Raw genomic sequence first — 57063 nt, forward strand, 5'->3', positions numbered from 1 at the left:
GCAGGTTGGAAATGGCTTTGAGCGTGGTGCTCTTGCCGGCGCCGTTGGCGCCCAGCAGCGCGACGATGCCACCCTTGGGCACTTCGAGCGATACGCCCTTGAGCACGAGGATCACATGGTCGTAGATGACCTCGATGTTGTTCACCGACAGGTAGCGTTCGGCGGCTGGTGCGGCGGCGGGCTTGGCGTTGGACATGCGGCTTTCCCGTGAGCGGACGGTGATGGCGGGCGGCGCTGCCGCCGCCCGCCGGCATTGCACTTACATCGCCTTCTTGCAGTCGCGCGGCGTGATGCCCTTGTCCTTGGCGAACTGCGCGGCGCTGGCCTTGAACAGCGGGTGCACCAGCTGGCGGTTGCCGTCGATCCAGTCCGTCTTCACGACCCACTTCGTGCCGTCCCACTGCTGCAGCTTGATCTTGCCGGAGCCCTCATGGTCGTCACACGAAGTCTTGATCGGCGGCAGCAGGCCGGTGGCGCCCAGCGCCTTGAGCTTCGCGTCGTTCAGATCGAGGTTCTCCATCGCCCAGGCGATCTGCTCGCCGCTCATGGTCTTGCCCTTGCCGTACTTCTCCTGCGCCTTCCGGATCGCCTCAACGGCGAGGATGCCGTAGGACACGCCGCGGTTGTACAGCACCGAACCGAGCTTGGCCTTGTCGCTGAGGTTGCCCTTGCCAGCGCCGTACACCACCTTCTCGATATCGGCGACCAGCGGCACATCCTTGCCCGCGACGTTCCAGGTAGCGCTCATGTAGCCCTTGGCGGCTTCGCCGGCGGGTACGGTGTCCTCTTCCGAGCCGGCCCACCACGATCCGATGATCTTGTCGCGCGGAAAGCCGACCTTCTGCGCGGCCTTCAAGGCTGTCTGGTTCATCACGCCCCAGCCCCAGAAGATCACGTAATCCGGCCGTTCCTGCCGCACCTTCAGCCACTGCGCACCCTGCTCGTTGCCGGGGTGTGCGACCGGGATCTGCACCAGCTCGAACTTATTCACCCGCGCCTCGGCTTCCAGCGCCACGATCGGCTCCTTGCCGTAGGCAGAGTCGTGATACATGTAGGCGATCTTCTTGCCGGCCAGGCTGCCCTTGTTCTGGTCCTTCAGGTACTTGACGATCGCCGTGGCCTGCATCTGGTAGGTGCCGACCATCGTGAAGGCGTAGGGGAACACCGAGCCGTCGACCGCATCGGTGCGGCCATAACCGACCATCGCGAGCGGAATCTTGTCGGCCGCGGATTTGTCGACCAGCGCGTAGGAGATGCCAGTGGAGAGCGGGAACACCGGCGCCGAGTTCGCGCCCGCCTTACCCTTGAGGCGCTCGTAGCACTCGACGCCCTTGGCGTTGTTGTACTCGGTTTCGCACTCCTCCCAGGTCATCATGACCCCGTTCACACCGCCCTTCATGTTCACGTACTGCAGGTAGTCGATCATGCCGCCGAACAGCGATTGCCCGTTCGCGCCATAGGGCCCGACGCGGTACGACAGGATCGGGAAAAACTGCTCCTTGGCCTGCGCGTGGGCGGTGCCGATACTGCCGACAGTCAGGGTCGCGACGGCTGCGACGGCGAGTGCGATGCGTTTCATGCGATGTCTCCTCCGGGTGTTTCTCGTTGTGTTGCCCAGTCCCGCATTGATCCCCCGATCAATGCGGAAACGGCCAAAGCCTTAGCTTCTCTTTTGTGATCTGCCATAGCCTCGCCAGGCCATGCGGCTCGACGATCAGGAAGAACATGATCAGCGCGCCGAACAGCATGAACTGGATGTGCGACACGGTGGCGTTGGAAAACGGCAGCCCCAGCGCATGCGCCGTCGGCAGCAAGGTGTTGTCGAGGAAGATCGGCAGCAGCAGGATGAAGGCCGCCCCCAGGAAAGAACCGAGCACGGTACCGACACCGCCGATGATCACCATGAACAGGATGCGGAACGAAAGATCGAGATTGAAGCCGTCCGGCTCCACCGAGCCGAGGTAGCAGAACGCGTACAGCGCACCGGCCACGCCGCAGTAGAACGAGCTGACCGCGAAAGCCGTGAGCTTCGTCTGCATCAGCGGGATGCCGATGACCTGCGCGGCGACATCCATGTCGCGGACCGCCATCCATGCGCGCCCGGTGCCGCTGCGCGCGAGGTTCTTCGCCGCCAGCGCCATCACGACAACGATGCCCAGCACCAGCAGATACTTGGAGACCGGCGTATCGAAGCCGAAACCGAGTATCTGGATCTTCTGCGCCGAGATCACGCCCGACGACGAGTTGTTCGACAGCCACGGGAACTTCGTCAGCACCCAGACGATGAAGAACTGCGCGGCGAGTGTCGCCACCGCGAGGTAGAAGCCCTTGATGCGCAGGCTCGGCAGGCCGAACAGCACGCCCACCGCTGCCGCGGTAAGCCCCGCCAGCACGAAGGAGACGAGGATCGGAATGCCTTCCACGCGCAACTGGAAGTTGTAGGCCGCGTAAGCCCCGACCGCCATGAAGGCAGCCGTCCCCAGCGAGAGCTGGCCGCAGTAGCCGGTGAGGATGTTGAGCCCGATCGCCGCCAGCGCGAAGATCAGGAAAGGAATCAGGATCGCCGAGAACCAGTATTCGCTCGCGAACAGCGGCACGCCGAGAAAGGCGAAGGCCAGCAGCAGGCCGATCGCGATGCGATCTTGCCGGATCGGGAAGATCTGCATGTCCTCGGCGAACGAGGCTTTGAACTGACCGGCTTCACGGTAAAGCATGCATGGCTCCTGCGCAGGTCAAAAGCGGGCCGCGGATCACGCGGATCAACGCGGATGCACGCGGATAATTTCTTTGAAGATCCGCGTGCATCCGCGAAATCCGCGGCGAGGCTTTTCGACGCCGCCACTCAAACGCGATCAATGTGTTTCTCACCAAACAAGCCTTCTGGCCGCACCAGCAGGAACAGCAGCGCCAGCACATACGGGAACCAGCCCTCGATACCGCCGAAGTTGCCGCCAAATCCGGCCTGCATCAGCGGCGGCAGGTAGATCTCGGCGAGCTTCTCCGACGCGCCGATGATCAGCCCGCCGACGATCGCACCGGCAACCGAATCGAACCCGCCCAGCACCAGCACCGGCAGCGCCTTCAGCGCAGTGAAGGTGAGCGCGAACTGCACGCCATTGCGCGAGCCCCACAGCAGACCCGCCACCAGTGCCACAAAGCCCGCCACCGCCCACACAATGGCCCAGATGCGTTCGAGCGGAATCCCGATCGACAGCGCGGCCTGGTGGTCGTCCGCCACCGCGCGCAGCGCGCGGCCGATGCGGGTTTTCTGGAAGAAGATCGCCAGCACCACGACCAGCGCCGCCGCGATGCCGGACGCCACCAGATCGAATCGGCTGACGACGATATCGAAGCGCTCCAGCAACCAAGGGATTGGCTCATCCTGAATGCCCAGGTCGATCGCCTGCACCGCGTCGCCCCACAGCATTGGTGCGAGCCCTTCGATGAAGAAGGTCAGCCCGATCGTGGCCATGAAAAGCGAGATCGGCGGCTGACCCACCAACTTGCGCAGCACGAAGCGCTCGGTCGCCAGCCCCAGCACCACCATCGCACCGAAGGCCAGCACGATCGCGAGTGGCAGCGGCACGCCCTTGCCGGCGAAACCGACCACAGACAAGGCCGCGAAGAAGACCATCGCACCCTGCGCGAAATTGAATACGCCGGAAGCTTTGTAGATCAGCACGAAGCCCAGCGCGACGAGCGAGTACATGACGCCCGACAGCAAACCACCGATCAGCGCTTCAAAGAAGAATTGCATGCGTTGCCCCTGTCAGTGCCCGGCGCCAAGGTAGGCCTTGATCACGTCCGGATTCGCTTTCACCTCGTCCGGTACGCCGTCGCCGATTTTCTTGCCGTAGTCGAGCACGACGACGCGATCGGAGATGTCCATCACCACGCCCATGTCGTGCTCGATCAGCACGATCGTCGTGCCCATCTGGTCGTTCACATCGAGGATGAAGCGGCACATGTCCTCCTTCTCCTCGACGTTCATGCCGGCCATCGGTTCGTCGAGCAGCAGCAGGCTGGGCTCGGCCGCCAGCGCGCGGCCCAGTTCAACACGCTTCTGCAGCCCGTAAGGCAGGCGCCCTACCGGCGTCTTGCGGATGTGCTGGATCTCGAGGAAGTCAATTACCTCCTCCACCTTCTGCCGGTGGGCGAGTTCCTCGCGCCGGCCAGGACCAAAACCGAGCAGGTGCGTGAGCAGCCCACGGCGCATCTTCGTCACGCGGCCGGTCATCAGGTTGTCCAGCACGCTCATGCCCTTGAACAACGCAATGTTCTGGAAGGTGCGTGCGATGCCCTGGCGTGCCGCCTTGTGCGGCTCCATCGCGCGGCGTTCCGCGCCATGAAAGACGATGCGCCCTTGCTGCGGGTGATACACGCCGTTGATGACGTTGAGCATCGAGCTCTTGCCCGCACCGTTGGGGCCGATGATGGCGCGGATCTCGCCTTCGCGAACATCGAAGCTGATATCGGTAAGCGCCTTCACACCGCCGAAGGCGAGCGAGATGTGTTCGAGGCTCAGGATCACATCGCCGATCTTGCGCCCTGCGGTATCCGCCACGGCATCTCCCACCGACTGCTGGAATTCGTTGAGCTTCATCGTCATGCGGCCCGCTGGGTGGCGACCGCCGGGAAAACCCGCGCCGATTCGATGCGCAGGTCCGCAGCAATGAGACCGCTGCGGCCGTCCTCGTACTTCACCTGCGTTTCGATGTAGCAACTGGTCTTCGCTTCATCGTAGAGCGCCTCAATCAGCGTGCCGTACTTTTCCTCGATGAAGCGGCGGCGCACCTTGCGCGTGCGCGTCAGCTCGCCGTCGTCGGCATCCAGTTCCTTATGCAGGATCAGGAAGCGATGGATCTGGCAGGCAGCCATCTTCTCGTCCGTCGCGAGGTCCGCGTTCACCTGTTCGACGCAGTCGCGGATCAACGCATACACCTCGGGCCGACCGGCAAGATCGGTGTAACCGGCATAGGCGAGGTTGCGGCGCTCGGCCCAATTGCCAACCGCGCTGATGTCGATGTTGATGAAGGCGCACACCTGCCCACGCCCGTCGCCGAAGGCCACGGCTTCCTTGATGTTGGGGAAGAACTTGAGCTTGTTCTCGATGTACTTCGGCGCGAACAGGTTGCCGTCGGTCAGGCGGCCGACATCCTTGGCACGGTCGATGATCTTCAGGTGGCCGCGCGCATCGAAGTAGCCCGCGTCGCCGGTGTGCACCCAGCCATCGGCCGTCTTGGTGCTGGCAGTCGATTCCGGGTTCTTGAAGTAGGCCTGGAACACGCCGGGGCCGCGGTAGAGCACCTCGCCGCTGTCGGCAATGCGGATCTCGACCCCCGGCGCGGGCGGCCCCACAGTATCGGCAAACACCTCGTTGTGCGGCTGCATGCAGATGAACACGCAGCCTTCGGTCTGGCCGTAGAGCTGTTTGAGGTTGATGCCCAGTGAGCGATAGAAGCTGAAGATCTCCGGCCCGATCGCTTCACCTGCCGTGTAGCCCACACGCACGCGCGAGAAGCCCAGCACATTGCGCAAGGGGCCATACACCAGCAACTGACCCAGCCCGTAGTGAAGACGATCGAGTCGGCTCACCGTCTCGCCACCCAGGATCTTTGGACCGACGCGCTTGGCCACCGCCATGAAGTGATGGAATAGCCTGCGCTTGATCGCGCCGGCGTCCTCCATGCGGATCATCACGCTGGTCAGCAGGTTCTCGAACACCCGCGGCGGCGCAAAGTAGTAGGTCGGCCCGATCTCGCGCAGATCGGTCATCACGGTTTCGGATGATTCCGGGCAGTTGATGCAGAAGCCGGTGACATAGGCCTGCGCGCACGAGAAGATGTTGTCGCCCACCCAGGCCATCGGCAGGTAGGAGAGGATTTCGTCCCGCTCGGTGAGACCGTCGAAATCCGCTGCGTTCTTCGCGGTCACCAGCAGGTTGGCGTGCGACAGCATCACGCCCTTCGGCGTGCCGGTGGTGCCGGAGGTGTAGAGCATGATCGCCACGTCAGCGGTGCTGCCCTGGGCGACTTCCGCATCGTAGAAGCCGGGTTCCCGCGCCGCGCGCTCGCGCCCCCTGGCCTGCAGGGCATCGAGCGACAGCAGGCCGGCCTGCGCGTAGTGCCGCATGCCGCGCGCATCGTCGTACAGGATGTGCGCCAAGGCGGGCACGGTGCTGCGCACATCGAGCAGCTTGTCGACCTGTTCCTGGTCCTCCGCGATCGCGAAGCGGATCTCGGCGTCGGCCATCACGAAGGCCATCTCCTGCGCCACGGCGTCCTGGTACATCGGCACCGGAATGCCGCCCAGCGCCTGCGCCGCACAGATCGACCAGTAGAGCCGCGGCCGGTTGTCACCGATGATCGCGAGCCGATCGCCACGCTTGAAGCCAAGCTCGGCCAGGCCGCAAGCGATCGCGCGCACTTGCTCGGCGGCATCGGCCCAGGTGTAGGTCTGCCAGATGCCGAATTCCTTCTCCCTCACCGCTGGCCGCTCGCCGCGGATACGGGCGTGTTCGGCAAGCAGGCGCGGAAAAGTATCCGGCGCAGGCTCGGGTGCTTGGCGCGACAAGCCGGATTCCGGCATTCCCCACCCTCCTCGTCTTGTCGGCGCAGCGCGCCTCCTGGCAGGAATCGCGAGGCCGCGACTTGTGCCAGAATCCTCCTTCGTTCGCGCGCAGATGCTTTGCCTGCGCGTTCCGGTGTCGTGCGCTGACGCCTGGCCGACTCCCCCGCGGCCCTGCGTCCCCCCTGCGCACAACGCTTTGTACTGTGTCCCGCCTTTCGGCTCAATCGTGCACTGCCGCACGTGCGCCGTTGCCGGGGCGCTTGCACCATAGCCAAGCGCGCTTACAGCGTGCTGTCACCATACGGACAATCAAAATGAGCACGCTTGCAGACCTGTTGCGCGACAGTCTCTGGACGATCGACCTGACCGACATCCAGCGCATGCGCGTCGAGCGCGAAGTGCAGGTGCGTTTCTTCGCCGCCGGGGCGACGGTGGTGCGCAAGGGGGACCCGGTCGAACACTGGCTCGGCATCGTCGACGGCCTGGTGAAGATCAACACCTTCTCGGCGGACGGCCGTTCGACCACCTTCACCGGCGTGCCACGCGGCGGCTGGTTCGGCGAAGGCTCGATCCTGAAGAACGAACTGCGCAAGTACGACGTGATCGCGTTGCGCGATTCACACATCGCGCTGATGCCCAAGGCCACCTTCATGTGGCTGCTCGACACCAGCATCCCGTTCAACCGCTTCCTGCTTCAGCAACTCAACGAACGCCTGGGTCAGTTCATCGCGACCGTCGAGAACGACCGTCTGCTTGATCCGGATGCCCGTGTGGCACGCTGCCTCGCCGGGCTGTTCAACACCGTGCTGTACCCCGGCATCGGCGCGCAGTTGCAGATTTCGCAGGAGGAGATCGGCTACCTCGCCGGCGTGTCGCGCCAGCGGGTGAACCAGGCCTTGAAGGTGCTGGAACAAGCCGGGTTGCTGCATGTTGAATACGGCGGCCTGACGATCAAGAATCTCGAAGGGCTGCGCCGCTTCGGCCCCTGAAACCATCGCCTGCAAATGAAAAGCCCCGCCAGACTTCGGCGGGGCTTTTTTTGCTTGCGCGGCGCTTACTGCGGCATGCGCGTACCGATGACTTCCACCTCGACGCGGCGGTTGGTCTGCAGACACTCGACCAGCAGCTTGTTGCGGTTGTTCTCCGCACCCAGGCCGGTACACGGCGCGATCGGGTTCGCCTTGCCCTTGCCTTCGGTCGCTACACGGTTCGGATCGATACCCTGCTCGACGAGGAAGTTCTTCACCGCTGCAGCGCGTTGCTCGGACAGCGTCTGGTTGTACGCGTCCTTGCCGAGGCGATCGGTATAGCCCACCGCGGTAATCACTTCCAGCGTGGAGAGCGACTTGGCCTGCGTGGCGAACTCGGCCAGCTTCGCTTTGCCATCGTCGCGCAGCACCGCCTTGTCGAAGTCGAACAGGGCATCCGCCGCCAGCGTCACCTTCTCGGCCGACGGCTTCGGTGCAACCGGCGCCGGTGCAGTGGGCTTCGGTGCCTCGGCACGCGCCACGGCAACCGGTTCAGCGGGCTTGGGCGGCGGGCTGAAGACCCAGCCGAGGCCAACGCGATACATCACGTTGCCGCTCGAACCCAAGTCCTCGCCCCAGGTGTCCTTGCTGGTGAAACCGTAGATGTAGCGCGCATCCGCCTGCAGGAAAATCTGCTGGCCCCAGAACCATTGGAAGCCCGCTCCGCCATTAACGTAACCCGCATTCTTGCTAGCGCTCCCCGTAAGGGTGCTCAATTTATCGCGCTCAACCCCGCCACCCGCTAGAAGGAACGGCCGAAAACCGCCACGGGAAAAAAGCCATAGCAAGTCGCCACCGAACAGGTTCTGCCGGTAACTGTTCGGATTACTCGCCCGATTGCCATATCCGCCGAGCTGCAAATCAAACGACTGTGAAAGCGGCCCGCCAATTGCGAGACCACCTCCGACTTTGTAGTCGTCGGCCATCCAATCCTTGTCGGCATCAATCGTCGTGACGCTGGGAACCGCATACCAGGACGGGTTGTAGGCTTCCTGAGCGTGAGCGGTTCCTGCAAGCGCAAGAATCCCCAACGCGGCAATGCGCATACGTAGCGCGGACATGGCTGATCTCCTATCTTAGAGGCTGCTTGTTCTTGGTCTTCGGGACTGCGGGCAAGGCTGCACAGGATTTCACGGCCCGCGAGTCGGTTATAGACCCGCAACACCGCTTTTTCCACCCGCCTTTTCGCTATCCCTGACGCTGGGCAACGGACGACGTCCAATTGCATGCAGGCAACGTGACCTGCAGCACATGGAGAGGAAGAACCATGAACAACGGATTTCTCGCACCGGACGCAGTCACGCGCGAAGTGCTTCGCGAGATTCTCGATGCGGCGCTGATGGAGGTGGAGATCGATGGGGACGGCGATGTGCTGGTCCGCGAGGGCATCGCCTGCCACGTGCTGCTGCCCGAACCGGAACACGACCGCATTACGCTCGCGGCGCAATACAGCTTCATGGATGACGTACCGCATCTCGCCCGGCTCGACTGTGCGAACCGGATCAACCGCGAGTACACGCTGGTACGCGCCGCGATCGACGAACGCGGCAAGCTGCGGTTTTCCTACCACCTGCTGCTCGGCGGCGGCGTCACCGCGCGGCAGATCGGGCTCAGCGTGAAACGCTTCTGCGCGATCTGCCCGCAGGCGATTGCCGAGCACGCGGCGGGGCTGCTGGAGTGAGCCCGCGCCGCGCGCGAATCACGCGCGGCCGATGCGGGCTCGTGCAAGGCGGTCGGCCACCTGAGCAGTCGGCACCCCGTCGCGCAGCGCGGTCAGCAGCACCTCGGTCGTGCGCTCGCGAATCGCGAGTACGCGCCGATCGGCCTCCTCAACCGGAAAGCCAAGGTATTCGCCTGCGACCTTGATGAGCCCGCCCGCATTGATCAGGTAGTCCGGCGCGTACAGCACGCCGCGCGCTTGCAATGCCGCATCGATGCCGTCGTACGCGAGCTGGTTGTTGGCCGCACCGGCAACAACCGCGCACGCGAGTTGCGGCACGCGCACATCGTCGAGCGCCGCGCCAAGTGCGCAGGGCGCGAACACATCGGCCTCGACCGCATGGATCACATCGACCGACACCGACACCGCATCGAACTCGCGTACCGCGCGATCGACACGCTCCGCGGCGATGTCCGCCACGACCAGCCGCGCGCCGCGCTCATGCAGCAAACGGCACAGCGCGAAGCCGACACTGCCCAGCCCCTGCACCGCGACGCGGCGGCCCTGCAGGCTATCGTTGTCGAAGCGCGCTTCCAGCGCTGCCAACATGCCCATCAGCACGCCGAGCGCGGTGGCCGGCGACGGATCGCCGCGGCCGCCTTCGCTCGGGGCGACACCGCTGACATGCCGCGTGGCACGCCGGATCGCCGACATGTCAGCGGTGGTAGTGCCGACATCCTCCGCCGTGATGTAGCGCCCACCGACGCGCTCGACGGCTTCGCCGAAGGCCTCGAACATGCGGGCACGATCCGCCGCGGGGTTGGCCAGGATCACGGATTTGCCGCCGCCAAGCGGCAGATCCGCCAGTGCGGCCTTGTAGCTCATGCCGCGCGACAAACGCAGCGCATCGGTCAGCGCGGCCGCATCGTCGGCATAGTGCCAGTGGCGACAGCCGCCCAGCGCAGGGCCGCGATGGGTGTCGTGGATGGCGATGATGGCGGCCAGCCCGGCGTTCGGGTTGGCGCAGAAGACGACCTGCTCATGCTGGTCGAAGTCGGAGTGATTGAAGATCATGGTGAAGCTCCCTGTTGGTGTCGGGATCAGTGCCGCCCCCGGATCCGGGTTGGGCAAGGAGTTCGCGCTGTGGCTTGTGGCCGTTCGCGATATCGGGCAGAAGAAAGAGCGAGGCCGCACCATAGCGATGCGCGCGGCGAGGGTCAATCCGGACTGTCGTGCAAGCACCGCGCGGCGAGCGCCCCGCCCGGCCACCAATCGCCGTGGCAATGAATGGTGAATACGATGAAGACTCACGCGATACGTTGGCTGCGCAGCCTTCTTGCCGTAACGATGTTGTCCGCACCCGCCATCGCCGGTGCAGCGGCTTGCGCACCCTTTCTCGACATTCTCGATGCAGCACGTGAGACCATCGTGCTGTCGCTGTCGCGCTGCGATGTCCGCCCCGCAGCAGCTTGGCCCGATCCCTGGCAGGCGCCGGCGTGGCGCCTCACCGCGCCTGCCCGCGAGGGGTGGCGGAACGCGCTGGGCCACGACGCCCTTCGCACCGATCTGCTCGCTGCGCGTCTGCGCGCCCGGCCGGCAGACCCAGCGCTGCTGGCCGGCCCGCTGCTGTTGCGGATATCGGCGCGTCTGCCTGCGCCGGCTGCGTGGCGTTGGGATGCCGATCGCGGCGAGATCGCGTTCGCGCCCCACCCTTCCGAAGCACAGGCCTGCACCGGCCCCGGCGCGCTAATGATCTGGGACCATGTCGTCGACATCGCGCCGGGGAATGCGGTCCGCTGCGAAGTCTGGCGAGTTGAGCGACCCGGTCTGCAACAGGCGCTTCCGGCGGACTGCGTGGATCGCTGGCAGGTCGAAGCACCGGCGGCGATCGACCAACAGGGCACGATCCGTGTACCGCCCGACGCAGCGGATGGCAGCCTCCTCGGCGTGCGGGCGCAGATCGGCCCACGCGAAGTGAAGGCATCGCTACGCGTGTTCGATCCGAGCCGCCACCCGCTTGCCGGCCGTTGGCACCAGACCGCCGTCATCGCATGCGATGGCGGAGAGCGGAGCGTCACTGCACCGATCCGCGAACTGATCTTCGACGCCGGCGGCGAGTTCAGCGTCACCCGTGAACCCTTCGAGGCCTACAAGGACTACTGGGGCCGCTATCGTCACGACCCGGAGCGCGGCACAATCACCTTTCTGCCCAAAGGCGGCAACCAGCTGCCAGAAGCGATGCGGCTGAGCGGGCGCGCGCGCCTTGAGGGCGGCACGCTCACGCTGGAACAGATCCAGCTTTGGCCCAAGCAGGCGGACGGCGCCCTCTGCGGCATGCGCTTTGAACGCTAAGTCGCCCGCCACCGATCACCTCTTCGATACATCCCGAACCGATGCGCAACTTCCTCTTCCTGACCGCCAGCACCCGCGAACCGGGCCATGTCGGCAACACCGAAACCCTTGCCCGCACAGCGGCCGAAGCGCTGCCAACGGGCACGCCGCAGCGCTGGATTTCGCTCGCGCAGTGCGAACTGCCAACTTTCGTCGATCTGCGCCATACCGTCGGCAGTTACCCGCCGCCCCAGGGCGATGCCGCGACATTGCTCGACGCAACACTCGCAGCCAGCGACATCGTGTTCGTGTCGCCGGTGTACTGGTTCTCCGTCCCCTCACCGCTGAAGGCCTATCTTGACCAGTGGAGCGCGTGGATGCGGGTGCCCGGCGTCGACTTCAAGACCCACATGGGCGCAAAACGCCTGTGGGTGATCGCCACCAGCGGTGACCGCGCAAAGGCGCAGCCAATGTTCGACAGCTACAAACTGTGTGCCGACTTCCTCGGCATGCAGTGGATGGGCACGCTTTGGGGCAAGGGCGGCGCGCCCGACGCCGTGCTGGCCGACAGCGCCGCCATGGCCGCGGCACATACCTTCCTGACCGCGCCGGTGTGAACCTGCCCGACGCTTCGTAGGCCCCGCATCGCAAGCCGATGCCGACCGGCAAGCGCTAGATCGGCAAGCGGCTCGCTTCTGCAAAGCTCATCGTTACCTTACGCATCGCACTTCGAGGGAAGCGCACCTGCAGGGCAGCGCGCGTCACCGGGCGGATACGCTCGGCGCGCGCGCAGGCGAAGCGGATCTCACGCAGGGGCTCGCTGCTTTCGCCTTCAACCAGGAGGTTCATCGGCGTCAGCCGCATCACCCGCGGCGTGATCGACACCAGCGATTCGGACTGCTCGAGCACGCCGCGGACCACTTCAAGCTCGTGCTCCAGCGCGTCTGCACCGGCGCCGGACGCAGCCAGCGCGCGCGTGTTTTCTTCCAGCAACGTCTTCAGCGAATCGCCATCGTGCCCGCCCTCGTGCACATCGAAGCCGGTACCATGGCCGTGCAGCATCTGCAGGCGCGTCTGCAGCAGAGTGCGGTCGTCAGCGAGGCTCTTGCGTTCCTCACGCAGGGCATCGATGCGCTCCAAGGCAACCATGGCGAGCTCTTCAAACATCCGCCAGGCAACGGTGCGCCCCAGTCCCTCGATGTCCGGGGCAACGATATGAACGCGCGGGTTCGAGAAGCTGACGCTGGTCTGTACCACATCGCGCCGAAGCATCTCGCCCTCCATCGCCATGCCGAGGCCCTTGCGCTCGATCAGCGTGGTACCCAGCACCGCATAAGCCTCATCGAGCACCGGGTTCTGCTCGAACAACGCCTGCAAGGCCTCGGAGCGACTGAAGGCCGTAGCGAGTTCATCGGCGGAAACGAAGAACGCCGCGAGCTCGGGCGAGTCGTGCCAGTGTTCGGGCGACGCGTCGCAGGGCGCGGGCATCTGCTTCACGCTCGCGATGATGTGGCGGATCGTGCTTTCGACACCCGGGGCCAGCCGCTCGTGCGGGCGGGCGCACAGCGCAAGTTTCGGGTCGGTCTGACGGACCAGGAAATCGGTCGCATCGCGCACCAGTTGCGGCGAAACCAGATCCGCCGCAGCCGGCGTCTCGAGCTTGCGCAGCCAATCGAACAATCCCATGGTGTGCCTCCGTCATGCAGCTATGCCAGCGCGCATGGTGGGCTTGCGGCGCCTGCCGCGCCAGTGCCTGCGTCAACACTTGTCACCCCGTGCATCGGCGCAGCGCAGCGCGCGCCGACACGGTGCATCGCAAGCACATCGACAACAACGTCAAAAATGTCACCCTGCGGGTTGTGCGTCGTGCGACTTGCACCCCACAATTGCCGCCCTGACCTGCGCAGCGCCGGGACGCGCGCGCCGTATCAGCATGATTTTCCAAAGCATTGCGTCGGGGGGCGCAATGCGGCAATCAACCGTCTTCCGCGGTGCTTTTGGGCACAGAAGCCTGCTGCGGCAGATTCGGCGTATTTTTTGCTTCTCGCAATTCTGGCGCTGGAGACCGTCCGGCGCGTGAGGGGTGGCTGCTACCGGCGGCCATCTTGGGATTGATGATCTGGGGAGGTCGCTCGATTGAAGCGCATGGCTGCATGGAAACGCGTACGCAACGCGGGTTGCGCACGAGGCGGAAAGCATGGCTGGATCTGGTTCTACGGCGCGGCGATGCTGACCGCCTGGCACGGCACGGCGAGCGCGCAGAGCGCGAAACCGATACCTCAGGTGATGCCCGAGACCGAAGTGTCTGAAGCCACACGGCGTCAGGCGGAAGGCCCGATGCGCTTCATCCTGCAAGTGGAACAGGCGAAGGAAAAAGACAAGAAGCCGCCCGCACCACCGCGTGAAACCAAGCCGGTTGCGACTCCCCCGGTTGCGGCCAGCAAACCACGCCCTGCGCAAACGGCAACACCAAACGCGGTCGCTGCTGAAAGACCCGCAGCCACAACTCCAGCGGCGGAGGCGGCAACGGAGCCCGCCAAGCTGGCGGTGGCGGCCCCCGCCATCGAAGCAGCGCCTGCGGCGCCCGAACCGGCCGCATTGCCCCCGCCACCGCAACCGACGCTGGTGACGATGGTCGAGCCCGATATTCCGACACAGGTGCGACGCCGCCTGAAGGGCGCACAGAGCGCGACACTGCGCTTCAACGTGACGCCGGAAGGCGCCGTGGCGGATCTGGAAGTGCTGGAACTCAGCAACCCGGCGCTGCGCCAGCCAGTCGTCGATGCGATCCGGCAGTGGCGTTACAACCCGCCTGGCCAACTGGTGGCGCAGAAGGTGCAACTTCAGGTGATTGACTCGCCCGATTGAGGCAGTTCGCGGCAGGGGTGGTGCGGATACGACAAGGGGCGCTCTCGGGCGCCCCTTGTTTTGTAAAGCGAGGATGAGCCTTACGCGCCGTCGGGCACGCGCACCACCGGCGCCGGAGCGGGCGGGAACTTCAAGTGGCCGACGTAGGTGAGCGGCTGGTCGACCTGGATCGACGAGACGTCGCCTTCACGCATATGCAGGATGTCGGCCGGCGAAACCCAGGTCGGGTTCGACTTGGTGATCGGGTGGCCCGCCTCGCGATAGGCCTCCAGCACGAACTGGGAACAGAAGAAGCGGTCGTCGCCCGCCGTACCGTTGCCCAGCTGCACCGTCGCCAGCCCGTTGATGCACGCATCGCGGATCGTGGCCGGCACCGTCGGTAGCTCGCACAGCCGGCGCTCGATCGAGAACGGCGCCTGCATCATCACGCCGACGTAGTTGTAGCGGTCGCCGACCTTTTCCTGCGCGAAGCTGCGGATACGCGCGGCAGCCGCGTCATCCAGCGTTGGGTGCCGGAAGGCGACGACCACCGATTCCTCGTCCAGCACCTCGGCCACCGAGCGCACCCGCACGCCTTCGCCCACCGCCTCGGCCACTTCGCCGTTGCCGATGTAGAGCGCCGCATGGCTCACCGGCGCGAGCGTGAACAGGCGGATACCCGCCGAGGTGATGCCATTGGCGGCCGAAAGCAGGATGTCGCCGGCGCGCAGCAGCTGTTCGCCGATCAGGGTACCGCCGTTATGTGGTGACAAGGCCGTACGCTGGAAGGCGATCGGCGGCTGGCCGCCGGGGGCAAGCGCATCGAGCGGTTTTTCCGCAACCTGGGTGGCGCATGCGCTGCAGCACAACAGCAGACAGAGCAGGAGGATTCTGTGGATCACAGGCGAAGCCCTTCAAGACGAAGTCGCGATTGAAGCAGATTCGCCCTGCGCCGCGCCAGAGTCAGAAGCGCTGCAGGGAAAACGTCGCCGCGCATTGGCGCCGATCTCGCGACACCCGCGTTTGCCCAACCACCCTCGCGAACTGGACGTCGCTGCGCCGCGCCCGACTCCGCCAAACGGTTCAGAAGATGGCCCAACGTCGTAGGGCCCTTCAGCTTTTGCGGATTTCGCCGACAATGCACTTGGCTCCTGGCGAACCCGCGCAGGGCCGCAACGCGCACAGTGCCCGATGTCCGACAAGCAGCAAGTCCTGATTCCGGTCGCAGATTTCGAACTCACCGTTGGCAAGCCGGTGCCCTACAACCTGTTCACCCGCGGCGGCATCCTCGTGCTCGCAGCGGGCTCGGTGGTGGCCGACGACGACATGCTCGGCCGCCTGCTCAGCACACGCCCCTTCCGCACCGCGGAAGGCATTGCGCGCGCCGGCATGGCACTCGCCGACGAGGGCGACAAGGAACTGCTGATCGGCGAGAGCCGCGATCCGTTCCGCGAACTAGGCCATGCGGTCGAATCAATTGAACTGTTCTTGCGCCTACCAGGCGACGACGATGCACGCCCCTACAACGTGCCCTTCTTCGGCCTGATGCCGATGCAGGCCCTGATCGTTGGTGCGCCCTTCATCAGCCGCAACTTCTTCTGGCGCGACCACGAAGGCCTGCCTCTGTTCGTGAAGCTGCGCAGCGGCCGTTACCTGTATGCCTTCGAGACCAGCGTAACGCGCTATGGCGCCGCACCCGCCGCCTACCTGATGCTCGCGTATCCGAAAGTCGCGCAGCGCAAGGCCTACCGTTCGTCACTGCGGGTCAGCGCCGCGCTGCCCGCTGTAATCGAAGCCGCCGGCAAGGAAAAGCTCAAGGTCGCGATCTCAGACATGTCCGACAAGGGCTGCGCGGTCGACACGCAGTTCGTGATCGGCGAGATCGGCAGCCAGGTCACACTGACTTTCCGCATGCGTCTCGACAACGAGGCCTACATGCTGTCGCTGCCCTGCATCATCCGCAACCAGCAGGCGCGCAAAGGTGGCCTGTTGCATTACGGCCTCTCTTTCGGCGACACGCACCAACACCTGCCTTGGCATCAACGCATGGCCTTGAAGGCCTATCTTTACGACGGGCTGATTGATACCGGCACGCGGCAATAGCCGTCCTACAATCAGCAGATGCAAGCACCTGTTCCCGTCACCCTGCTGACCGGTTTCCTCGGCAGCGGCAAGACCACCCTGCTCAATCACCTGCTGCGCGATCCGGCCCTGGCCGGCTGCGCGGTGCTGATCAACGAAGTCGGCGAAGTCGGCCTGGATCACTTGCTGATCGAGCGCGTGGACGAGGAAGTCGTGCTGCTCGAATCCGGCTGCCTGTGTTGCACGGTGCGCGGCGACCTGGCCCGCACGCTGCGTGACCTGAGCATACGGCAGGAGGAAGGCCACCTCGCGCGGCTTGATCGCGTGGTGATCGAAACCACCGGCCTAGCCGACCCCGCACCGGTAATCCACACGCTGATGCGCGACCCTTTCCTCGCTCACCGCTTCCGGCTCGATGGCGTGGTGGCGACGCTGGACCCGCGCCACGCTGGCTGGCAGCTCGCGCAACACCCCGAAGCCGAGCGCCAGATCGCCTACGCGGACCGGATCGTGCTGACGAAATGCGACATCGCAACACAGGCCGAACGCGATGCCGCCGCGCGTGCGCTCGATCGCCTGAACCCGTCCGCCACACGCTTCGAAGGCCAGATGGGGCGCGTGCCGAACGACCTGCTCGCTGGCATGGCCTTCAGCCAGGGCCCGCGGCCGGCTGCGGCGCTGGGTACCTGGCTGGGCAGCGGGCGCGTGGAAGCCGCCGACGCACGCGACGCCTTCGGCCGCAACGTGAGTGCAACCCATTCGAGGGACATCCAGACTCATCTGCTGCGTTTCGAGACCCCCTTTGAGTGGGACGCCTTCATCGACGCCTTCGATCTGCTGCTGCAGGTCACCGGCGAACGCATCCTGCGGGTGAAAGGCCTGGTGAATGTCGCGGGCGAAGCAGGCCCGCGCGTCGTTCACGCGGTGCAACAGGAGCGCTATCCGGAGAGTCGTCTGCCGGACTGGCCCGACGACGACCGTGACACCCGCCTCGTCTTCATCACCCGCGATCTGCCGCGCGCACCGATCGAAAAGGCCTTCCTCGCGCTCTGCGGGGTCAGCGCACGGCCAACGGTGCCGGCCTGAGCTGCCAGCAAGCCAGTCGGGGCAGTTGCTTGTCATTTATTACAGATGCATCATCCGGGGCTTCCATTTTGTAGTTTTCAGTGATTTGCGGGGCAGCACATGGGTATTCAGAGGTTTGCATCGATTCGTGGGCTCCGCTCCGCATACCTGTCGGCCGTCGCCGTCGCGCTGATGACCGCCTGCGGCGGCGGGGGCGGCGCCGCATCGACCCGCACTGACGGCGGCAGCGGCACGGGCGGCGGCAACGAAGGTGAAGTTGTTGCGCCGCCCAATATCATCGCCGGCCAGGAAATCGGCACCGTCACCGTTGCGCCAAGCACCGACGCGAGCGGGCCGATCGTCGCCACCTTTGGTGTCACGCTGCCACCCGGCACGGCCGAGAACATCATTGCGCAGCGCGGCGGCGCCAACATCGCCACGCAGATCGACGTCAAGCGCCGCCATGCCGACGGCACAATCCGCCACGCGATCATCTCGACGCAGCTGCCCGACGCAGCGGGCGGGCCGATCAAGCTCGCCACAGCGAACACCAGCGCGACGGGCGGCGCCGATCTGGCGACGATGCTGGCCGGCACGGTCAACTACATCGTCGAGATCCGCGAAGCGGGCACCTCGTATCGCACCAGCCTGCGTGATGCGCTCAAGAATGGCGGCGACGCTTGGCTTAGCGGCCCGCTGGTGAACGAATGGCGCGCCCGCGTCGCACCGGTGGACGCCAACAAGTCGGCCCACCCCGGGCTGCGTGTGCTGTTCGATGCACGTTTCGAAAGCAGCAAGCGTGGCCGCGCCTCGATCACGATCGAGAACGTCGAATCGACCGCGGCGCGCGGGGACCGCACTTACGACATCACGATGACGGACGAGCGCGGCACCGTGCTGTTCAACCAGACCGCCATCACGCAGCCCTACCAGACCCGCTACCGCAAGGTGTTCCAGTTCGGTGGCGCGGCGAGCCCGATCGTGGCGCCTGACATCGCGCTGCTGAAGAAGAGCCGCGCGATCCTGAACTACACCGACACGCCGCTGCCAGCCAGCGCGGTGGACAACATCGTCAGCCAATGGACCAAGTCCAAGCGTGGCCTGTTCGACAGCGGTATCGTCACCTCCGCGATGCCCAACACAGGCGGCCGCATGGACATTGGCCCGCTACCCGCCTGGACCGTCATCGCGTTGCTCTCCGGAAATCCGAGAGCCCATCAGGTGATGTACGACGCCGCAGAGCGCGCGGGCGTGTTCTCTGTGCATTACCGCGACGCCGAAACCGGCGACATCATCAGCATCAACAAGCACCCGACGGTCACGCTGGGCAGCGCATCGCAATGGTCCGACCCGGCCGACCGCCTGCCGAACACGACGCTGCCACGCACCACCCCGCACCAGCCGGATACCGCCCACCAGCCCTCGCTGGCCTTCGTCCCCTACATGCTCAGCGGCGACCGCTACTACCTCGACGAGTTGTATTTCTGGGCCGACTGGAACCTGATCTCGATGCACCACGACTACCGCGAGAAAGAGAAAGGTCTGGTGCACAACGACCAGGTACGCGGTCAGGCGTGGTCGATGCGCACTCTGGCCCATGCAGCATGGATCGCGCCGAGCAGCGACTGGCAGGCGGCGTATTTCGACGACAAGGTGAAACAGAACCTCAGCTGGTACGCCACCAACGCGATCCCGATGAATCCGCTTGGCTGGTGGAAAGGCACATCCAGCTCCGACGGCTCGCTCGATCTCGCGCCGGAGCCGGGCATGTCGCCGGAGGTCACGCACTGGTTCTCGCCGTGGATGAACGACTTCTTCGCGCTGATGCTGGCCTACTGCAATGACTTGGGCTACCCCGCCGCGGCCGCACGTGACTGGACACTTGGCTTCACCGCCAAGCGCTTCACCAGCAACCCGGACTTCAGCCCCTTCGATGGCACCAGTTACCGTCTGGCCGGACTGCTCAAGGGCAACGTGCCAATCAAGACGATGGCCGACCTGACCCGCTACAGCTTCTACACCCGCACAGGCGGCGCACCGACCGAACTGCATTCAACCGGCGACTCGGCCGGCTACGCGATCCAGGCATACGCCGCACTCAGTGCTGCCCATGACGCGGGCGTCGCCAAGGCCGACGAGGCCTTCGTGTTCGTGCGCGAACAGATCCTCAAGAAGGGCGGCACCAACGCCTACCTCGGCGACCCGACCTGGAACATCGTGCCGCGCACGGCCGTTGCCGGCATCAGCGGCTCGCCGGGCCTCAACAGCGGCGGCACCACGCCGACCCCGCCGCTGCCACCGGTTGTCGACGATCTGCCACGCGACGCAAACGGCACGATCAAGCCGGAGTGGTTTGCGGCCCTGCCCCTGAACGGCTGGACGGAAATGCCCGGCTCACGCCTGCTCGACAACGTCGCCGTACCGGCGGGTTTCGCGGCCAGCGACCTCACCTCCATCGTCTATGCCTGGGGTGGCGCGGCGCTAGACACCAAACGCAACGGCCTGCACCTGTTCGGTGGCGGACACGGCGACGGCAAGTGGAACGGCCTGCTGTTCTTCGGTTTCGACAACTACCGCTGGAGCACCACTTGGGGCGGCACGCCACGTGAGCAGATTCTCGGTAATAGTGGCAACTGGTCGACCAACGAAGTCGGTACCGATTCGCTCAACGCCGACGGCAACCCGATGGCGTCCCATGGCTGGTACGGCTATGCCTGGATTGCCGAACGGGACGAACTTTTCCTCGGCGTAAGGCGCAACGTGGTCTGGGATCTGGCGGGCAAGCAGTGGCGCAAGCCTTTCCTCGACTGGAGCACCTCGAAGTGGTCGAGCGACATCCAGGCCTGGCCGCACAAGGGAAAGGTTTACGTCTTCTGTGCCAGCAGCGAGTACGGTGGCTGGGTGTTCGATCCAGCCGGCCAAACAACGCTTGCAGACGGCAGCAAGGCGGTTGGTAGCTACACCCCGATCGCGGGACTTGCCAACACCTACCCTTGCCGCTGGAAGGAGATCGCGGTGCACATGCCAGAGCGCGGCGAAGTGCTCCGCTTCCGGCCGAAGGACAGCAGCACGCCGGTGCACGTACTGACGCTGGACGACTTCACGCGCAGCTACAAGGTGGACCCGACCGGCAAGGGTTGGGAGGCGGTCGTCAACGATCTGCCCTACACCGGCGACGTGGCCGGTGCCGCCTTCGCACCGGGCGCCACGCGCGCCGATGACCGGATCTACATCCTGGAGAACGTCAGCAACGGCCGGCTGTGGGAGATCAACCCGAACGACTGGAGCGGCAAACTGCTGACGACCACCGGAACAGGCCCCGGCGCTGCCCGCTACGGCTACTACGGCCGCTTCGTTTTCGACCGCAAGCACGGCGTGCTGATGGCGATGCCGGGCGTCACCACCGACGGCAGTACCGACGTACCGAACGTCCGCATCATCCGCGTCCGCTGAACACCCGGCGGCGCAGCGCCGGTGTGGCAATCCCGCCGCACTGACGCTGCACCGGCGGCCGCCCGCGGTATCCTTGTCAATTGCGACAAGGAAGCTTGAACGTGACACCCCGCCTCACCCCGGCGCAGCAGCTCGCTGTGCCCGCCATGCGCTGTGACCGCAACGCGATTGCGGCCCCGTTTCTGCCGGATGCGATCGATGTCTGCGCAGCCTAAACCTGAGTTCCAGCCCGCCGTAACCTGGACGCGGCCGGTGTGGTTGCTGGCCGCACTGCTGGCCACGCTGTCCTCGCTCGGCCCGTTTGCTATCGACACCTACCTGCCGGCCTTCGAAGGCATCGCCCAAGGCCTGGCGACGACGCCGGTGCATTTGCAGCAGACGCTGTCGGGCTACCTCGCCGGCTTCTCGGTCATGATGCTGTTCCACGGCGCGCTGTCCGATAGCTTCGGGCGCCGCCCAGTCGTGTTCGTCGGGCTTGCGGTGTTCGCGCTGGCAAGCGTGGTGTGTGCCACCGCCTCCCACGTCGGCGTGCTGATTGCAGGGCGGGTGCTGCAGGGCATGAGTTGCGGCGCCGGCATCGTGGTCGGCCGCGCGATCGTGAGGGATCTGTTCGCGGCAGTGCATGCACAGAAGCTGATGAGCCAGATCACGCTGTTCTTCGGCGCCGCCCCGGCCATCGCACCCATCATCGGTGGCTGGCTGTTTGCCGGCTTCGGTTGGCGCGCAATCTTCTGGTTCCTCGCGCTGGTCGCCGTCAGTGTGCTGGTACTGGCCGCCCGTACCCTGCCCGAAACCCTGCCGCCCGAGCGCCGCCAGCCCTTCACCCCGCTGGCGCTGTCGCGCGGCTACTGGCAGGTCGTGTCGGACAAGCGTTTCCTGCTGCTGACGCTGGCAGCCGGCGTGCCGTTCAACGCGATGTTCGTATTCATCCTGTCCGCACCAATGCTGCTGGGCCACCATCTGAAACTCGCGCCGACGCAGTTCTTCTGGCTTTTCTGCTGGGGCATCAGCGGCATCATGGGCGGCGCCTGGGCCAGCGGCCGGCTGGCCGGGCGCATCCCGCGCGAGCGCCAGGTGCGCTGGGGCTTCGGCATCCTACTGGTGGTGGCGTTCGCCAACACGCTGTATCACGCCTTCATGCCGGCCAATGTGTTCTCTGCGATCCTGCCGGTCGGCCTGATCGGCTTCGGCTGGTCGATGCTGGCGCCCTGCGTGACGCTGCTGGTGCTGGACCGCTTCCCGGAACGGCTGGGTCTGGCTTCGTCGCTGCAGGCCTGCCTCGCGAGCCTGTCAAACGCGATTGTGGCCGGGCTCGTCGCGCCGATTGCGATGGCGAGCGTCGCAGGCCTGGCGCTGGCTTCCTTCGTGCTCGGCTTTGCCGGCTGGGCGGCGTGGAAGCTCTACCGGATCGACGTTCGGCGCGTGATCCGCGCCGAACAGCAAGCACAGCGCGGCGGTTGATCCGTCCGCGGCCGTCCGTCAGTAATCGCTACGTTGGCCCTGGTTCTCGCGCTGCAGGCGCTCCAGATAGGCCTTGTCGCGCTCGAGACGACGTTTCGCCTCGGCCGCCTGACGCTCTCGCTCGCGGCGGTCGTCGGCGGCAATGCGCTCGGCTTCGCGCCGCGCGCGTTCAGCCTGCTGGCGTTCTTCCCGTTCGGCACGCTCACGGCTGTACTCCAGATCCTGCGACACCCGATCGGCTTCACGGCGCGCCTGCTCCACCTCTTGCTGACGCTGGCGTTCGGTCCGCTCCGCGGCCTCGCGCTCGCGACGCTCACGCCATTCCGCTTCGCGCGCAACACGCTCCTCACGCGCTAGCGCCTGCTCCTCCGGCGTGCCTTCGGTCTGTTCGCGTTCGATTCGCTCGACTTCGGCGCGCTGGCGCGCTGCGGCATCCTCCGGCGACCCAACTGTCGCACCGAGGCGGAACCACCAGCCGGCTGGCAGGATCAGCAGCAACGCCAACACGCCAATGATCACGCGCGGCGAACCCGGCAGCCGCGGACCAGACGACTGAAGTTCCGGCGCGAAAGCTGCGATCGCCTCGTCCGGCGTCATTACCGGGCGCAGCGAACCATCGTAGGCGGCACGCCGGTTCTCGTCGCCCAACACATACCAGGCCTCGCGTACAGCGACGCAGCGGATCGCATAGTCCTCGGCCGTCGCCGGCGTTGCGCGCTCGGGCGCGTACTCGGCCAGCAATCGGTCGGTTGCCGCACGCAGCGTTGCCTGGTCAGCGGTCTGCGGGACGCCCAGCACGTCGTAGAGGGTCTTTTTCATCGGCGGGATGATAGCGTTCAGTGCAGCCGCATCACACTGTTATTCTCTTCCTGCAAGCGTTCGAGTTCGGCCTTGTCGCGCTCCAGTCGGCGGCGCGCCTCGTATGCGCGCTGGGCTTCGGCCTGCTTTGCCTCCTGCTCGCGCGCGTGGCGCTCGGCATCCGCCGCCTCACGCGCCGACATTGGTTCGTCCGCATACTCGACCTCCTCCCGCGCCTGTTCGTTGGCGTCGGCGGCCTTCATCGCGGCCTCGTACTCGCGCTGGCGGCGCGCTTCGGCCGTTTCAGCCGTCGGCGCACCGCTCAACCGCTCCTGAATTTGAACCTGGTTGGCCGCTTCGCGACGCCTCGCTTCGACCTCGTTCGACACGCCCTGCGCCCAGCGATCACTCTGGTGCAAGAAGCTGCGCACGCCCTGCCACAGGCCGAAGGCCAGCAGGATGACCGTGCCAAGCAATAGCCAGCGCATCCGCCCGGACGACTCCACGCCGGGGCCGACGCCGGCCAGCATCGCGATCTCACGGCTCGGCGCCGCGCCGCGCAGGCGTTCGTCGTAGGCCGCGCGCGTCACCGGGTTGCCCAGCACACTCCAGGCCTCCCGCACCGCGAAGCGCTGCGCATCGCGGTCGGGCTGGTCCGCCGCGGCGGGGCTGTCGAGATGTTCGACCAGCCTCTCATAGCAGCGCTTGAGCTGCGCATCGGTGAAATCCTCGCGGGCTTGCAAGGCATCGTAGAGCGTTCGTTTCATGGGGAGGCCGCGTTCCGGGGTCGTCGGGTAGGTGGTGTCAGCGCAGGCGCATCGCGCGGTTGTTGTCGTCCTGCAAACGCTCCAGCATGGCTTTCTCGCGTTCCAGGCGTTCGCGGTTCTCGGCAGCGCGTTCGGCGGGCGCGGCCGCGGCCTGCTCGCGTTCGGCTTCGGCGCGGGCGCGCATCTCGGCGGCCTCGGCGGCTTCACGCTCGCGCGCCGCTTCACGGGCGGCGATCTGTTCGTCGGACTCGCGCCGTGCCTCCTCGTTGGCGCGGGCGTCCTGTTCGCGCTGCCAGCGTTCTTCGCCGGCCGGCAGTCCGCTGGCGGACCGGTCCATCTGGGCCTCGATGCGCGCACGGTTTTCCGCGTCGCGCGCACGCGCCTCCGCCTCATTGGCTTCAGCCTGCGCCCGGGCGCGGTCGCTCGACCAGGAGAAGCTGCAGCTGCGCCAGCCGATCACCAGTAGGCTCAGCACCGTAATCAGCACCAGCAGGCGACCAACGCGCCAATCAAAAAGGGGGCGGCCGACAGCGGCGTCCTGCTCGGGCATCACCTCGTCCAAGGATGGCGTGTCGAAGGCGCTGTCGGGCAGGGTCGCGTCGTAGGCCGCGCGCGCCTCGGGGTTGCCCAGCACGGCCCACGCGGCGTTGAGTTCATTGAGACGTTCGGCGGCGGGCCCGGAGATCTTCGCCTCGCGTTCGAGCGGATCGGCGAGCCGCTGCCATGCGGCGAGCAGCTCGACTTCGCTGGCACGCGGATGCGCGCCGATAACCTGGTACAGCGTGCGGGCCATGGTCGTGCCGCATAGGAATTGACGGATTTGTCGATTCTAGCGGCGAAGCCCCGGAGGGTCTGTCAAAAAATGCCGCAGCACGGCCTGCTGCTGCGGCATCGATAATGCGCTCAGTGGCTCGCGTCGACCTCCAGACCGTTTTCCACACGGCGCACGCCTTCGATGCTGGCGACCAGTGCCAGCGCACGCGACACGCTGTCGGCGTCGCGCAGGCCGCCGCGCAAAGTCACCACGCCTTCGTTGGCGGCCACTTCGATGCGCGCCTCCGCCAGACCCGGATCGGCCTTCAGCGCAGCGCTGACTTGTGTCTGCAGCGCCTTGTCCTGGGCAGTGGGCGCAGCGAAGCTCGATGCATTGGCGGCCGGTTCGGCGGCCTGCAGCACCGCGCTGAGGCCAACTGCGAGCGAGGCCGAGGTGAGTAGAACAACAACGGTCTTGGGGTAGTTCATCGGGGCACTCCTTGTTTCAGGAAGATCGGATGCGCGGCGCTGAACGCCGCGGCATGCCCCGTATCGCAACCGCCGTGCCATCTTCAGGAAACCCTTAACCTGCAAGGCATTCCGGCCGTCACTCGCCGCTTCGCCCACCCAAGCGGGGGCCGGAACGTCGCGCTACGACGACGGCATTCCGGTGCCCGGCCCGAGCGCCCCGCCGCACGGCGCTTCGCGGCGTCGGGCGAGTGCGACGCTCAGGCGGTGTTGCGGAACATCGCCGGCGTCAACTCATGGCGCTGTAGCAGGCGGTAGAACTCGGTGCGATTGCGGTCGGCGAGCCGCGCGGCGTCCGACACGTTGCCATCGGTGAGCTTGAGCAGTTGGGTCAGGTAGTTGCGCTCGAAGCGCTGCTTCGCTTCGGCATAGGTCAGCGCCTCCATGCTGCGCACCCGCAACGCACGCTGCACCAGCGAGGCCGGGATCAGCGGCGCGGTCGACAGCGCGCTGACCTGCTCGACCACGTTGTAGAGCTGGCGCACGTTGCCCGGCCAGGCGGCGGTGGCGAGCGCCTCGATCGCGTCCGGCGCAAAGCCGCTGAGCGTCTTGCGGTACTTCGTCGCAAGCTGGCGCAGGAAGGAGGCGGCGAGCAACGGGATATCCTCGCGCCGCTCCGACAGCGGCGGCAGCAGCAGCGACACGACGTTTAGGCGGTAGAACAGATCCTCGCGGAACTGCCCTTCGGCCATCGCGGTGTCGAGGTTACGGTGTGTCGCCGAAACGATGCGCACATCGATCGGCACGGCACGGGTGGCGCCCACCGGCCGCACCGCGCGCTCCTGCAGCACGCGCAGCAGCTTCACCTGCAGCGCGAGCGGCATGTCGCCGATTTCGTCGAGGAACAGCGTGCCGCCGTCGGCCGCCTGGAACAGACCATTGTGCGACGCGATTGCGCCGGAGAAGGCGCCCTTCACATGGCCGAACAGTTCGGATTCCAGCAGCTGTTCCGGGATCGCGCCGCAATTGATTGCGATGAAAGGCGCCGCCGCACGCGGGCTGGCGCGGTGGATCGCGCGCGCCAGCAGTTCCTTACCGGTACCACTCTCGCCGCGGATCAGGATGCTGGCGTCGGAGGCTGCCACCATGCGCGCCTCTTCCAGCACTTCCGCCATGCGGTTGCTGCGGCTGACGATGCCTGCGCGCCAGCTAGCGTCGTCATGCGCGCCGACCGCCTCGCTCCGCGCACCGAGCGACAGCGCCTGCGTCACCTTGTCGAGCAGGACGCGGCTGTCGAAGGGTTTGGTCAGGTAGCCGAAGACGCCGCGCGACATCGCCTCCACCGCATCGGGGATGGTGCCGTGCGCGGTCAGCAGGATCACCGGCAAGGACGGATGGCTGCGCTGGATGTCGCCGAACAGCGCAAGGCCGTCACGGTCGGGCAGGCGCACGTCGCTGATCACCAGATCCGGTCGCTCGACCGACAGGCGCGCCAGCGCCGCCTCCGCCGAGGCGGCAGCGGTCACGCGGTAGCCATTGGCCGACAGGCGCATCGAAATCAGCCGCAGCAGGTCGGCGTCGTCATCCACCAGCAGCAGGTGGGCGGCGCGCGCCGTGTCGGACTGTGAAACCACGTAGGGAACGCTCATCGCGTGCTCTCCTTTCGAGGGGCCGGCCGTGCCGGGCGGTTGGGGAGACTGCGCTCGATTTCGGCGAGCGCATCGATCTTGTCCTGCAGTGCATCGGCACGGCGCTGCGCCTCGCGTGCGCTGGCGCTGGCACGGTCCGCCGCCAGTTCGGCGCGCTGGCGAGCGAGATACTGGTCATGCAGCAGGCGCGCCAGCGGCTGCAGGATCTGCGCCTGCGCCGCGTCGGAACGCAACACCGCGTCGAGCTGCGCCAGAGCGCGTGGAAAGTCGGGATTTGCGCCGCTGCCAAGCTGCATCGCGAGCTGCATCTGTTGCAGCGGGTTTTGCGGCCGTGCCGGCGCCACCGCCGCACCCGGCTTCTGGCTCGCGCTGTAGAAGGCCAGCGCCGCATGCAGCGCGCTGTCGTCCGGTGCACGCACCGGCTCCTCGACGCGCGTCGGCTGGGTGCTACAGGCGCCCAGCATGGCCAGCAGCCACGCGGCGAGCGTCGCGCGCACCGCGCTCATCTCAGGCTTCATGCGGTAACTCCACGCGGAAATGCGCACCGCCGTCGTCCGGCAGCAGCGCGATGCTGCCGCCGTGCGCTTGCACCATCTCGCGAACGATAGACAGCCCGATGCCGCTGCCCCCGCGCGCGCCTTCGGGCTGGCGGCTGCCCTGGTAGAAGGGGTCGAAGATGCGGCCGCGGTCCTGCCGCGCAACGCCCGGCCCCTGGTCGATGCAATCCACCCAAGCATTGCGCTCGCTGCGCCCCAACACGAAACGCACGAGGCCGCCGTTGGGGCTGAAGCGGATCGCGTTCGACAAGAGGTTGCCGAACACGATCGCGAGCTTGCCGGCATCGGCCACGACGAAGGTGTCCGGCCCGCTCAACTGCACTTCGATACGGCGCGACTGGCAGGGCAGCGCCTGTTCCCGCATCACCGCCTCGATCACCTCGCGCAGCGAGAGCTTCTTGCAGTCGAGCCGGCGCGCGTCGAAAGCCGCCGCGTTGTAGCCGAGCAGCGCCTCGATCCGGGTCTGAAGCAGCACGCTGTTCTCGGTGAGGATCTTCACGACTTCGGCCTGCCCATCCTGCAGGGGGCCGAGCACACGGTCCTCGAGCAACGCGATGCCCTCGTGCAGTGACGCGAGCGGCGTCTTCAGCTCGTGCGACACATGGCGCAGCACCCGCTGGCGATCGGCTTCAAGCTCGGCAAGCCGGCTCCGCAGCCAATCGAGCCGCCGCCCGACGCGACGCAGGTCGGCCGGGCCGCGGATATCCACCGGCGTATCGAAACGATTGGCGCCCAGGTCGTCGATGCTGCGCTCCAGTCGCCCGAGCGGACGCACCAGCCACAGGCCGAACACCAGCGCCAGCACGACACTGCCGGCCAGGGCGGCGAACACCTGCAGGCCGAGGCGCGCACGATTGCCATCCAGCGTATCGAGCAGCTCGCGGTTCTGGTGTTCCACCACCTGCTGCGCTGCGGTGGCGAGTTGTTCGTTGACGTCACCCAGCCGCTGCAAGCCTTCCTGCAGCGGTTGCGCCGCGGTGTCGTCGAGCAGACCGGCCACCGCGCTGGCGGCGGACTCCCAGTCGGCGACATGGCCGCCGAGCGCCGGGCGCAGCGGCTGCAGCGACGCGAGTGCCTCGTCGCGCGCCTGCATGAAGCGGCCGCGCAAGGCCTCGTCGCGCAGCACACGGAACTGCCGCGCGCTGCGCGCCATGTCCACCGTGCGCTCGCCGACCAGTTGCGTCGCGGCCGTCACCTCCACCGCATGGGCCGCGGCGGCGCGACTTTCGGCCGCAAACGCTTCGAGCATGCGCACACCACGCCAGGCCGTGCTGCCGAGGAGCAGCGCGATCAGCAGGAAGGCGACAAGGAGAAGCTGGCGAAAGGAAACCCGGGACATCTGCGGCGAGCGTGGCCATCCACGGCGCGCCGCCGGTGATGCCAATGGAATCAGGAGCCGCGATCAGAACACGCATGCGAGCGCTTGACCAGAGGCAGCGACGCTGTCGTCACATCCCGACACACTTGAGTGCCGCAAGGCCAGCCGGATCGGGGCTTGCCACCGATTTTCGCGTCGCCGTGGAGCGACACTTTTGTGCCAATGGCACCGACAGGCTTCGATGATTATCGCGCAATCGCCCGGCCCGCCGGCACTGGCATGCAAACTGCATTGTCGGCCCTGCCCATGCATCCGGGCGCATCACCGAACCGGCAGGAGTCCACATGATCGCCAAACCCAGCATCCTCGACCAGCACCGCGAATCGCGCAGCATCCGCCGCCCACCGGCATCCGATTCCCTGCCGGGCGTGCCCGACTCTTTCAAACCCGCCGCCTTCCCGGCCACCTCGAGTAGCCCGGTGGCGGACAACCGGCTGGTCGTGGGGCCGCGCGTGAAACTCAGCGGCGCACAGATCCTCGATTGCGACACCTTGCGGGTCGAAGGCCATGTCGACGCCGCGTTGGAAAGCCGCGTGATCGAGATTGCCGCCGGCGGCAGCTTCAACGGCGCCGCGCGAGTCGAGGCAGCAGATGTCAGCGGCCGCTTCGAGGGTGAGCTGCATGTCAGCGGCCGCCTCAAGCTGCGCGCCGGTGCGCAGATCCGCGGCAAGGTGCGCTATGGCAGCCTGGTGGTGGAAGCCGATGCGACGCTGTTCGGCGATGTTGCGCCGGCAAGCCAGGCCGACAACGCCCCCACAGCGGAGCGCCCGAGCGCGCAGATCGCGTCGATCACGGCCTTGCTGGCCTGAGCACATGCGGCGCGGTGGCGCCGCTTCGGCGGCGCATCATTTCAATAATTCTTGTAATATTGAATGATGCATAGGGATAACGCCGCTACGGTCTTCGAATCGCTCGCATCGGGCATCCGGCTCGATGTGTTCCGCCTGCTCGTTCGGCAGGGGCCGGCTGGCATGGTGGCGGGCGACGTCGCCGGTGCGCTCGATATCGCGCCGAACAAACTCTCCTTCCACCTGAAGTCGCTGCTCCACGCCGGGCTTGTCACGGTTGAGCAGGAGGGGCGTTTCCAGCGCTATCGCCCGAACATCGCGCTGGTCGCCGATCTGGTTGCCTATCTCACTGCGGAGTGCTGCGGCGGGCGGCCGGAGGCCTGCGCGGATCTGCCCGCCACGCCGTGTTGCCCCGAAACCGCTGTCGAAGTCGATGAAAGCCATGACGCAAACACCTGACACTGCCAACACACCCGCACCGATGAACGCCTTCGAGCGCGGGCTGAGCCTGTGGGTTTTTCTCTGCATCCTCGCGGGCATTGCGCTCGGCCAGCTGTTGCCCGGCGTTTTCCAGGCGATAGGCCGGCTTGAGTTCGCGCAGGTGAACCTGCCGGTCGGCCTGTTGATCTGGGTGATGATCATTCCAATGCTGGTGAAAGTGGATTTCGGCGCACTGCATCAGGTTCGCCAGCATGTTCGCGGCATCGGTGTGACGCTGTTCGTGAACTGGCTGGTGAAGCCGTTCTCGATGGCCCTGCTCGGCTGGCTCTTCATCCGCCAGCTATTCGCGCCGCTGCTGCCGGCTGAGCAGATCGACAGCTACATCGCCGGGCTGATCCTGCTGGCCGCCGCCCCCTGCACCGCGATGGTCTTCGTGTGGAGTCGCCTGAGCAATGGCGACCCGCTGTTCACGCTGTCGCAGGTGGCGTTGAACGATTCGATCATGGTGTTCGCGTTCGCGCCGCTGGTCGGGCTGCTGCTGGGTATCTCCGCCATCACCGTGCCATGGGCGACCTTGGTCACCTCGGTCGTGCTTTACATTGTGATTCCGGTGATCCTTGCGCAGCTATGGCGCCATCGCTTGCTGGCCAAGGGTCAGGCGGCTTTCGATGCCGCGATGGCGCGCATCGGGCCGTGGTCGATCAGTGCATTGCTGGCCACGCTGGTGCTGCTGTTCGCCTTTCAGGGCGAGGCGATCATTCGCCAGCCCTTGGTGATTGCACTGCTCGCGGTGCCGATCCTGATCCAGGTCTTCTTCAATGCCGGGCTGGCCTACTGGCTCAACCGGCGGCTTGGCGAACAGCACAGCGTCGCCTGCCCCTCGGCGCTGATCGGCGCCTCCAATTTCTTCGAGCTGGCCGTCGCCGCCGCGATCAGCCTCTTCGGCTTCCAATCCGGCGCTGCGCTCGCCACGGTGGTCGGCGTGCTGATCGAGGTGCCGGTGATGCTGCTGGTCGTACGCATCGTCAATGCCAGCAAGCCCTGGTACGAACAACAACCCCGCTGAGAACAGGACGCCCCAAATGAGTCAGGTGACGATCTATCACAACCCCGCCTGCGGTACGTCGCGCAACACGCTGGCGATGATCCGCAATGCCGGCATCGAGCCGGAGGTGGTGCTCTATCTGCAGACGCCGCCCAGCCGGGACACCCTGCTGGCGCTGATCCGCGACAGCGGCCTCGCGGTGCGCGACGTGATCCGCCAGAAGGGCACGCCTTACGAGGAGCTGGGCCTCGCCGACCCGACGCTGAGCGACGACGCACTGATCGACGCGATGCTCGCGCACCCGATCCTGATCAACCGGCCGATCGTCGTCACGCCGCTCGGCACCCGCCTGTGCCGGCCTTCGGAACTGGTACTCGACATCCTGCCGCAGCCGCAGCAAGGTGCCTTCACCAAGGAGGACGGCGAAGCGGTGGTGGACGCGCAGGGCCGCCGCCTGATCTGAGCCAGCGCCGCGCCGCCGCAATCCGGAACGAGATTGTCGTGCACCGGGTAGCGGCCGGCGCCACCGCGAACCATACTGGTTGCACCCACAGAGAACACAGGTGCAACCATGTCCGCCACCACCCTCGGCGTCAAACTCGACGACGCCGCACGCGAACGCATCCGCCTGGCCGCACAAGGGCTTGAGCGCACGCCGCACTGGCTGATCAAACAGGCCATCTTCCATTACCTCGACGCGCTGGAGCACGGCCACACACCGCCGGAATACGACGGCAGCGGTGCGCTGATCGAGGCGGACGAGCGCCCGGCCCCGGCCGAAGGGCCGCAACCCTTCCTCGACCTGGCGCTTGGGGTGCAACCGCAGAGCGAACTGCGCGCCGCCATCACCGCCGCCTACCGCCGGCCGGAACCCGAAGCGCTGGCGATGCTGTTGCCGCTGGCCCGCCAGTCGGCCGAACGCACCGATGCGACCCGCTCGCTCGCGACGCAGCTGGTCGAAGCGCTGCGTGCGAAAGGCACCGGCGGCGGCCGCAACGGGCTGGTGCAGGGCCTGCTGCACGAGTTCGAACTCTCAAGCCAGGAAGGCGTGGCGCTGATGTGCCTCGCAGAGGCGCTGCTACGCATCCCCGACCGCGCCACCCGCGACGCGCTGATCCGCGACAAGGTCGGCCGCGGCGACTGGGCCGCCCACCTCGGCCAGTCCGAATCGCTGTTCGTGAACGCCGCGACCTGGGGGCTATTGATCACCGGCAAGCTGGTCGGCACGCAGTCGGAATCGGGCCTCAACAACGCACTGTCGAAACTGATCGCGAAGAGCGGCGAGCCGGTGGTGCGCAAGGGCGTGGACATGGCGATGCGCCTGATGGGCGAGCAGTTCGTCACCGGCGAAACGATTGCCGAAGCGCTGGAGAACGCGCGCGGCCACGAAGCCAAGGGCTTCCGCTACTCCTACGACATGCTTGGCGAAGCCGCGCTGACCGCCGCCGACGCCGAGCGCTACTACGCCGCCTACGAGCAGGCGATCCACGCCATCGGCCGCGCCGCCGCCGGGCGCGGCATCTACGAAGGGCCAGGCATCTCGGTGAAACTGTCGGCGCTGCATCCGCGCTACAGCCGCGCCCAGCGCGACCGCGTGATGGACGAGTTGTACCCGCGGCTCGCAGCGCTGACTAAGCTCGCGCGCCGCTACGACATCGGGCTCAACATCGACGCGGAGGAAGCCGACCGGCTCGAAATCTCGCTCGATCTGCTGGAACGGCTGTGCTTTGACCCCGAACTTGCCGGCTGGCATGGCATCGGCTTTGTGATTCAGGCCTATCAGAAGCGCGCGCCGCATGTGGTCGACCATGTGATCGAACTCGCCCGCCGCAGCCGCCGACGCCTGATGGTGCGGCTGGTGAAGGGCGCCTACTGGGACAGCGAGATCAAACGCGCCCAGGTGGACGGCCTCGAAGGCTACCCGGTGTGGACGCGCAAGCTGCACACCGATGTCGCCTACCTCGGCTGCGCGCGCAAGCTGCTCGACGCACCCGAGGCGATCTACCCGCAATTCGCCACGCACAACGCCTACACCGTCGCCGCGATCTACCAGATGGCCGGGCAGAACTACTACGCTGGCCAGTACGAGTTCCAGTGCCTGCACGGCATGGGCGAACCGCTGTACGAAGAGGTGGTGGGCGCAGACAAGCTCGGCCGCCCGTGCCGCGTGTATGCGCCGGTCGGCTCGCACGAGACGCTGCTGCCTTACCTCGTCCGCCGGCTGCTGGAGAACGGCGCCAACAGTTCCTTCGTGAACAAGGTCGGCAACGACAAGGTGCCGGTCGCGGAACTGGTCGGTGACCCGGTCGCCGAGGCCGAAGCGCTGCAGCCGGTGGGCGCGCCGCATCCGGCGATCCCACTGCCGCGCGCCTTGTTCCCGGATGGGCGACTCAATTCGGCGGGGCTTGATCTCTCCAACGAACAACGGCTTGCATCAATCTCAGCCGGTTTGCTGGTAACGCGCGAGCAAACCTGGCGCGCCGTGCCACTGCTGGCCGATGGCCCGCGCGCCGGTCTCGCCCAGCCGGTCACGAATCCGGCGGATCGGCGCGATGTGGTCGGCGAGGTGATCGAAGCCAGCACGCAGGATGTGGCCGACGCCCTGGGCCACGCCTTCCACGCGCAGCCGGTGTGGCAATCCACGCCTGCCGCGGAGCGCGCCGCGGTACTGGAGCGCGCCGCCGACCGTTTCGAAGCGGAACGCCATGCGCTGATCGGGCTGGCGATCCGCGAGGCCGGCAAATCGCTGCCGAACGCGGTGGGCGAGGTGCGCGAAGCGGTCGACTTCCTGCGTTACTACGCCGGCCTGGCGCGTGCCAACGATGGCGCCCGCCCGCTCGGCCCGGTGGTCTGCATCAGCCCGTGGAACTTCCCGCTCGCGATCTTCACCGGGCAGATCGCTGCCGCCCTCGCAGCCGGCAACGTAGTGCTCGCCAAACCGGCCGAGCAGACGCCGCTGATCGCCGCCGCCGCGGTGCGCCTATTGCACGAAGCCGGGGTGCCGGCCGGCGCACTGCAACTCTTGCCCGGCCACGGCGAAACCGTGGGCGCGGCGCTGGTCGCCGACCCGCTGGTGCGCGGCGTGATGTTCACGGGCTCCACCGAAGTTGCGCGCCTGATCGCCCGCCAGCTCGCCGGCCGCCTGCTGCCCGATGGCTCCCCGGTGCCGCTGATCGCCGAAACCGGCGGCCAGAACGCGATGCTGGTCGACTCCTCCGCGCTGCTCGAACAGGTGGTGAATGACGCGATCGGCTCCGCCTTCGATTCGGCCGGGCAGCGCTGTTCGGCGCTGCGCGTGCTGTGCCTGCAGGAAGAGATCGCCGACCGCGTGATCGAGATGCTGCGCGGCGCGATGGCCGAACTGGTGATCGGCCCGCCGGACCGGCTTGCCACCGACGTTGGCCCGGTGATCGACGCCGAAGCGCGCAACGGCATCCTCACCCATATCGAACGCCTGCGTGCGCGCGGCGGCCGCATCCACCAGACGCCGCTGCCCGACAGCTGCGCGCACGGCAGCTTTGTGCCGCCCACGGTAATCGAGTTACCGGAACTCGCAGCGCTGCAGCGCGAAGTGTTTGGCCCGGTACTGCATGTGCTGCGCTACCGCCGCGAGGCGCTGCCGGCACTGCTGGAACAGATCCACGCGACCGGCTACGGCCTGACGATGGGCCTGCATACCCGCATCGACGAGACGATCGGCTACGTCACCACGCATGCGAAGGTGGGCAACCTGTATGTGAACCGCAACGTGATCGGCGCCGTGGTCGGCGTGCAGCCCTTCGGCGGCGAGGGCCTCTCGGGCACCGGGCCGAAAGCCGGCGGGCCGCTGGCGCTATCGCGGTTGGTGCTGGGCGGCGCGGCACAACTGCCCGGCAGTGCGGGCGCACCGGCCAGCCTGCCGGCGCGTGGCGCGCTGACGCCGCTCGAAGCACGCTGCAGCCTGCTCAACGCCGAAGCGCGCGAACGGCTTGGCCTGCTCGCCCGCTGGTGCGCCGACGCGTCGCCCGAACGCGCCATCGCCGAAGCGCTGGCGACCGCTCCACCGGTCGGCTCCCTGATCACCCTGCCCGGCCCGACCGGTGAGGCCAACCTGTATGCACTGATGCCACGCGGCACGGCGCTATGCCTGGCGAACCATGCGCCGGCGTTGGTGCCACAGTTGGCGGCCTGCCTTGCCACCGGCAACCGGGCGGCGCTGGTGCGGGAAGCGACTGCCGAAGCGCTCTTCGGCAGTCTGCCGGCGCCGCTGGCGGAACGCATCGAATGGGTTGAATCACCGCTGACCGCCGACGCAGACGCCGCACTGTTCGCCGGCGATGCCGACCAGTTGCGCGAAATCCAGCGCGCGCTGGCCGAACGCGACGGCCCCTTGCTCAGTTGCGCCGCCAGCGACGGCCGCGGCCGCTACCCGCTCGAACGCCTGCTGGCGGAGCGGGTGGTGTCGCTGAACACCTCGGCCGCTGGGGGAAATGCCACCCTGATGATGATTGGCTGAGCCATTCAGGCGCAGAATCGGGGTTTCGGCTGCTCACCGAGCGGCCGCCCCGATCCGTGGCCACACGCCACACAACATGGGAGACGCACGCATGACGATGAAGATGTCCGCCGCAGCCTTGTTGCTCGCGCTTGGCAGCACCGCCTTTGCTGCGCCGGTGGAAGTGAAGATCGGCTTTGCCGGCCCGCTGACCGGGCCGCAGGCGCACTACGGCAAGGATTTTCAGAACGGCGTGCAGCTCGCCGTCGAAGAGGTGAACGCCAGCAAACCGGTCATTGGCGGCAAAGAAGTGAAGTTCGTGCTGCTGGCAGAAGACGACCAGGCCGACCCGCGCAGCGGCACCGTCGTCGCGCAGCGCCTGGTGGACGACAACATCGCCGGCATGCTCGGACACTTCAATTCCGGCACCACGATCCCGGCCTCGAAGATCTATGCGCGTGCCGGCATTCCGCAGATCGCCATGGCGACCGCGCCGGCGTACACCGAGCAGGGCTTCAAGACCACCTTCCGCATGATGACATCGGACACCCAGCAGGGCTCGGTGGTCGGCAGCTATGCGGTGGGCAAGCTGGGCTTCAAGAAGATCGCGGTGATCGACGACCGCACCGCCTACGGGCAGGGCCTCGCGAACGAGTTCGAGAAGGCCGCCAAGGCCGCCGGCGCGACCATCGTTGCGCGCGAGTTCACCACCGACAAGTCGGTCGACTTCCGCGCGATTCTCACCAAGCTCAAGGCACAGGCACCGCAGGCGATCTTCTACGGCGGCTCGGAGGTGCAGGCCGCACCGATGGCGCGCCAGATCAAGGAACTGGGCATCAGCGCAACGCTGGTCTCCGGCGAGATGGTGAAGAGCGACAACTTCATCAAGCTGGCCGGCGACGCCGCAGAGGGCGTGATCGCCTCACTGGCCGGCCTGCCGATCGAACACATGCCGGGCGGCGCCACCTATGTGGCTAAGTACGAGAAGCGCTTCGGCAGCAAGGTCGAAACCTACTCGCCCTACGCCTACGACGGCGCGATGGCGATGTTCATGGCGATGAAGAAGGCCGACTCGGTCGACCCGGCCAAATACCTGCCCGCGCTCGCCGCCACGCAACTGCAAGGCGTCACCACCTCGCGGCTCGGCTACGACGCAAAGGGCGACCTGAAGGAAGGCGGCATCACGGTGTACAAGGTCGTCAAGGGCAAGTGGGAAGCGATGGAGAGCATCGGCGGCAAGTAAGTGGCAAGTGAGCCGCACCCAGCCTGACGCAACGGCGCCCTCGTGGCGCCGTTTTCTTTTCTCAAACCCCGCGGAAAGTCTGACGCCAGGCGCTCGGCGAAACACCGAAGGCGCGGCCGAAGTGCTGGCGCAGCGACACCGCGGAGCCGAAACCCGCCAGCGCGGCGATGCGTTCGACCGGCTGATCGGTGGTTTCGAGCAGGCGCTGGCTCAGCGCGAGCCGCTCGCCGAGCAGCCAGTCGCCGACCGTGGTGCCGGTGATCTGGCGGAAGTGGCGGGTGAAGCTGCGGCGGCTCATCAGCGTGCGTTCGGCGAGGCTGTCGAGCGAATGGGGCTGGTCGAGGTGCGCGCGCACCCAGTCGAGCAGATCGGCCAGGCGCGAATCGCGCGGGTGCGCCGGCAGCGCTTGCTCGATGAATTGCGCCTGCCCGCCCTGGCGGTGCGGCGGCGTGACGAGGCGGCGCGCGACGCGGTTGGCGATTTCGCCGCCGTAGCGCTGGCGCAGCAGGTGCAGGCAGCAATCAATGCCGGCGGCTGTGCCGGCCGAGGTGAGGATGCGGCCATCCTCGACGTAGAGCACATCCGCATCCAGCACGACCTTCGGGTATCGCTGCGCAAAAGCCTGTGCTGCGGCCCAGTGGGTGGTGGCACGGCGGCCATCGAGCAGGCCCGCATCGGCCAGCACGAAGGCACCGAGGCACAGGCCCACCAGCTGCGCACCGGCCGCATCGGCCGCCCGCAGAGCCTCGCACAGTGCCGGCGGTGCGGGCTCGATCGGGTTGCGCCAGCTCGGCACGATCACGATCTGCGCCCGCGCGAGCGCCTCCAGCCCGTGATCCACCTGCACCCGGAAACCGGCGGTGGTGCGCAGCGGGCCTTTCTCGGCGGCGCAGACCTGCAGATCGAAACGCGGCACGCCGGGGTGCGCGTCGCCGAACACGACGCAGGGCACCGACAGGTGGAAGGGGCTGATCTGATCGAAGGCCACCACCGCGACCACCGGCTTGTCCATCGCGCACTCCTCAGGCGTATCGGGCGTCTTCTGCGCCCAGCGATTTGGCCCGATCTTATCGGAGTTTGTCTTTCAGGCCACTCACGGCGCGCGCGTGACGACGCCGACAATGCCCCTCACCGAAACACCTCTCTTGCATGAAGGAGCAGCCCCATGAGCAAAGCACTACTGGTGGTCGACCTGCAGAACGATTACTTCGCCAACGGCAAATTCCCGCTGTGGAACACCGAGGCCATCCTTGCGAATGTGGAAGCTGCAATCGCGGCCGCCCACGCCAAGGGAGTGCCGGTGATCCATGTGCAGCACGTGGCCGACGCGTCGCGCGGCATCGCGCCCTTCTTCAACGCCGACACGCCGGGCGTCGAGATTCATCCGCAGATTCTTGCCGCGGCGCCGGAAGCGCCGGTGGTGGTGAAGCACTTCGCGGATGCCTTCCACGGCACCACGCTGAAGGCGACGCTGGATGCGCTGGGCGCGACCGAGCTGCTGGTCTGCGGCATGATGACGCAGAACTGCGTCACGCATACCGCGATCTCGAAAGCCGCCGAGCCCTACGCGGTGACCGTGCTGAGCGACTGCTGCACCACCGTCAGCCAGATGATTCATCTGATCGCGCTGAACGCCTTGTCCACCCGCGTGACGTTGGCGACCGCCGCCGACGCACTCTGAGCGGCGCGCGTCGTGACACCGTGCGCGCGGCACCGCGCAGTCGCCGGAACCCGGCGGGGGCGCTGCCTATACTGAGGACACGGCGCGGCGGCCTTCCGCCGCCCTGCGCCGCTGCGCTGAAGGACAAAAAAATGGGCACCTCGACTGCGTATTCCGGTGACGGCCGCGCCACGACCGCGCGCACCCTGCTCCGGCTGATCGCCGGCTTCATGCTGCTGGCGGCCTGCAACATCGCGCTGGCCGCGAAAACGCTCTACACGTATTCGGTGCTGGGCAACGCGCGCGCGCCAACAAGTGTTTCAGCGCCCACTCAACCCAGCTTCGTGCTGATGGGCGGCGGGCCGGATGTGGACGAAGCCTTCCGCTGGATGATCCAGCGCGCCGGCATCACACCGGGCAACGGTGGCCGCTTCGTCGTGATCCGCGCGACCGGCACCGACGCATACAACCCCTACATCTACTACAGCGACGCGGCGTCCGGCACCTCGTCGAGCTTTGCGGATGGCTGGGTCGGCGGTGCGGCGCTGGGGCTCACGTCGGTCGAGACGCTGGTGATCCCCAGCGTTGCGGCGGCCAACGACGCCTTCGTCAACAGCGTGGTCGGCAAGGCCCATGCGGTGTGGATCGCTGGCGGCGACCAGAGCGACTACATCAAGTACTGGAAAGGCACCGCGTTGGACACCACGCTGCGCGGCCTGATGGCGAAGAATGTGCCGCTCGGCGGCACCAGCGCCGGGCTGGCGGTATTGGGCTGGGCGGACTTCGCCGCGCTGAACGGCTCGGTCACCACCAAGCAGGCGCTCGACAACCCTTACAACCGCTACATGACGCTGGACCCGAGCCCGCTCGGCGGCGCCGGCTTCATCATGCCGCCGGCACTGAGCAACACGATCCTGGATTCCCACCTCGACTCGCGCGACCGGCTCGGCCGCCTGCTCGGCTTCGTCGCACGCATGATCAAGCCCAACACCGCGGGTGGCGGCTGCAGTGGCGGCGTGCTGGCCTCGGGCACCGGCCGCAGCGGTGCGCGCGGCATTGGCGTCGATGTGGAAACGGCACTGCTGGTGCAGGCGAATGCCCACGCGCCGACGCTGAGCGCACGCCGAGTCACCAACGTTTCGACCACCACCGAGAGCGCCGTCTACTTCGTGCGCCCGCGCGCCGATCCGTCGGTCTGCGCAGTGAAAACGCCGCTGACGATGCCCAACATCGAAGTACAGAAACTCGGCGATTCGGACACGGTGTTCGATCTGTCCGCGTGGTTCACGACCGATTGGTCGCAGCTGACGCCGCACTACCTCGACGTCACGAACGGCACCTTGCCCGCCCTGCCCTGGGCCTATCCGCTGTGAGGATTCAGGGCGCGGCTTGCGGCGCGCTGGCGTTGGCGTCCGGCGTGATGGTGCCGGTCGCCTGTGCCGGGTCGTAGCCAAAGCGCCAGGTGGCATAGCCACTGGCCGGCGCTGCCACCTGCGGTGCGGTCGCTCCGGCCGGCGTCGGGGCGCCGACGGTAGCCGGTGCCAGCGTGCGCTGCGGCTTGCGCATCGGCTCGCCCGGCGCGATCACCGCAACACCCATGATGCCGCCACCGGGTGCGGGGATCGGCATCCAGTTGGTGCTGCCGGTCAGCGGGTTACGCGGGATGCGGCGCAAGTGGCGCACGGTGCCGGGGAAGCGCGGGTCGCGCAGCAGATCGCGCAGTTCTTTCGGATACGAGGGTGAGCCTTGCGGGCTCGCGCGGTAGTAGCGCTTGAAGGCGCGGCTGAACTCGTCGCCCTGCGCCTGCAGCTCAGCTTCCTTGCTGCGCAGCGCAACGGTGCTGGCAAGCTCCATCGTCTGCGCCGACACCGCACCGATGATCGCGAGCAGGATCAGGATGCCGATGTAGCTGAAGCCATGCTGCCGGTTCATAACTCGGAATAGGCGCGGCCGTCGCGGGTGGCACCCGGTGCGCTGCTGTGCAGGTCGTACACGCCGCCGTCGCGCCCGCTCGGCGGGGGCACGACATTCCACGCGGTACGGCTATCGCGCAGTGGATCGAAGGGCAGCTCGCGCAGGTAGCGCCGCTCCACCAGCGCGTCGAGCGATTCGGGATAGCGGCCGCGGTCGGCGAAGTGCTTGTCGATCGCGTCGCGCGTAACGCGCAGGTTTTCGACCAGCACTCGTTCCTTCGCGATCTCGGCGCTGCCCATGTAACGCGGCAACGCCAGCGTCAGCAGCAGCGCGACGATGGCGAGCACCACCAGCAGTTCGATCAGGGTGAAACCACGCTGGCGCATCGTCACCACTCCGCGTAGGGCGTGCCGTCCAGCCCGATGCCGGGCGAACGCGAGAACACATCGAACACATCGTCCCCTGAGCGCGGGTGGTCCGGGTCGCTTGCATAGCTGCGCGTCGCCCAGGTCGCAGCCGGTTCGGCGTAGGTATCGGTGCTGGTCGGGTCGCGCGGAATGCGGCGCAGGAAGTACAGCTTGGCGCCCTTGGGCGACTTCGCATCCGTCACGCCCTCGACCAGCGCTTCGAGCTTGGGCGGGTAGCCGGAGCCACCTGCCTTCAAGGCGATGCGGCCGTCGTCGCTGGCCTGCTTGTAGGCGTCGATCGCATTGCGCAGCGAACGCAGCGCGGTGCGCAGTTCGGCTTCGCGCGAGCGTTGCAGCGCCAGCTCCGCCACAGGCATCACGAGCGCGGCCAGCAGCGCCATGATGGCGAGCGTCACCAACAGTTCGATCAGCGTGAAGCCGGCAATGCGTTTCATCGTTGCGGCAGTGCGTCGCCCGCGAGTGCGAAGCGGTATTCGTGGCTGGGTGCCTCATCGGCCGGCCGTGCGGCCGGCGGCTGACTCAGTTGCACGCTGCTGCGCAAGGCCAACCGCCCATCGCCATGCTTGGCCGAAGGTGCAACAGCCGCCGGCGCGGCCGGCGATGCCGCAGCAGGAGCCGCCGGAGCCTGAGGCGGTGGCGGTGGCGGTGGCGGTGGCGGTACGTTGTTCGGGTTGCCCTGCTGAGTCGACGCCGGAATGTCGCCCATGCTCAACGGCTTGAGGCTCGCCTCGGTGCCCGCTTCGAATTCGGCATCGCGCGCCGAGGGGCGCACTGCCGGCCGCACGATGCGCGGCGTGATCGAAAGCACCACTTCGGATTGCTGCGAATCGTCGGTCTTGGAACCGAACACGCGGTCCAGGCCCGGGATGTCGCCGAGCCCCGGGATATGGCTACCGCCGCTGGTCTGGCTGTCGTTGATCAAGCCCGCGAGCACCTGGTTTTCGCCGTCGTGCAGACGCAGGATCGTGTCGGCATTGCGGGTACCAAGCTGGTAGACCGTGGTGCCGTCCTTCTGCTGGATGCGGTCGAGGATGTTGCTGACCTCCAGCCCCATCTTGATCGTGACCTCACCGTCCGGCGACACGTTAGGCTCCACCTCCAGCTTCAGGCCCACGTCGAGGTAGGACACCGAGCCCGCGACGAAGCCGGTCGAGGTGGCGGTGTTGGTGATCGTCGGCACCTTCTGGCCGACCACGATCTTCGCCTTCTCGCGGTTAAGCACGCGGATGCGCGGGTTGGCCAGCACCCGCACATCGGACACGGTGCGGTTGGCGTTGATCGCAAGCGGATCGATCGTCACGCCGATGTTGTGCGAGCCGAGATCGAGCAGGTCGGCAAGCGTCAGCGTCTTGCCATCCGACGCGAGCGGCGTGAGCGAAGCGCGGCCGGGGTATTCGATGCCCAGCTTCAGCAGGCGGTTGCGCTGTACTTCGAGGATCTCGACTTCCAGCATCACTTCCGGCGGCGCCTGGTCGTGCAGCGCGATGAGCTTCTCGGCCATGCGCAGCGCCTCGGGCGTGTCGCGCACGATCAGCATGTTCTGCTTCTCGTCCACCACCACATCGCGTGTTTTCAGGATCGTGCGCAGCGTGTTCGCAACGTTCTTCGCATCGCCGTTGGCGAGCACGAAGGTCTTCACGGCAAGTGCCTGGTAGTCGCGCAGTTTCTGCGTCGTCGACGGGAAGATCAGCACCGAACTGGAATCGAGCACGCGCTGTTCGAGCTGGTTGGTCAGCAGCGTCAGCGCGAGCGCGTTGGCGACCGTGCTGTTGCGCAGGAAGATCGTGGTGCGCTGGTCGCCGCGCACTTCCTTGTCGAGCACGAAGTTCAGGCCGGAGGCGCGCGAGATCACCTCGAACACCTGGCGCAGCTGTGCATCGCGAAACTCGATCGAGATCGGCTTGCGGAAGGCTTCGGCAAGGCGCTGCTCGCTCGCTCCGCGAGGCTGCGCGCGGCGCTGCTCGATCTGGCCGTTGAGCTCGACCGCCGACGGGTAGGCCGGGTTCTCGCTCAGCACGATGCGCAGGCGTGCCTGCGCGCCATCGAGGTCGCCCTGCGAGTAAGCACTCTGCGCCTCGGCGACGTACTGCGCATGGCGGTTGTCGCGTTCCATCGCACGCAGGCCGCGGATCGCTCGCGCGTTCTTCTCGTCGGCCCGCAGCACCTGCATGAAGAGGGGCGCCGCTTCACCGCTGCGGCCGGCCGCCTGTGCACGCTCGGCTTCGGCAAGCCATCGCGCCACCGCCTGGTCGCGCGCCTTCAGGTAGGTGAGGCGGAATTCGGCGTTGTTCGGGTCGGCAGCGATTGCGGCGCGGTATTGCTCCAGCGCCGCTTCGTACTGCTGCTGCTCGATCAGCTCGCCGCCGGCGCGAAAGGCCTTCTGCCCCGCGCAACCAGCCAGCAACAGCACTACCAGCGCCGAGGCGACGCGGATTCGGGAGAGTCTAGTCATCAAAGTTGGCACCAATCGCCAGCGTCGTACGCTGGTTGAGCGGAAGGTATTCAAGTTCCATCACCGGCGGGCGGATCGCCACCACCTGCCAGTTCGCATCGAGCCGTTCGTTCGCGTGGGCGATCAGGCTCGCTTCGCCAAAGGCAAGAAAGACTTCCCACTTGCCATCGACCAGCTGCTTGCCGATCACCGCGAAGGGCGGCTGCGGTGCGCTGGGCGGCGGCGGAGGGGGCGGCGGTGGCGGGGGCGGCGGCGCGGGTGGGCGAACCGGCGCGAAGAAACCATCGCCGGCCTTGCCGTAATCGGTGCGTGGCGCGAGCGCGAGGATCGTACTGTCTTCGGCTGCAGGCGACTTGCGCGCCGGCGGCAGCGCGGCACTGCGCGTGACCGGCTGCACCACATCGTCGGCCGCCGCGGGAGACTGGCGATCGGCGATCACCAGCCCGCCGCAGACGGCGAAGCCAGCGAGCAGCAGCACCATGCGTTGCCTGGGCGTCATTTCGGTGCCTCCAGCAACAGCACGAAGGCGAGCTGCGCCTCGACCTGATCCTGAACCGCCGCCTCACGCTGCAGCTCGATCTTCTCCAGCGCGAGGCCGGGGTAGCGCTCCAGCAGCGAGAACGCGAACTGGCGGATCACATCCGGCGGCCCCGCGACCGGCAGCGTCAGGTCGAAGCGCGAGAAGCCGGCTGCGGTGCTCGGGTTGTTGCGGTAGTCCACGCGGGCGGGTTGCAGGCCGGCGGCCGCAGCGTCGTTCCACAACGCTCGCGCCACTTCCATCTTGGCCTCATCGGGTTGCAGCACGGCGCGGAACGGCACCATCGGATCCTGCGGCGGTGCGGCCTGCACCACCGGCGGCGGCGCCTTCACGCGCGCACGCAGCGACACGAGTTCGCGCCCCTGAGCCGGCAGCAGCGCGAGCGTCAGCCAGGCCAGCGCGATCGCCGGCAAACCGAGCACGATCAGCTTTACGGCGTGGCGCGCGAGCAGCAGTTCAACTGCGAGGCGCAGACCCTGCGCCGTCAGCGGTGCGCGGGCAGCAGGTTTTAGCGATGTCGGCGTCGTCATGGCAGCCACTCCAGATCCATCGTCGCCTGCACCCGCGCCGGCGAATCGAGCCGCACCTGGCTCACCGGCCTGAGGCGCACGAAGGGCGGCTGATGTGCGAGCGCATCGGCAAAGTCGAACAGCGCATCGGCGCGCTCGCTCTCCGCCACCACACGCAGGCTGCGTTGCGACGCACGGGGCTCGATACGCAGCACGGCAACGTCCTTCGGCCTTGCGGCATTGAGCCCGTCGAGCAGCGCTGGCCACGGCAGATTCAGCAGCGTGATCGCGGCGTTCACCGCCTCGGCCTGCTCATGACTGGGCGGCGTGATGTGTACCACCGGCTGCGGTGCCGGGGCGCGCGCGGCGAGCCGTACGTGCAAGGCCTGTAGCTGTGCATCGCGCTGCCATGCGATGCGCGCCGCAAAGCCGCTTGCCGCGATCAGGGCCAGCGCACTCAGGCCCACGGCAAGGCCGAGGCGCCAGCGCGCGGCCGGTGCGAAGTCGATACGCACGCGGCTCACGCGACACCCCCAGGCACCAGCGCGGCCGGCAAGGCCGCACCGATCACCGGGCTGCCATCGGCGAGGCGCGCCGGCATGCCCGAGCCACCGAACAGCCACACCGGTGTGCCGGCGCTGTGCGCGGCCTGCAGCGCGGTTTCGCGATTCAGCGCCGCCGCGAGGCCCGTGCTGCCCAGGCGCGTGGCGCGCACGCCGACGCAGCGGCGTTGCTGGAACAGGCCCAGCGTCAGCGTGTGGCCGTCGCTGCTCGCGAGCCAGTGCGGCGCGCGCGATTTGCCGAGCGCCGACTCGCTGCACCACACCCACAGCGGCTGCATGCGGAACACGCGGCGGCGCGCGGCGCGCAGGCCATCCAGAATCGCCTCTGCAGTACTGCGTCGCATGCCGCAGACGAGATCGTCGGAGCCGAAGGGCGGCGCGTCGTACTTCAGCAGCCAGTCAGCCGCGTCGTCGCCAAAACTCGCAGCGAAGCGCGCGGCGATGCCATCCGCCAGCTCGCGGCGGCCCTGCGTGCCGGCGATGCGCGGCAGCACGAGGTAGCGGCAATGCGCATCGCTGACCACCACGTCGATCGCGCGCCAACGTGACTGCTCGGCCGCCAGGGTAGCGACACCAGCGCGCAGCGCGTCGGCATCGTGGAACGCGATGCCGTGAATCGCCCCCTGCGGATCGCGCAGGCTGACGTTGTCGGCGCCGACCCAGAGTTGCGGGCGAGGAGGAATCAAGGGGCGTTTCATGCACTGTCCTGCAAAGTCACGCGCAGCACTTCCTGCAAGGTGGTTTCGCCGCGCAAGGCCAGATCGAGCGCTGCGCCGCGCAGGCTGCGGGTGCCGCCTTGGGCGGCGATGGCTTTCACGGCGAGGATGGATTCCCGCGCGAGGATCGCCTCGCGCAGCGGGTCGGTCAGGGTCAGGATTTCGGCGATCGCACGGCGCCCGCGGTAGCCTGTGCCGCGGCAATCACCGCAGCCGCGTCCGCGCAGGAAGCGGTGGCCGCGGTGCGCATCGGGTGCGAGGCCGAGCAGCGCGCGCTCCGCGTCGTCCGGCACATATTCCACCGCGCAGTGCTGGCACACCGCACGCAGCAGCCGCTGCGCCCAGATGCCGTTCAGGGCCGACACCAGCGCATGCGGATCGACGCCCATGTGCGAGAAGCGCGAGAACACATCGAACACGCTGTTGGCGTGCACCGTGGAGAGCACCAGGTGGCCGGTCAGTGCGGACTGCACCGCGATCTCGGCCGTCTCGGCATCGCGGATCTCGCCGACCATGATGGTGTCCGGGTCGTGGCGCAGGATCGAGCGCAGGCCGCGCGCGAAGCTGAGGCCCTTCTTCTCGTTCACCGGAATCTGCAGCACCCCGGGGAGTTCGTATTCGACCGGGTCTTCGATCGTGACGATCTTCTCGCGGCCGGTACGGGTCTCGGAGATCGCGGCGTACAGCGTGGTCGTTTTGCCGCTGCCGGTCGGGCCGGTGACGAGCAACATGCCGTAGGGCAGTGCCGACAAGCGGCGGATGCGCATGAGCGAGTCCGTATCGAAGCCGAGCAGGTCCAGCGTCAGCGCGCTGCCTTCCGGCACCAGCTGGCGTTTGTCGAGGATGCGCAGCACCGCGTCCTCGCCGTGGATGCTGGGCATCACCGACACACGCAAATCGGTAGTGCGGCCGCCGGCGGACACGCGGAAGCGACCGTCCTGCGGCAAGCGGCGCTCGGCGATGTCGAGTTCGGCGAGCACCTTGATGCGTGAGATCGCCTGCTCGGCCAATGTGCGGCCGGCGATGCGGGTCGCCACGTCGAGTACGCCGTCGACGCGGTACTTCACTTCCATGCCGGCGGGGCCACACTCGAAGTGGATGTCGCTGGCACCCGCGCGAAGCGCGTCGTACAGCGTGGAGTTCACAAGCCGCACGACCGGCGAACCGTCTTCGCTGATCGACACCAGCGAGAGTTCTTCGCCACGGCTGTCGCCTTCGCCCTCGCTGCTGGCCTGGCTGCCTGCATCCAGTGCACGCGCCGCCGCTTCTGCGCTGGCCAGCAGCGCATGCAGGTCGGCCGGTGCGGCGACCGCGAAGCTCACCGGCTCGCTGAAGCGGGCTTCGATCCAGTTCAGCAGCGCGGCATCGAAGGGGTTGCCGATCAGCACATGGCGCGCACCGTCGGCCAGCACTTCGACGCAGCCGCGGGCGAGCGCACGCGAGAGTGGAATCGTCGTGTAATCCGCCTGCGCTGCGAGCAGCCGATCGCTGTCGAAGAACGGCAACTGCAGCGTGTCGGCGACGCAGCGCGCGGCATCACGGGTGTCGACACCCAACTGCTCGGCGAGCAGATCGAAGAGCGGCCGCGCGGTAGCCTGCGCCGTCGCACGCGCGCCACGCAGGGTTTCGACACTCAATGTGGGGAGCGGTGATCGTGCGTTCATTGCAGGCTCCCGGCAAGATCGAAGATCGGCAGATACAGCAGCACCACGATGACACCGACGGTGACGCCGATGGCGGCCATCAGCAGCGGTTCGAACATGCGCGAGAAGCGTTCGATCCAGCGGCCCAGCTCGGCATCGTGGTGACGGGCGGCGCGGATGAACATCTCGCCCAGCCGGCCGCTGCGTTCGCCTGCGCGCAACAGACGCAGCGCGACTGGCGTGACCAGTTCGGCGGTGGCGAGCGCGTCGGTGACTGCTTCGCCACGCCGCAGCGCGCCGCCAACGGAGCGCAGGCGCGGCAGCATCGCCGGCGTCGCGACACCCTCGGCCAGCGCAAGCGCCTGCAGTGCTGGCAAGCCGCCGTTGAGCAGCGTACCGAGCGCGAGGTAGAGCTGTGCGATGCGGAACAGTTCGATGCGCGGCCCGAGCATCGGCAGATGGCGCAGCGCCGCCTCAAGCTGGCCGCGCTGCCATGCGCTACGCAAAACCAACCCGCCGCTGATCAGCAGCAACAGCAACGCCGGACCGAGCACGCCAGCGTGCGCGGCGACAAACTCGCCCAGATCGAGCATCACGCGCGATAACCACGGCAGCTTGTGCGCGCTGCCGCGATACACGGTGGCGAACTTCGGCACCACATAGCCCAGCAGGAAGAGGCTCACCGCCCCACCAACGCCAAGCAGAATCGAGGGGTAGATCAGTGCGCCACCGATGCGCTGGCGTAGCGCGTCGAAACGGTTGCGATATTCGAGGTAACGCGCGAGCGCATCCTGCAGATGGCTGGTGCGCTCGGCCGCACGCACAAGGCCAATGAAAAGTGGCGGGAAATCTTCGTCCGCGGCGGTGAGCGCCTGCGAGAAGGACTGCCCTTCGCGCAGCCGCGTCAGCAGTGCATGCGTGACACGCGCGCCTTCGCCCTGCCCGCCACGCGCGTCGAGCGCTTCGATCGCCTCGGCGAGTTCGAGGCCGGCGTCGAGCAGCTCGATCAGTTCCTGCGCGAAGAGCGTGAGGTCGAAGGCCGAACCACGCCGGCTCGCGGCGCGCTTCACGGCGAGCGCGGTGAGCTGGCGCGCGGCGACGAGGCGACGCGCCTCGGCCTCGTCGATCGCATCGACGATCAGGGTCTCGACCTGCTCGGGCCCGAGCGCGCGGACTTCAAAACGCATGCTGCGCGCGACTCAGGGAACGATGATGTCGGCGTCATCCCCGCTGCCGCCAGGCGCGCCATCGCGGCCGAGCGACAGGATGTCGTACTCGCCACGGGCACCGGGCTTGCGGTACTGGTACGGATGCCCCCACGGATCGTTGGGGATGTCCTTCTGCATGTAGGGGCCGTTCCACTTGGTGGCGTCGGCAGGTGCCACACGCAGGGCCTGCAGCCCGACGGCTGCGTCCGGGTAGTTGCCCACATCAAGCCGGTAGGCATCGAGCGCGCGCGAGAAGGATTCGAGCTGCGCCTTGGCGGTGGTGATTTCCGACTTGGCGACGTGGCCGAACACACGCGGGCCGACCAGCGCGGCGAGCATGCCGATGATGGCGACGACGACGAGCAGTTCCAGCAGCGTAAAGCCGGCGGATTGGGTGTGCGAGCGGAGGGGGGAGTTCATTCTGTTCTTCATGCTGCGGTGCTTCCGGTGAGCCGTTTGCGCAACAGGCAGGGGGGCCTGCTGCGCAAACGGCACCGCCTGTCGGGGCGGTGCCGCTGCGGGCCGCTTGCGCGGCCCTCGTACTGATTGTGACTTAGAACTTGAAGTTACCGTCGCTCTGGCTGATCGCGGCGCTGCAGCTTGCCGGCGTGGTCAGTTCGCGGTTACCCGACGTCGTCGTCTGGTTGCTTTCCCATACGGCGGTCGAGCCATTCCACTTCACGTACTTGTACTGGATCGCCGTGCCTGCCGGCAAGGTGACCGTACCCGTCCAGGGCACGTTGGCGCCCGAACCCTGGATCGTCAGCGCGAAGCCCGAAGCGGGCGCCCAGCTGCCGAGCGCGGTCTGGTTACCGACGACGTACAGGTTCTGCCCGGTGACGGTGCTTGCATTGGCGATCGTGAAGGTCACCTGGCATGCGTTCGCAGCAGGCGTGGTCACCGACAGCGCCGTGCTGGCCGCCGAGGTGTTGCCCACTGCGTCGTATGCCTTCAGCGTGTAGCTGTAGGTGGTGCTGGCGGCCACACCGGTGTCGGTGTAGGTGGTGCCGGCGACAGTCCCGATCTTCACGCCGTTGCGATACACCTCATAGCCGGTCACGCCGACGTTGTCGGTCGAGGCCGTCCAGGACAGCGATACGCTGGTGGCGGTTGCAGCGGTCTTGGTCAGCGCGGTCGGAACCGTCGGCGCGGTGGTATCGCCACCGGTACAGGGATTGGTCTTGGTCACCACACCTGCGTTGATCGCCGAGATACCGCTCGTGAGCTGGTAGTTGTTGCCGCCGTTGTTGTCCCAGGTACCGGAACCGTTGTTGAAGACCGCTTGCAGGCCCGTGGTGGCGCCGAGCGAAACCGTCTGCATCTTCCAGCCGGTACAGGCCGCGTCCATCAGCACACCCGGCACCGCCGTCCAGCTGCCGCCCGTGGGGGCGTAGTGGATGTTGGTGGTGGTCCAGCCGGTCGGGATCTTGTGATAGACCGTCGCGGTGTTGCCGCCCGAGGTGGTCACGTTCAGCGCGGTGCTGGCCGCCGAAGTGTTGCCGACGGCATCCTGCGCCTTGACCGTGTAGCTGTACGTGGTCGCAGCGGTGAGGCCGGAGTCGGTGTAGCTGGTCGCGGCCGTGGTCGCGATCTGCGTGCCGTTACGGAACACCAGATAGGCGGACACGCCGACATTGTCGGTGGACGCTGCCCAGCTGATCGTGGCGCCGGTGGTGGTGATGTTCGACGAACCCAGGCTGGCGGGCACGGTCGGTGCGGTGGTGTCGGTCTTCGCCGGAGTGGTGGCGTTGGCCGTGCTGCTGACCGCCGACACGTTACCCGCCGCGTCGTAGGCCTTCACCGTGTAGGCGTAGGCGGTCGAAGCGGTGAGGCCGTTGTCGAGGTAGGCGGTACCGGTCGTCACGTTGGCGATCTGCACGCCACCGCGATAGACGTAGTAACCCGCAACGCCGACGTTGTCGGTCGCGGCCGTCCAGGTGAGGTTCACGCTGTTGGCATCGACCGCGGTCGCGGTCACGGTGGCCGGGGCCGCCGGCGCAACGGTGTCCGCCGCACACGGGTTGGTGCCGCTGGTGACTGCGCCGTTCTCGACGACCTGGATACCGGTACCAAGGGCGTAGTTCTTGCCGCCGTTGTTATCCCAGGTACCCGAGCCATTGTTGAACGTCGCCGTCAGGCCAGTGGCGCTGCCGAGGTTGGCGCTGTAGACCTTCCAACCGGTACAGGCCGCGCTCATCTGGACACCCGGCACCGTGGTCCACGTGCCGCCGGTGGGCGAGTAGTGGATGTAGGCGGTGGTCCAGCTTGCAGCCGGCTTGTAGTACACCGTCGCGACGTTACCGGCCAGCGTGGTCACGCTCGCGGCTGCACTGGCGGTACCGGTGTTGCCAGCCGCGTCCTGCGCCTTGACCGTGTAGCTGTAGGTGGTCGAGGGCGAAAGCGCGCTGTCGCTGTAGCTCAGCCCGGTCGTGGTGCCAACCTGCACACCATTGCGGAACACCAGGTAGCTCGCAACGCCGTAGTTGTCGGTCGCAGCCGTCCACGTCAGCGTGGCGGAGCTGGACGTCACGGCCGATGCCACCGGCGTGCCCGGCACACCCGGGGCAACCGTGTCCGGTGCCTGCGTGGTGACGCTGAGCGTACCGCTCTTGGCCGACTGGTTACCCGCCGCATCCACCGCCAGCACCTGGTAGGTGTAGGCCGTCGAAGCGGTGAGGCCGCTGTCGGTGTAGCTGCTGGTCGCGCTGGTGCCAACCAGGGTGCCATTGCGGAAGACCTGGTAACCGGTGACGCCGATGTTGTCGGTGGCGGCCGCCCAGCTCAGCGTGACGCTGCGGTCGGTCTTGACCGACACGGCCGGCGTACCGGGCACGGTCGGCGCGGTCGTATCAACGACGAGGAAGGGATACACACCCTGCACCGTGCCGTTGACGTCTTCCACGAAACCGGAACCGGTTGCGCTGGCCGAGTAGGTACCCGCACCGACGTACACCTGCTGGATCTCGGACTTGGTGACATTACCCTTCGAGTCGGTCATTTCGACGTAGTAGTCGAGCAACTGGTCGCGGTAGTCCGAGATGTAGCTGTAGTACAGGTTGCCGATTTCCTGCGCGGGCAGCACGGCCAGCGTGTCCTGCGTGGTCTTGTTCCACGGCACACCGTTCATGACCGGCTTGAGGTCGCGCATCTGCATCGGGTAGGACTTCCACGCGCTGACGCTCGCCGGCGTGATCGACAGCCCGGCCTTGCCCACCATCGCGGCGGGGTCATAGACCTTGTAGGTGTCGTCGCTCGCGTCGATCGTCTTCGTGGCGTGGGTGCGCACCATCACCTTCGCGCTGGCGATGCCGGAGACATCGTAGCCATAGGTGTAGATCGCGAAGTCCTTGCTGTAGTGCTGAACCGTCCAGCCCTCAGCCTTGGAACCATTCACCGAGCCGGGGTTGTACGGATAGCGCTGCGGCCACCAGACCGACGGACCAGTCTTGTCGCTGGCGATGTTTGCCGTGACATAGGGCTTCGAGAACGCGAGTGAGTTGTTGAACGCCAGCGTCGGCTTGACCGAGTCGTCCTTGTTCTCGTCGTAGTAGCCGAAGCCCGAATCCATCGCCGGCAGCAGGAAGTACCACGCCAGCTCCGCCGGGTTGGCGCCGCCTGCGTAATCCTTGCTCGCATCGCCCTTGACAGGGTAGGACAGCATCCACGGGTTGAGCTGGTTGCCCGGATAGGTGATCTGGTTATCCAGCGTGGTGCTCGGCGACCAGTGCGCCGGGTGCGCATCGAGCCAGATCTGCTCGGCCGTCTTCGCATAGTTCTGCGCGGCCTGCAGCAGCGCGAAGTTGCGCTCGAGGTAGTGCCAGCCGTATTCCAGCGAGACCGTCGCACCTTCCTCAAGCCCCTTGAGGTTCTTCTTCGGCGCGAGGTTCATGCCCGTCGCGGTGTTGAAGGCAGTGAACTGGCCCTTCCAGATCATCAGCGGCAGATGCCAGTGGTACCAGGTCGGGTCCGACGACGAATCGCGCGTATCGACCCAGGAACCGTCCTGCACATGCGCAACATCGGTCGCCGGGATCGGGAACTTCTTCAGGTACTCGTCGATACCGAGGCAGTAGCCGTTGCCGGTACAGGTCGAGCTGTAGCCGGCGCGCCACGTATCGAGCGAACCGGCACGACCGCCCGAGTTGTCGCCGTCGTGCGCGACGACGAAGAACTGACGCGCTTCGAGCGCGGTGTAGGGCGTGTATTCGTCCACCGAGGTCGAACCATCCCAGCCTTCGAGCCAGGAACCGTTCTGGCTGACCGGGATACCCGCCACCTGGGATACCGCGCCCGTCGCCGGATCAACATGGCGCACGTAGTGCGGCGTGGAAGCGAAGGGGAACTTGTTGACGATGACCTGCTGCTCATGCGCCATGCCGTTCGCAACCCAGCTGCCCACCGTCGAAGTGTTGCGCAGGTCAGCACGATTCGGCGGCGAAACCAGCGTGTCGCCGGTCGCGTCGTAGGTCGAGTACGGGTAGTCCTTCAGCGTGCGTGAGAAGTGGTTGTTGCCAAGCACCGACCACTGCACCCCCATCTTCGCCAGCACCGGGATCAGGCGCTCCGAGAAGCCCAGCTCGGTCGGGAAGAAGCCCTTCGACGACGTGAAGCTGCCGCCGAGGAAGTACGGCTGCGCCAGCGTCGCGTTCTGGTAGATCAGATCCTTCAGGAAGTAGTCCGATCCGACCAGGGGCCCCATCGAGTGGTGACCGGTGAAGTGGATCGTATCGAGCGTGCGGTAACCGTTGGTCGTCTTCAGGCTGTTGAAGCTGTTGGTCCAGGACGTGCCCCAGCTCGGGTTCGTGTAGCCCGGCACGTTCTGCAGATTCTCAAGGCTGTTGACGTTGTTGATGACCGCGCCGGACATCGTCACGTGCACCTGGCCGCTGCCACCCGAGAAGCTCTGCAGCTCACTCGCGACGGTCTGCGGCCACGATTGATAGGCACCGGTCTTCGCGTCCGGCGAGTAGTACGACACCAGATCGTCGTGCGGCATGATGCCGCCACCCGCAGACGCCGGCAGGTAGTAGCTGTAGCCCGCCGGCGGGCTCTTCTTGAGGTTGATCACCTGGCCGTCGTACATGTAGCGGATGGGGGAACCGACCGCCGTACCGTTGTACGTCGCCATGACATCGACCCCGTAGAAGGGCCAGAAATTCGGCATGTGGTTGTGATACACGTGCGCGGCGGGAATGCCCGCCTCCACCTGTGCGACCGGCAGACCGGTAGCGAACAGCGTCGCTACGCAAAGTGCCAGCGGCTTCATGCGAAAACGCATGTTTGTCTCCTTCAAAGCCTTGTGTTGTTTTGGGCCTGCTCCGCTGCTGTGACGGGTGCTGCCCCGGTCCGCACATGGCGGCCGGCGAATCAGGTTGAAGAGCCTTGCGGGGGCGCGTTGCGGAGTCGGAGCAGGAGACTCAGCGCAAACGCGTGCAAGGCAGCACATGGTCGCCCGACAAGCGGGACGACGACGGCAGACATGGAACGGCTTTGACCGGAGGCCTAGCGCAGGTGTCGGTGGGGTGTAGCGGCAACGCCGGCGGGTAGCCGGGAAGTTCGACGGATTGCCCGGTGGGGCTGGATATCAAGCGCTGCGCGCGCGCACTTCAGTTTCATGCTGCAACTCCATGGAACCATCCAGGACCATTGGCGGAGATGCCCTACCACGACGCGCTAGCCGACCCGGGAGGGACGGCACGTGGTTCCGCAACGGAAGTGACGGGTGCCTTAAGACACCTCGATTCAATATTTTTATCAGTTAATCAGCGAACAGCACAGATTTCAACATTTTTTATTGCTGCGCAGCAGCAAGAAAATACCGTGAATAAGATCACGAATGGCCTCAAAAGCTTACGGTTCAAGGGTTTTGCGCCGCAAAACTGATTAAACGTTGTTGCAACGCGAAATCAGCTGGCTCTGACACAAGCCAATGCCAATGTCATTGCGCGACGGGCTATCGCCTTCGACGGTACAGGCAGCCTTCAACGGCTGACCCGTGTCGTGCCCCCGCTGGAAAGCAGGCGCACGGTATCGCCGACCTTGAAATCGTCCTGCGCCGAGGCCTGCTGCACGATCGCGATGGTGTCGCCGCGCTGCGTCTTGACGGTGATCTCGACGCCCTGCGAGCGCGTTGCCGCCTCTTCAACTGAAGAACCGGCGATGCCACCGGCAACAGCACCCACCACCGCCGCGATGTCAGCCCCCTTGCCCTGCCCAACGGCGCTGCCCGCAATCCCGCCGATCGCGGCACCGGCAATCGTGCCGATCGGCGTCTTCGTGCCCTCCAGCACAACCGGACGCAGTGCAACGATCTGGCCGTATTCCACTGTCTGCACGCGGCGGGCCTCTTCACGTGAGTAGCTGTCGCCCGACAGCGTAGACATGCAGCCGCTCAGCGCCACGCAAAGGCCGGCGGCACACAACAGATTCGCGTATCGAATGCTCATGATGGTCTCCACTCCGATCTCAGTGTGGCAGGCGCCACCGGAATTGCCACGGCAGGAACGTATCGCCGTGTTTCACAAGCAGTCAACGCAGCATCGGCCGCGCCCGCTGACGAGCGCGTAGCCACGCTTTGCGTCCCTCTTCGAGCACGAACAGCAGCAGCGCCCCTGCAGCAAGCCACGGCCATAGCGCCAACGGCAGTGCTGCCGTGCCGAACAGGCTTTGCAGCGGCGGCGCGAGTACGATGAGGGCGAGTAATGCGAGCTCGCACGCGAGGCCGATCCACAACAGCCGGTTGCCCCGCAGCGGCAAGCGCCACGCGGCCTCGCGCGGATCGCGGCAGACGAAGAGGTTGGCGACCTGCGCACAGACGATCGCGGCAAGACAGGCCGTGGTCGCCGCAAGGTAGGTCGGGTCCTGCGCGGCCAGCGGCTCGCCCCAACGCCATCCGCCCTGGTGGAGCACGGCAAAGAACGCGGTCATCGCCAGCGCGGCCTGGATCAAACCCAGCCACAGGTAGGCGCGCAACAGAAGCGGCCAGTTCAGCAAGCGCTCGCCACGCTGGCGCGGCGGCTGGTGCATCACATCGTCGCGCGGAGGCTCGGCGCCGAGCGCCAGCGCGGGCAGCAGATCGGTGCCAAGGTCGACGGCGAGGATCTGGATCACCGTCAGCGGCAGCGGAATGCGCAGCAGCACGAAAGCGAGGTAGGGCACCACCTCCGGGATGTTCGAGGTCAGGATGTAGGTGAGGAATTTGCGGATGTTGGCGAACACCGCGCGCCCCTCCTCCACCGCGTTGACGATGCTGCCGAAGTGATCGTCCAGCAGCACGAGATCGGCGGCCTCCTTTGCGACGTCGGTACCGCTGCGCCCCATCGCGATACCGATATCGGCGGTTTTCAGCGCCGGTGCGTCGTTCACGCCATCACCCGTCACGGCGACGATCTCACCCTTGCGTTGCAGCGCCTGCACCACCAGCATCTTCTGTTCCGCACTCACCCGCGCGCAGATCACCTCGGGCGCATCGAGCGCCAGTTGCAGTTGCGCGGGTGTCATGCGGCGGATCGATTCGCCGCGCAGCACCGTCGGCGCCGTGCCGCGCACAAGCCCGATCTCGCGCCCGATCGCCACTGCGGTGCTGGGGTGATCGCCGGTCACCATGATCACGCGAATGCCGGCGACACGACAGCGCGCCACGGCCTCGGCCACGTCGGCTCGCGGCGGGTCTTCCAGCCCGATCAGGCCGACAAAGCACAGCCCCGCTTCCTGCGGCGGCGTTGCGTGCTCGAAACGCCCTTCGGCCAGCGCGATCACCCGCAGGCCCTCGGCGGCCATCGCCTCCTGCTCCTGCGCGAGTTCCTTGCGCTCGGCATGGTTCAGCGGCACCTCACCGCTGGCGGTCCAGCGCGTGCTGCAACAGCCGATCACCGACTCCGGCGCGCCCTTGCAGCGCATCAGCACCGCATCGCCCACCGCGTGCATCACCGACATGCGGCGGCGATCGGCATCGAAGGGCATTTCGCCGCAACGCGGCGTCTGCGCCGGTTGGCCAGCGAACTGCCAGAGCGCGATCTCCATCGGGTCACCGCTCGCCTCGCCCGCCGCGAAGCGCAGGTCGTGACATTGGCCCGCGACGGCGCGCAGCGAATCCGGCGCGTTTTCGACGCCCGCAGCAACATGCCAGCGCCTTACCGCCATGCGGTTCTCGGTCAGCGTGCCGGTCTTGTCGGAGCAGATCACGGTGGTCGAGCCGAGCGCCTCGACCGCCGGCAAATGGCGTACGAGCGCATTGCGGCGCGCCATGCGTTGCGTGGCCATCGCGAGCGACAAGGTAACGGTAGGCAACAGGCCTTCTGGCACGTTGGCGACGATCACGCCGATCGCGAACATGAAGGTGTCCCAGAACGGCAGACCGATCGCGCGGCCGATCGCGAAGAACACGACACCTAGGGCGGCGGCCAGCACCGCGACGATGCGCGACACACGGCGGATCTCGCGCTGCAAGGGGGATTCCGGCTCACCGGCGGTCTGCGTCAGGTGCGCGATGCGGCCGAATTCGGTGCGCATGCCAGTGGCGAAGACCAGCGCCGTCGCGTTGCCCGACACCACCAGCGTGCCTGCCAGCAGCAG

50 protein-coding genes (2 of these 50 running past the window's edge) are annotated in these 57063 nt (G+C 66.7%); 18 read left to right on the plus strand and 32 right to left on the minus strand.

Annotation, left to right across the window (positions count from 1 at the left end; translation table 11 throughout):
• From ACE3P0_RS08440 to ACE3P0_RS08465, 6 genes are all read right to left on the minus strand, one after another.
• Positions 1-196, minus strand: partial view of an ABC transporter ATP-binding protein gene (locus ACE3P0_RS08440; protein WP_374401790.1) — the 5' portion only. It extends 638 nt beyond the left edge of the window; the window shows 196 of its 834 coding nt (coding positions 1-196); its start codon is at positions 194-196; its stop codon lies beyond the left edge, outside the window.
• A gap of 63 nt (positions 197-259) precedes the next feature.
• Entirely contained in the window at positions 260-1579 is a 1320-nt protein-coding gene (locus tag ACE3P0_RS08445; RefSeq protein WP_374401792.1) for an ABC transporter substrate-binding protein, read from the minus strand.
• Between the two features lie 58 nt (positions 1580-1637).
• Positions 1638-2714 carry a branched-chain amino acid ABC transporter permease gene (locus tag ACE3P0_RS08450; RefSeq protein ID WP_374401794.1) on the minus strand — a complete coding sequence of 359 codons (1077 nt, stop codon included), beginning with the start codon at positions 2712-2714 and terminating at the stop codon, positions 1638-1640.
• Positions 2715-2842: 128 nt separating this feature from the next.
• Positions 2843-3757: a branched-chain amino acid ABC transporter permease gene (locus ACE3P0_RS08455; RefSeq protein ID WP_374401796.1), complete on the minus strand. Its 915-nt coding sequence runs from the start codon at positions 3755-3757 to the stop codon at positions 2843-2845.
• Between the two features lie 12 nt (positions 3758-3769).
• Positions 3770-4603: an ABC transporter ATP-binding protein gene (locus ACE3P0_RS08460; RefSeq protein WP_374401918.1), complete on the minus strand. Its 834-nt coding sequence runs from the start codon at positions 4601-4603 to the stop codon at positions 3770-3772.
• A gap of 2 nt (positions 4604-4605) precedes the next feature.
• Positions 4606-6588, minus strand: a complete 1983-nt coding sequence (locus tag ACE3P0_RS08465; protein ID WP_374401798.1) for an AMP-binding protein — start codon at positions 6586-6588, stop codon at positions 4606-4608.
• A 296-nt stretch (positions 6589-6884) separates the two neighbouring features.
• On the opposite strand from ACE3P0_RS08465, the gene ACE3P0_RS08470 reads away from it, so the two are divergent.
• Complete coding sequence (locus ACE3P0_RS08470; RefSeq protein ID WP_374401800.1) at positions 6885-7559, plus strand: Crp/Fnr family transcriptional regulator; 675 nt, start codon at positions 6885-6887, stop codon at positions 7557-7559.
• 65 nt (positions 7560-7624) lie between these two features.
• On the opposite strand, the gene ACE3P0_RS08475 is transcribed toward ACE3P0_RS08470, so the two are convergent.
• Complete coding sequence (locus ACE3P0_RS08475; RefSeq protein ID WP_374401803.1) at positions 7625-8659, minus strand: OmpA family protein; 1035 nt, start codon at positions 8657-8659, stop codon at positions 7625-7627.
• Positions 8660-8865: 206 nt separating this feature from the next.
• On the opposite strand from ACE3P0_RS08475, the gene ACE3P0_RS08480 reads away from it, so the two are divergent.
• Positions 8866-9279 carry a YbjN domain-containing protein gene (locus ACE3P0_RS08480; RefSeq protein ID WP_374401805.1) on the plus strand — a complete coding sequence of 138 codons (414 nt, stop codon included), beginning with the start codon at positions 8866-8868 and terminating at the stop codon, positions 9277-9279.
• 18 nt (positions 9280-9297) lie between these two features.
• Here the strand turns inward: ACE3P0_RS08480 and ACE3P0_RS08485 are convergent, their stop codons facing one another.
• Positions 9298-10332: a Leu/Phe/Val dehydrogenase gene (locus ACE3P0_RS08485; RefSeq protein WP_374401807.1), complete on the minus strand. Its 1035-nt coding sequence runs from the start codon at positions 10330-10332 to the stop codon at positions 9298-9300.
• A gap of 225 nt (positions 10333-10557) precedes the next feature.
• Here ACE3P0_RS08485 and ACE3P0_RS08490 point away from each other — a divergent pair, with 225 nt between their 5' ends.
• Both ACE3P0_RS08490 and ACE3P0_RS08495 read left to right on the plus strand, forming a co-directional pair.
• Positions 10558-11610, plus strand: a complete 1053-nt coding sequence (locus ACE3P0_RS08490) for a hypothetical protein (RefSeq protein ID WP_374401809.1) — start codon at positions 10558-10560, stop codon at positions 11608-11610.
• A gap of 41 nt (positions 11611-11651) precedes the next feature.
• Entirely contained in the window at positions 11652-12206 is a 555-nt protein-coding gene (locus ACE3P0_RS08495) for a flavodoxin family protein (RefSeq protein ID WP_374401811.1), read from the plus strand.
• A gap of 55 nt (positions 12207-12261) precedes the next feature.
• Here ACE3P0_RS08495 and ACE3P0_RS08500 read toward each other — a convergent pair whose 3' ends face one another.
• Positions 12262-13275, minus strand: a complete 1014-nt coding sequence (locus ACE3P0_RS08500) for a hypothetical protein (RefSeq protein ID WP_374401813.1) — start codon at positions 13273-13275, stop codon at positions 12262-12264.
• A 459-nt stretch (positions 13276-13734) separates the two neighbouring features.
• Between ACE3P0_RS08500 and ACE3P0_RS08505 the strand changes: the two genes are divergently transcribed.
• Positions 13735-14457 (plus strand): energy transducer TonB, encoded by a 723-nt coding sequence (locus ACE3P0_RS08505; protein WP_374401815.1) that lies wholly within the window; start codon positions 13735-13737, stop codon positions 14455-14457.
• Between the two features lie 80 nt (positions 14458-14537).
• Here ACE3P0_RS08505 and ACE3P0_RS08510 read toward each other — a convergent pair whose 3' ends face one another.
• On the minus strand, positions 14538-15338 hold the full coding sequence (locus tag ACE3P0_RS08510; protein ID WP_374401817.1) for a YaeF family permuted papain-like enzyme: 801 nt from the start codon (positions 15336-15338) through the stop codon (positions 14538-14540).
• 289 nt (positions 15339-15627) lie between these two features.
• Between ACE3P0_RS08510 and ACE3P0_RS08515 the strand changes: the two genes are divergently transcribed.
• The 4 genes from ACE3P0_RS08515 to ACE3P0_RS08530 all read left to right on the plus strand — a co-directional run bounded on the left by ACE3P0_RS08515 (position 15628) and on the right by ACE3P0_RS08530 (position 22497).
• A complete protein-coding gene (locus ACE3P0_RS08515; protein WP_374401820.1) occupies positions 15628-16539 on the plus strand; it encodes a PilZ domain-containing protein in 912 nt (303 codons plus the stop codon).
• An 18-nt stretch (positions 16540-16557) separates the two neighbouring features.
• Complete coding sequence (locus ACE3P0_RS08520; protein ID WP_374401822.1) at positions 16558-17604, plus strand: GTP-binding protein; 1047 nt, start codon at positions 16558-16560, stop codon at positions 17602-17604.
• 99 nt (positions 17605-17703) lie between these two features.
• The gene (locus ACE3P0_RS08525; protein ID WP_374401824.1) at positions 17704-21036 is read left to right on the plus strand and encodes a hypothetical protein; all 3333 of its coding nucleotides are present in this window, start codon (positions 17704-17706) and stop codon (positions 21034-21036) included.
• Between the two features lie 198 nt (positions 21037-21234).
• On the plus strand, positions 21235-22497 hold the full coding sequence (locus ACE3P0_RS08530; RefSeq protein WP_374401827.1) for a multidrug effflux MFS transporter: 1263 nt from the start codon (positions 21235-21237) through the stop codon (positions 22495-22497).
• An 18-nt stretch (positions 22498-22515) separates the two neighbouring features.
• Here the strand turns inward: ACE3P0_RS08530 and ACE3P0_RS08535 are convergent, their stop codons facing one another.
• From ACE3P0_RS08535 to ACE3P0_RS08565, 7 genes are all read right to left on the minus strand, one after another.
• The gene (locus ACE3P0_RS08535; protein WP_374401829.1) at positions 22516-23316 is read right to left on the minus strand and encodes a DnaJ domain-containing protein; all 801 of its coding nucleotides are present in this window, start codon (positions 23314-23316) and stop codon (positions 22516-22518) included.
• A gap of 17 nt (positions 23317-23333) precedes the next feature.
• Positions 23334-24062 carry a hypothetical protein gene (locus tag ACE3P0_RS08540; RefSeq protein WP_374401830.1) on the minus strand — a complete coding sequence of 243 codons (729 nt, stop codon included), beginning with the start codon at positions 24060-24062 and terminating at the stop codon, positions 23334-23336.
• 37 nt (positions 24063-24099) lie between these two features.
• On the minus strand, positions 24100-24855 hold the full coding sequence (locus tag ACE3P0_RS08545; protein WP_374401832.1) for a hypothetical protein: 756 nt from the start codon (positions 24853-24855) through the stop codon (positions 24100-24102).
• Positions 24856-24965: 110 nt separating this feature from the next.
• Entirely contained in the window at positions 24966-25304 is a 339-nt protein-coding gene (locus ACE3P0_RS08550; protein ID WP_374401834.1) for a BON domain-containing protein, read from the minus strand.
• 239 nt (positions 25305-25543) lie between these two features.
• Positions 25544-26932: a sigma 54-interacting transcriptional regulator gene (locus tag ACE3P0_RS08555; RefSeq protein ID WP_374401836.1), complete on the minus strand. Its 1389-nt coding sequence runs from the start codon at positions 26930-26932 to the stop codon at positions 25544-25546.
• Positions 26929-27450 (minus strand): hypothetical protein, encoded by a 522-nt coding sequence (locus ACE3P0_RS08560; protein WP_172202299.1) that lies wholly within the window; start codon positions 27448-27450, stop codon positions 26929-26931. The genes ACE3P0_RS08555 and ACE3P0_RS08560 overlap by 4 nt, the downstream gene beginning before the upstream one ends.
• Positions 27440-28828, minus strand: coding sequence for an ATP-binding protein (locus tag ACE3P0_RS08565; RefSeq protein WP_374401839.1), 1389 nt, complete (start codon positions 28826-28828; stop codon positions 27440-27442). Before ACE3P0_RS08565 ends, ACE3P0_RS08560 begins: the two co-directional genes overlap by 11 nt.
• Positions 28829-29151: 323 nt before the next feature.
• On the opposite strand from ACE3P0_RS08565, the gene ACE3P0_RS08570 reads away from it, so the two are divergent.
• The 6 genes from ACE3P0_RS08570 (at position 29152) to ACE3P0_RS08595 (ending at position 36858) form a co-directional block, all read left to right on the plus strand.
• Positions 29152-29676, plus strand: a complete 525-nt coding sequence (locus tag ACE3P0_RS08570) for a polymer-forming cytoskeletal protein (RefSeq protein ID WP_374401841.1) — start codon at positions 29152-29154, stop codon at positions 29674-29676.
• A gap of 66 nt (positions 29677-29742) precedes the next feature.
• Positions 29743-30114 carry an ArsR/SmtB family transcription factor gene (locus ACE3P0_RS08575; RefSeq protein WP_374401920.1) on the plus strand — a complete coding sequence of 124 codons (372 nt, stop codon included), beginning with the start codon at positions 29743-29745 and terminating at the stop codon, positions 30112-30114.
• Complete coding sequence (gene arsB / locus ACE3P0_RS08580) at positions 30089-31162, plus strand: ACR3 family arsenite efflux transporter (protein WP_374401843.1); 1074 nt, start codon at positions 30089-30091, stop codon at positions 31160-31162. Before ACE3P0_RS08575 ends, arsB begins: the two co-directional genes overlap by 26 nt.
• A 16-nt stretch (positions 31163-31178) precedes the next feature.
• A complete protein-coding gene (gene arsC, locus ACE3P0_RS08585) occupies positions 31179-31604 on the plus strand; it encodes an arsenate reductase (glutaredoxin) (protein ID WP_172202296.1) in 426 nt (141 codons plus the stop codon).
• Between the two features lie 108 nt (positions 31605-31712).
• A complete protein-coding gene (gene putA, locus ACE3P0_RS08590) occupies positions 31713-35636 on the plus strand; it encodes a trifunctional transcriptional regulator/proline dehydrogenase/L-glutamate gamma-semialdehyde dehydrogenase (RefSeq protein WP_374401845.1) in 3924 nt (1307 codons plus the stop codon).
• A 91-nt stretch (positions 35637-35727) separates the two neighbouring features.
• Positions 35728-36858 (plus strand): branched-chain amino acid ABC transporter substrate-binding protein, encoded by a 1131-nt coding sequence (locus ACE3P0_RS08595; RefSeq protein ID WP_374401847.1) that lies wholly within the window; start codon positions 35728-35730, stop codon positions 36856-36858.
• Positions 36859-36919: 61 nt separating this feature from the next.
• On the opposite strand, the gene ACE3P0_RS08600 is transcribed toward ACE3P0_RS08595, so the two are convergent.
• A complete protein-coding gene (locus tag ACE3P0_RS08600) occupies positions 36920-37870 on the minus strand; it encodes a helix-turn-helix domain-containing protein (protein ID WP_374401849.1) in 951 nt (316 codons plus the stop codon).
• A 153-nt stretch (positions 37871-38023) separates the two neighbouring features.
• On the opposite strand from ACE3P0_RS08600, the gene ACE3P0_RS08605 reads away from it, so the two are divergent.
• Together ACE3P0_RS08605 and ACE3P0_RS08610 are read left to right on the plus strand one after the other, a co-directional pair.
• The gene (locus ACE3P0_RS08605; RefSeq protein WP_374401851.1) at positions 38024-38539 is read left to right on the plus strand and encodes a cysteine hydrolase family protein; all 516 of its coding nucleotides are present in this window, start codon (positions 38024-38026) and stop codon (positions 38537-38539) included.
• Positions 38540-38670: 131 nt separating this feature from the next.
• Positions 38671-39891 (plus strand): cyanophycinase, encoded by a 1221-nt coding sequence (locus ACE3P0_RS08610; protein WP_374401853.1) that lies wholly within the window; start codon positions 38671-38673, stop codon positions 39889-39891.
• A 4-nt stretch (positions 39892-39895) separates the two neighbouring features.
• Here the strand turns inward: ACE3P0_RS08610 and ACE3P0_RS08615 are convergent, their stop codons facing one another.
• From ACE3P0_RS08615 to ACE3P0_RS08670, 12 genes are all read right to left on the minus strand, one after another.
• Complete coding sequence (locus tag ACE3P0_RS08615) at positions 39896-40450, minus strand: type II secretion system protein (RefSeq protein WP_374401855.1); 555 nt, start codon at positions 40448-40450, stop codon at positions 39896-39898.
• Positions 40447-40818 carry a type II secretion system protein gene (locus ACE3P0_RS08620; protein ID WP_374401857.1) on the minus strand — a complete coding sequence of 124 codons (372 nt, stop codon included), beginning with the start codon at positions 40816-40818 and terminating at the stop codon, positions 40447-40449. The genes ACE3P0_RS08615 and ACE3P0_RS08620 overlap by 4 nt, the downstream gene beginning before the upstream one ends.
• Before the next feature lie 2 nt (positions 40819-40820).
• Complete coding sequence (locus ACE3P0_RS08625; RefSeq protein ID WP_374401859.1) at positions 40821-41294, minus strand: type II secretion system protein; 474 nt, start codon at positions 41292-41294, stop codon at positions 40821-40823.
• Positions 41291-43312: a secretin N-terminal domain-containing protein gene (locus ACE3P0_RS08630; RefSeq protein WP_374401862.1), complete on the minus strand. Its 2022-nt coding sequence runs from the start codon at positions 43310-43312 to the stop codon at positions 41291-41293. Before ACE3P0_RS08630 ends, ACE3P0_RS08625 begins: the two co-directional genes overlap by 4 nt.
• Positions 43305-43811 carry a hypothetical protein gene (locus ACE3P0_RS08635; protein ID WP_374401864.1) on the minus strand — a complete coding sequence of 169 codons (507 nt, stop codon included), beginning with the start codon at positions 43809-43811 and terminating at the stop codon, positions 43305-43307. Before ACE3P0_RS08635 ends, ACE3P0_RS08630 begins: the two co-directional genes overlap by 8 nt.
• Positions 43808-44380: a hypothetical protein gene (locus tag ACE3P0_RS08640; protein WP_374401866.1), complete on the minus strand. Its 573-nt coding sequence runs from the start codon at positions 44378-44380 to the stop codon at positions 43808-43810. The genes ACE3P0_RS08635 and ACE3P0_RS08640 overlap by 4 nt, the downstream gene beginning before the upstream one ends.
• Positions 44377-44883, minus strand: coding sequence for a hypothetical protein (locus tag ACE3P0_RS08645; RefSeq protein WP_374401868.1), 507 nt, complete (start codon positions 44881-44883; stop codon positions 44377-44379). Before ACE3P0_RS08645 ends, ACE3P0_RS08640 begins: the two co-directional genes overlap by 4 nt.
• Positions 44880-45620 (minus strand): hypothetical protein, encoded by a 741-nt coding sequence (locus tag ACE3P0_RS08650; protein ID WP_374401869.1) that lies wholly within the window; start codon positions 45618-45620, stop codon positions 44880-44882. Before ACE3P0_RS08650 ends, ACE3P0_RS08645 begins: the two co-directional genes overlap by 4 nt.
• Positions 45617-47302, minus strand: coding sequence for a GspE/PulE family protein (locus ACE3P0_RS08655; protein ID WP_374401871.1), 1686 nt, complete (start codon positions 47300-47302; stop codon positions 45617-45619). The genes ACE3P0_RS08650 and ACE3P0_RS08655 overlap by 4 nt, the downstream gene beginning before the upstream one ends.
• A complete protein-coding gene (locus ACE3P0_RS08660) occupies positions 47299-48468 on the minus strand; it encodes a type II secretion system F family protein (protein ID WP_374401873.1) in 1170 nt (389 codons plus the stop codon). Before ACE3P0_RS08660 ends, ACE3P0_RS08655 begins: the two co-directional genes overlap by 4 nt.
• Positions 48469-48480: 12 nt before the next feature.
• Positions 48481-48909 carry a type II secretion system major pseudopilin GspG gene (gspG, locus tag ACE3P0_RS08665; RefSeq protein ID WP_374401875.1) on the minus strand — a complete coding sequence of 143 codons (429 nt, stop codon included), beginning with the start codon at positions 48907-48909 and terminating at the stop codon, positions 48481-48483.
• 133 nt (positions 48910-49042) lie between these two features.
• Positions 49043-53767, minus strand: coding sequence for a carbohydrate binding domain-containing protein (locus tag ACE3P0_RS08670; protein ID WP_374401877.1), 4725 nt, complete (start codon positions 53765-53767; stop codon positions 49043-49045).
• A 293-nt stretch (positions 53768-54060) separates the two neighbouring features.
• On the opposite strand from ACE3P0_RS08670, the gene ACE3P0_RS08675 reads away from it, so the two are divergent.
• On the plus strand, positions 54061-54372 hold the full coding sequence (locus tag ACE3P0_RS08675) for a hypothetical protein (RefSeq protein WP_374401879.1): 312 nt from the start codon (positions 54061-54063) through the stop codon (positions 54370-54372).
• A gap of 98 nt (positions 54373-54470) precedes the next feature.
• Here the strand turns inward: ACE3P0_RS08675 and ACE3P0_RS08680 are convergent, their stop codons facing one another.
• Positions 54471-54935 (minus strand): glycine zipper 2TM domain-containing protein, encoded by a 465-nt coding sequence (locus ACE3P0_RS08680; protein WP_374401881.1) that lies wholly within the window; start codon positions 54933-54935, stop codon positions 54471-54473.
• An 82-nt stretch (positions 54936-55017) separates the two neighbouring features.
• A protein-coding gene (locus ACE3P0_RS08685) for a cation-translocating P-type ATPase (RefSeq protein WP_374401883.1) crosses the window boundary here: on the minus strand, positions 55018-57063 show its 3' portion. It continues 588 nt past the right edge of the window; 2046 of the gene's 2634 nt are visible here — the last part of the coding sequence; its start codon lies off the right edge, out of view; it ends in the stop codon at positions 55018-55020.

Source organism: Niveibacterium sp., assembly GCF_041909475.1.
GTDB lineage: Bacteria > Pseudomonadota > Gammaproteobacteria > Burkholderiales > Rhodocyclaceae > Niveibacterium.

Bases quoted from the DNA above. Each gene is read 5' to 3' on its own strand.
- ACE3P0_RS08565 (WP_374401839.1), bottom strand. From the start codon at position 28,828: ATGTCCCGGGTTTCCTTTCGCCAGCTTCTCCTTGTCGCCTTCCTGCTG.
- ACE3P0_RS08635 (WP_374401864.1), bottom strand. From the start codon at position 43,811: ATGACGCCCAGGCAACGCATGGTGCTGCTGCTCGCTGGCTTCGCCGTC.
- ACE3P0_RS08475 (WP_374401803.1), bottom strand. From the start codon at position 8,659: ATGTCCGCGCTACGTATGCGCATTGCCGCGTTGGGGATTCTTGCGCTT.
- ACE3P0_RS08465 (WP_374401798.1), bottom strand. From the start codon at position 6,588: ATGCCGGAATCCGGCTTGTCGCGCCAAGCACCCGAGCCTGCGCCGGAT.
- ACE3P0_RS08515 (WP_374401820.1), top strand. From the start codon at position 15,628: ATGTCCGACAAGCAGCAAGTCCTGATTCCGGTCGCAGATTTCGAACTC.
- ACE3P0_RS08600 (WP_374401849.1), bottom strand. From the start codon at position 37,870: ATGGACAAGCCGGTGGTCGCGGTGGTGGCCTTCGATCAGATCAGCCCC.
- ACE3P0_RS08670 (WP_374401877.1), bottom strand. From the start codon at position 53,767: ATGCGTTTTCGCATGAAGCCGCTGGCACTTTGCGTAGCGACGCTGTTC.
- ACE3P0_RS08615 (WP_374401855.1), bottom strand. From the start codon at position 40,450: ATGAACCGGCAGCATGGCTTCAGCTACATCGGCATCCTGATCCTGCTC.
- ACE3P0_RS08595 (WP_374401847.1), top strand. From the start codon at position 35,728: ATGACGATGAAGATGTCCGCCGCAGCCTTGTTGCTCGCGCTTGGCAGC.
- gspG (WP_374401875.1), bottom strand. From the start codon at position 48,909: ATGAACTCCCCCCTCCGCTCGCACACCCAATCCGCCGGCTTTACGCTG.
- ACE3P0_RS08520 (WP_374401822.1), top strand. From the start codon at position 16,558: ATGCAAGCACCTGTTCCCGTCACCCTGCTGACCGGTTTCCTCGGCAGC.
- arsB (WP_374401843.1), top strand. From the start codon at position 30,089: ATGAAAGCCATGACGCAAACACCTGACACTGCCAACACACCCGCACCG.
- ACE3P0_RS08570 (WP_374401841.1), top strand. From the start codon at position 29,152: ATGATCGCCAAACCCAGCATCCTCGACCAGCACCGCGAATCGCGCAGC.
- ACE3P0_RS08610 (WP_374401853.1), top strand. From the start codon at position 38,671: ATGGGCACCTCGACTGCGTATTCCGGTGACGGCCGCGCCACGACCGCG.
- ACE3P0_RS08655 (WP_374401871.1), bottom strand. From the start codon at position 47,302: ATGAACGCACGATCACCGCTCCCCACATTGAGTGTCGAAACCCTGCGT.
- ACE3P0_RS08525 (WP_374401824.1), top strand. From the start codon at position 17,704: ATGGGTATTCAGAGGTTTGCATCGATTCGTGGGCTCCGCTCCGCATAC.
- ACE3P0_RS08620 (WP_374401857.1), bottom strand. From the start codon at position 40,818: ATGCGCCAGCGTGGTTTCACCCTGATCGAACTGCTGGTGGTGCTCGCC.
- ACE3P0_RS08680 (WP_374401881.1), bottom strand. From the start codon at position 54,935: ATGAGCATTCGATACGCGAATCTGTTGTGTGCCGCCGGCCTTTGCGTG.
- ACE3P0_RS08535 (WP_374401829.1), bottom strand. From the start codon at position 23,316: ATGAAAAAGACCCTCTACGACGTGCTGGGCGTCCCGCAGACCGCTGAC.
- ACE3P0_RS08485 (WP_374401807.1), bottom strand. From the start codon at position 10,332: ATGATCTTCAATCACTCCGACTTCGACCAGCATGAGCAGGTCGTCTTC.
- ACE3P0_RS08530 (WP_374401827.1), top strand. From the start codon at position 21,235: ATGTCTGCGCAGCCTAAACCTGAGTTCCAGCCCGCCGTAACCTGGACG.
- ACE3P0_RS08545 (WP_374401832.1), bottom strand. From the start codon at position 24,855: ATGGCCCGCACGCTGTACCAGGTTATCGGCGCGCATCCGCGTGCCAGC.
- ACE3P0_RS08490 (WP_374401809.1), top strand. From the start codon at position 10,558: ATGAAGACTCACGCGATACGTTGGCTGCGCAGCCTTCTTGCCGTAACG.
- putA (WP_374401845.1), top strand. From the start codon at position 31,713: ATGTCCGCCACCACCCTCGGCGTCAAACTCGACGACGCCGCACGCGAA.
- ACE3P0_RS08660 (WP_374401873.1), bottom strand. From the start codon at position 48,468: ATGCGTTTTGAAGTCCGCGCGCTCGGGCCCGAGCAGGTCGAGACCCTG.
- ACE3P0_RS08650 (WP_374401869.1), bottom strand. From the start codon at position 45,620: ATGAAACGCCCCTTGATTCCTCCTCGCCCGCAACTCTGGGTCGGCGCC.
- ACE3P0_RS08460 (WP_374401918.1), bottom strand. From the start codon at position 4,603: ATGAAGCTCAACGAATTCCAGCAGTCGGTGGGAGATGCCGTGGCGGAT.
- ACE3P0_RS08560 (WP_172202299.1), bottom strand. From the start codon at position 27,450: ATGAAGCCTGAGATGAGCGCGGTGCGCGCGACGCTCGCCGCGTGGCTG.
- ACE3P0_RS08555 (WP_374401836.1), bottom strand. From the start codon at position 26,932: ATGAGCGTTCCCTACGTGGTTTCACAGTCCGACACGGCGCGCGCCGCC.
- ACE3P0_RS08575 (WP_374401920.1), top strand. From the start codon at position 29,743: ATGCATAGGGATAACGCCGCTACGGTCTTCGAATCGCTCGCATCGGGC.
- ACE3P0_RS08640 (WP_374401866.1), bottom strand. From the start codon at position 44,380: ATGACGACGCCGACATCGCTAAAACCTGCTGCCCGCGCACCGCTGACG.
- ACE3P0_RS08630 (WP_374401862.1), bottom strand. From the start codon at position 43,312: ATGACTAGACTCTCCCGAATCCGCGTCGCCTCGGCGCTGGTAGTGCTG.
- ACE3P0_RS08455 (WP_374401796.1), bottom strand. From the start codon at position 3,757: ATGCAATTCTTCTTTGAAGCGCTGATCGGTGGTTTGCTGTCGGGCGTC.
- ACE3P0_RS08605 (WP_374401851.1), top strand. From the start codon at position 38,024: ATGAGCAAAGCACTACTGGTGGTCGACCTGCAGAACGATTACTTCGCC.
- ACE3P0_RS08445 (WP_374401792.1), bottom strand. From the start codon at position 1,579: ATGAAACGCATCGCACTCGCCGTCGCAGCCGTCGCGACCCTGACTGTC.
- ACE3P0_RS08540 (WP_374401830.1), bottom strand. From the start codon at position 24,062: ATGAAACGAACGCTCTACGATGCCTTGCAAGCCCGCGAGGATTTCACC.
- ACE3P0_RS08450 (WP_374401794.1), bottom strand. From the start codon at position 2,714: ATGCTTTACCGTGAAGCCGGTCAGTTCAAAGCCTCGTTCGCCGAGGAC.
- arsC (WP_172202296.1), top strand. From the start codon at position 31,179: ATGAGTCAGGTGACGATCTATCACAACCCCGCCTGCGGTACGTCGCGC.
- ACE3P0_RS08550 (WP_374401834.1), bottom strand. From the start codon at position 25,304: ATGAACTACCCCAAGACCGTTGTTGTTCTACTCACCTCGGCCTCGCTC.
- ACE3P0_RS08625 (WP_374401859.1), bottom strand. From the start codon at position 41,294: ATGAAACGCATTGCCGGCTTCACGCTGATCGAACTGTTGGTGACGCTC.
- ACE3P0_RS08500 (WP_374401813.1), bottom strand. From the start codon at position 13,275: ATGGGATTGTTCGATTGGCTGCGCAAGCTCGAGACGCCGGCTGCGGCG.
- ACE3P0_RS08470 (WP_374401800.1), top strand. From the start codon at position 6,885: ATGAGCACGCTTGCAGACCTGTTGCGCGACAGTCTCTGGACGATCGAC.
- ACE3P0_RS08505 (WP_374401815.1), top strand. From the start codon at position 13,735: ATGGCTGCATGGAAACGCGTACGCAACGCGGGTTGCGCACGAGGCGGA.
- ACE3P0_RS08495 (WP_374401811.1), top strand. From the start codon at position 11,652: ATGCGCAACTTCCTCTTCCTGACCGCCAGCACCCGCGAACCGGGCCAT.
- ACE3P0_RS08480 (WP_374401805.1), top strand. From the start codon at position 8,866: ATGAACAACGGATTTCTCGCACCGGACGCAGTCACGCGCGAAGTGCTT.